This is a genomic window from Leptospira ainlahdjerensis, assembly GCF_016919175.1.
GTDB lineage: Bacteria > Spirochaetota > Leptospiria > Leptospirales > Leptospiraceae > Leptospira > Leptospira ainlahdjerensis.
In genome coordinates this window covers 1-57,671 of the sequence record NZ_JAFFPU010000075.1, presented here as the reverse complement: position 1 = coordinate 57,671, position 57,671 = coordinate 1, and the positions used below count along the sequence as shown (strand labels likewise).

The 57,671-nt window shown below is 43.3% G+C and carries 52 protein-coding genes and 3 pseudogenes (1 of these 55 running past the window's edge); 29 read left to right on the top strand and 26 right to left on the bottom strand.

Features of this window, described 5'->3' with window-relative positions; genetic code table 11:
* The 10 genes from JWG45_RS18840 to ppk1 form a co-directional block, all read right to left on the bottom strand.
* Positions 1–11 carry the start of a hypothetical protein gene (locus JWG45_RS18840; RefSeq protein WP_205281164.1) on the bottom strand. 484 nt of this gene lie to the left of the window's left edge, so only the first 11 of its 495 coding nucleotides appear in the window; it begins with the start codon at positions 9–11; its stop codon lies off the left edge, out of view.
* Positions 12–948: 937 nt separating this feature from the next.
* Positions 949–2,169 carry an imelysin family protein gene (locus JWG45_RS18835; protein ID WP_205281163.1) on the bottom strand — a complete coding sequence of 407 codons (1,221 nt, stop codon included), beginning with the start codon at positions 2,167–2,169 and terminating at the stop codon, positions 949–951.
* Complete coding sequence (locus tag JWG45_RS18830) at positions 2,166–3,689, bottom strand: di-heme oxidoreductase family protein (RefSeq protein WP_205281162.1); 1,524 nt, start codon at positions 3,687–3,689, stop codon at positions 2,166–2,168. Before JWG45_RS18830 ends, JWG45_RS18835 begins: the two co-directional genes overlap by 4 nt.
* Before the next feature lie 32 nt (positions 3,690–3,721).
* Positions 3,722–5,038: an imelysin family protein gene (locus tag JWG45_RS18825; protein ID WP_205281161.1), complete on the bottom strand. Its 1,317-nt coding sequence runs from the start codon at positions 5,036–5,038 to the stop codon at positions 3,722–3,724.
* Between the two features lie 309 nt (positions 5,039–5,347).
* Positions 5,348–7,801, bottom strand: a complete 2,454-nt coding sequence (locus tag JWG45_RS18820) for a TonB-dependent receptor family protein (protein ID WP_205281160.1) — start codon at positions 7,799–7,801, stop codon at positions 5,348–5,350.
* A 423-nt stretch (positions 7,802–8,224) separates the two neighbouring features.
* Positions 8,225–8,854 carry a VTT domain-containing protein gene (locus JWG45_RS22510; protein WP_205281159.1) on the bottom strand — a complete coding sequence of 210 codons (630 nt, stop codon included), beginning with the start codon at positions 8,852–8,854 and terminating at the stop codon, positions 8,225–8,227.
* The gene (locus tag JWG45_RS18810) at positions 8,835–9,197 is read right to left on the bottom strand and encodes a transmembrane 220 family protein (RefSeq protein ID WP_205281158.1); all 363 of its coding nucleotides are present in this window, start codon (positions 9,195–9,197) and stop codon (positions 8,835–8,837) included. The genes JWG45_RS22510 and JWG45_RS18810 overlap by 20 nt, the downstream gene beginning before the upstream one ends.
* Positions 9,179–10,762: a bifunctional GNAT family N-acetyltransferase/carbon-nitrogen hydrolase family protein gene (locus tag JWG45_RS18805; protein ID WP_205281157.1), complete on the bottom strand. Its 1,584-nt coding sequence runs from the start codon at positions 10,760–10,762 to the stop codon at positions 9,179–9,181. Before JWG45_RS18805 ends, JWG45_RS18810 begins: the two co-directional genes overlap by 19 nt.
* Positions 10,762–12,180 (bottom strand): FAD-binding oxidoreductase, encoded by a 1,419-nt coding sequence (locus tag JWG45_RS18800; protein ID WP_205281156.1) that lies wholly within the window; start codon positions 12,178–12,180, stop codon positions 10,762–10,764. The genes JWG45_RS18805 and JWG45_RS18800 overlap by 1 nt, the downstream gene beginning before the upstream one ends.
* Before the next feature lie 31 nt (positions 12,181–12,211).
* Entirely contained in the window at positions 12,212–14,350 is a 2,139-nt protein-coding gene (gene ppk1 / locus JWG45_RS18795) for a polyphosphate kinase 1 (RefSeq protein WP_205281155.1), read from the bottom strand.
* A 682-nt stretch (positions 14,351–15,032) separates the two neighbouring features.
* On the opposite strand from ppk1, the gene JWG45_RS18790 reads away from it, so the two are divergent.
* Both JWG45_RS18790 and JWG45_RS18785 read left to right on the top strand, forming a co-directional pair.
* The gene (locus JWG45_RS18790) at positions 15,033–15,476 is read left to right on the top strand and encodes an Rrf2 family transcriptional regulator (protein WP_205281154.1); all 444 of its coding nucleotides are present in this window, start codon (positions 15,033–15,035) and stop codon (positions 15,474–15,476) included.
* Between the two features lie 125 nt (positions 15,477–15,601).
* The gene (locus JWG45_RS18785; RefSeq protein WP_205281153.1) at positions 15,602–16,249 is read left to right on the top strand and encodes an NAD(P)H-dependent oxidoreductase; all 648 of its coding nucleotides are present in this window, start codon (positions 15,602–15,604) and stop codon (positions 16,247–16,249) included.
* Between the two features lie 177 nt (positions 16,250–16,426).
* Here the strand turns inward: JWG45_RS18785 and JWG45_RS18780 are convergent, their stop codons facing one another.
* From JWG45_RS18780 to JWG45_RS18770, 3 genes are all read right to left on the bottom strand, one after another.
* The gene (locus JWG45_RS18780) at positions 16,427–17,623 is read right to left on the bottom strand and encodes a M23 family metallopeptidase (RefSeq protein WP_205281152.1); all 1,197 of its coding nucleotides are present in this window, start codon (positions 17,621–17,623) and stop codon (positions 16,427–16,429) included.
* Positions 17,624–17,880: 257 nt separating this feature from the next.
* Complete coding sequence (locus tag JWG45_RS18775; protein ID WP_205281151.1) at positions 17,881–18,273, bottom strand: DUF1801 domain-containing protein; 393 nt, start codon at positions 18,271–18,273, stop codon at positions 17,881–17,883.
* Positions 18,274–18,746: 473 nt separating this feature from the next.
* The gene (locus JWG45_RS18770) at positions 18,747–19,463 is read right to left on the bottom strand and encodes an MIP/aquaporin family protein (RefSeq protein ID WP_205281150.1); all 717 of its coding nucleotides are present in this window, start codon (positions 19,461–19,463) and stop codon (positions 18,747–18,749) included.
* Between the two features lie 133 nt (positions 19,464–19,596).
* On the opposite strand from JWG45_RS18770, the gene fliD reads away from it, so the two are divergent.
* Together fliD and JWG45_RS18760 are read left to right on the top strand one after the other, a co-directional pair.
* On the top strand, positions 19,597–21,516 hold the full coding sequence (gene fliD / locus JWG45_RS18765; protein WP_205281149.1) for a flagellar filament capping protein FliD: 1,920 nt from the start codon (positions 19,597–19,599) through the stop codon (positions 21,514–21,516).
* An 18-nt stretch (positions 21,517–21,534) separates the two neighbouring features.
* On the top strand, positions 21,535–22,491 hold the full coding sequence (locus JWG45_RS18760; protein ID WP_205281148.1) for a hypothetical protein: 957 nt from the start codon (positions 21,535–21,537) through the stop codon (positions 22,489–22,491).
* Positions 22,492–22,675: 184 nt separating this feature from the next.
* On the opposite strand, the gene JWG45_RS18755 is transcribed toward JWG45_RS18760, so the two are convergent.
* From JWG45_RS18755 to JWG45_RS18745, 3 genes are all read right to left on the bottom strand, one after another.
* On the bottom strand, positions 22,676–24,472 hold the full coding sequence (locus JWG45_RS18755; RefSeq protein WP_205281147.1) for a SpoIIE family protein phosphatase: 1,797 nt from the start codon (positions 24,470–24,472) through the stop codon (positions 22,676–22,678).
* A gap of 3 nt (positions 24,473–24,475) precedes the next feature.
* Positions 24,476–26,215 carry a SpoIIE family protein phosphatase gene (locus JWG45_RS18750; protein ID WP_205281146.1) on the bottom strand — a complete coding sequence of 580 codons (1,740 nt, stop codon included), beginning with the start codon at positions 26,213–26,215 and terminating at the stop codon, positions 24,476–24,478.
* A 442-nt stretch (positions 26,216–26,657) separates the two neighbouring features.
* Entirely contained in the window at positions 26,658–26,843 is a 186-nt protein-coding gene (locus tag JWG45_RS18745) for a hypothetical protein (protein ID WP_205281145.1), read from the bottom strand.
* Positions 26,844–27,485: 642 nt separating this feature from the next.
* Between JWG45_RS18745 and JWG45_RS18740 the strand changes: the two genes are divergently transcribed.
* Positions 27,486–27,905, top strand: a complete 420-nt coding sequence (locus JWG45_RS18740; protein ID WP_205281144.1) for a globin — start codon at positions 27,486–27,488, stop codon at positions 27,903–27,905.
* Positions 27,896–28,117, top strand: a complete 222-nt coding sequence (locus JWG45_RS18735; protein WP_205281143.1) for a hypothetical protein — start codon at positions 27,896–27,898, stop codon at positions 28,115–28,117. The genes JWG45_RS18740 and JWG45_RS18735 overlap by 10 nt, the downstream gene beginning before the upstream one ends.
* A 354-nt stretch (positions 28,118–28,471) precedes the next feature.
* Here JWG45_RS18735 and JWG45_RS18730 read toward each other — a convergent pair whose 3' ends face one another.
* Entirely contained in the window at positions 28,472–29,410 is a 939-nt protein-coding gene (locus JWG45_RS18730; RefSeq protein WP_205281142.1) for a bifunctional riboflavin kinase/FAD synthetase, read from the bottom strand.
* A 31-nt stretch (positions 29,411–29,441) separates the two neighbouring features.
* Between JWG45_RS18730 and JWG45_RS18725 the strand changes: the two genes are divergently transcribed.
* Positions 29,442–30,056: an LIC10729 family protein gene (locus JWG45_RS18725; RefSeq protein WP_205281141.1), complete on the top strand. Its 615-nt coding sequence runs from the start codon at positions 29,442–29,444 to the stop codon at positions 30,054–30,056.
* Positions 30,057–30,435: 379 nt separating this feature from the next.
* On the opposite strand, the gene JWG45_RS18720 is transcribed toward JWG45_RS18725, so the two are convergent.
* The gene (locus JWG45_RS18720; protein ID WP_118967589.1) at positions 30,436–30,768 is read right to left on the bottom strand and encodes an STAS domain-containing protein; all 333 of its coding nucleotides are present in this window, start codon (positions 30,766–30,768) and stop codon (positions 30,436–30,438) included.
* A 120-nt stretch (positions 30,769–30,888) separates the two neighbouring features.
* Between JWG45_RS18720 and JWG45_RS18715 the strand changes: the two genes are divergently transcribed.
* Genes JWG45_RS18715 through JWG45_RS18695 form a run of 5 tightly spaced genes read left to right on the top strand, consistent with a single transcriptional unit; the run spans position 30,889 to position 33,967 of the window.
* Entirely contained in the window at positions 30,889–31,590 is a 702-nt protein-coding gene (locus JWG45_RS18715; RefSeq protein WP_205281140.1) for an LIC_12936 family protein, read from the top strand.
* A 9-nt stretch (positions 31,591–31,599) separates the two neighbouring features.
* Positions 31,600–32,328 (top strand): J domain-containing protein, encoded by a 729-nt coding sequence (locus JWG45_RS18710; RefSeq protein WP_205281139.1) that lies wholly within the window; start codon positions 31,600–31,602, stop codon positions 32,326–32,328.
* 5 nt (positions 32,329–32,333) lie between these two features.
* The gene (locus JWG45_RS18705; protein WP_205281138.1) at positions 32,334–33,326 is read left to right on the top strand and encodes a type I phosphomannose isomerase catalytic subunit; all 993 of its coding nucleotides are present in this window, start codon (positions 32,334–32,336) and stop codon (positions 33,324–33,326) included.
* A 9-nt stretch (positions 33,327–33,335) separates the two neighbouring features.
* Positions 33,336–33,620, top strand: coding sequence for an HNH endonuclease (locus JWG45_RS18700; protein ID WP_069608433.1), 285 nt, complete (start codon positions 33,336–33,338; stop codon positions 33,618–33,620).
* Positions 33,621–33,631: 11 nt separating this feature from the next.
* Positions 33,632–33,967 carry a DUF1292 domain-containing protein gene (locus JWG45_RS18695; protein WP_205281137.1) on the top strand — a complete coding sequence of 112 codons (336 nt, stop codon included), beginning with the start codon at positions 33,632–33,634 and terminating at the stop codon, positions 33,965–33,967.
* Between the two features lie 588 nt (positions 33,968–34,555).
* Here JWG45_RS18695 and eat read toward each other — a convergent pair.
* The 3 genes and pseudogenes from eat to JWG45_RS22630 all read right to left on the bottom strand — a co-directional run bounded on the left by eat (position 34,556) and on the right by JWG45_RS22630 (position 37,986).
* Positions 34,556–35,926, bottom strand: coding sequence for an ethanolamine permease (gene eat, locus JWG45_RS18690; protein WP_232380772.1), 1,371 nt, complete (start codon positions 35,924–35,926; stop codon positions 34,556–34,558).
* A 442-nt stretch (positions 35,927–36,368) separates the two neighbouring features.
* Positions 36,369–37,103 carry a motility protein A gene (locus JWG45_RS18685; protein WP_205281136.1) on the bottom strand — a complete coding sequence of 245 codons (735 nt, stop codon included), beginning with the start codon at positions 37,101–37,103 and terminating at the stop codon, positions 36,369–36,371.
* A gap of 701 nt (positions 37,104–37,804) precedes the next feature.
* Positions 37,805–37,986: pseudogene (locus JWG45_RS22630) on the bottom strand (hypothetical protein).
* Between JWG45_RS22630 and JWG45_RS18680 the strand changes: the two are divergent.
* The 9 genes from JWG45_RS18680 (at position 37,909) to JWG45_RS18640 (ending at position 46,539) form a co-directional block, all read left to right on the top strand.
* Positions 37,909–39,459 carry a cellulose synthase family protein gene (locus tag JWG45_RS18680; protein ID WP_118967598.1) on the top strand — a complete coding sequence of 517 codons (1,551 nt, stop codon included), beginning with the start codon at positions 37,909–37,911 and terminating at the stop codon, positions 39,457–39,459. The pseudogene JWG45_RS22630 and the gene JWG45_RS18680 overlap by 78 nt on opposite strands.
* 118 nt (positions 39,460–39,577) lie before the next feature.
* Positions 39,578–39,859: a hypothetical protein gene (locus JWG45_RS18675; protein ID WP_004459036.1), complete on the top strand. Its 282-nt coding sequence runs from the start codon at positions 39,578–39,580 to the stop codon at positions 39,857–39,859.
* A 6-nt stretch (positions 39,860–39,865) separates the two neighbouring features.
* Positions 39,866–41,026, top strand: a complete 1,161-nt coding sequence (locus tag JWG45_RS18670; RefSeq protein ID WP_205281135.1) for an oxidoreductase — start codon at positions 39,866–39,868, stop codon at positions 41,024–41,026.
* Positions 41,019–41,918 (top strand): hypothetical protein, encoded by a 900-nt coding sequence (locus JWG45_RS18665; protein ID WP_205281134.1) that lies wholly within the window; start codon positions 41,019–41,021, stop codon positions 41,916–41,918. Before JWG45_RS18670 ends, JWG45_RS18665 begins: the two co-directional genes overlap by 8 nt.
* Before the next feature lie 85 nt (positions 41,919–42,003).
* Positions 42,004–42,465, top strand: coding sequence for a PTS sugar transporter subunit IIA (locus JWG45_RS18660; RefSeq protein ID WP_205281133.1), 462 nt, complete (start codon positions 42,004–42,006; stop codon positions 42,463–42,465).
* A gap of 2 nt (positions 42,466–42,467) precedes the next feature.
* Positions 42,468–43,361: an ABC transporter permease subunit gene (locus JWG45_RS18655; protein ID WP_205281132.1), complete on the top strand. Its 894-nt coding sequence runs from the start codon at positions 42,468–42,470 to the stop codon at positions 43,359–43,361.
* Positions 43,358–44,119 carry an ABC transporter permease gene (locus tag JWG45_RS18650; RefSeq protein ID WP_205281131.1) on the top strand — a complete coding sequence of 254 codons (762 nt, stop codon included), beginning with the start codon at positions 43,358–43,360 and terminating at the stop codon, positions 44,117–44,119. Before JWG45_RS18655 ends, JWG45_RS18650 begins: the two co-directional genes overlap by 4 nt.
* Entirely contained in the window at positions 44,116–45,699 is a 1,584-nt protein-coding gene (locus JWG45_RS18645; protein WP_205281130.1) for a PEGA domain-containing protein, read from the top strand. Before JWG45_RS18650 ends, JWG45_RS18645 begins: the two co-directional genes overlap by 4 nt.
* A 300-nt stretch (positions 45,700–45,999) precedes the next feature.
* Positions 46,000–46,539, top strand: coding sequence for a DUF1564 domain-containing protein (locus JWG45_RS18640; protein WP_205281129.1), 540 nt, complete (start codon positions 46,000–46,002; stop codon positions 46,537–46,539).
* Positions 46,540–46,548: 9 nt separating this feature from the next.
* Here the strand turns inward: JWG45_RS18640 and JWG45_RS18635 are convergent, their stop codons facing one another.
* Positions 46,549–47,790 (bottom strand): folylpolyglutamate synthase/dihydrofolate synthase family protein, encoded by a 1,242-nt coding sequence (locus JWG45_RS18635; protein ID WP_205281128.1) that lies wholly within the window; start codon positions 47,788–47,790, stop codon positions 46,549–46,551.
* Positions 47,787–48,659 (bottom strand): shikimate dehydrogenase, encoded by an 873-nt coding sequence (gene aroE / locus JWG45_RS18630; RefSeq protein ID WP_205281127.1) that lies wholly within the window; start codon positions 48,657–48,659, stop codon positions 47,787–47,789. Before aroE ends, JWG45_RS18635 begins: the two co-directional genes overlap by 4 nt.
* 205 nt (positions 48,660–48,864) lie before the next feature.
* Between aroE and JWG45_RS18625 the strand changes: the two genes are divergently transcribed.
* Entirely contained in the window at positions 48,865–49,257 is a 393-nt protein-coding gene (locus tag JWG45_RS18625) for a hypothetical protein (RefSeq protein ID WP_156781864.1), read from the top strand.
* Positions 49,258–49,681: 424 nt separating this feature from the next.
* Here JWG45_RS18625 and JWG45_RS18620 read toward each other — a convergent pair whose 3' ends face one another.
* On the bottom strand, positions 49,682–50,449 hold the full coding sequence (locus tag JWG45_RS18620; RefSeq protein ID WP_205281126.1) for a glycosyltransferase family 2 protein: 768 nt from the start codon (positions 50,447–50,449) through the stop codon (positions 49,682–49,684).
* The gene (locus JWG45_RS18615) at positions 50,450–51,142 is read right to left on the bottom strand and encodes a histidine kinase (protein ID WP_205281125.1); all 693 of its coding nucleotides are present in this window, start codon (positions 51,140–51,142) and stop codon (positions 50,450–50,452) included. It abuts the gene before it with no gap.
* 2 nt (positions 51,143–51,144) lie between these two features.
* Between JWG45_RS18615 and JWG45_RS18610 the strand changes: the two genes are divergently transcribed.
* Genes JWG45_RS18610 through JWG45_RS18585 form a run of 6 tightly spaced genes read left to right on the top strand, consistent with a single transcriptional unit; the run spans position 51,145 to position 57,501 of the window.
* Positions 51,145–52,551: a hypothetical protein gene (locus tag JWG45_RS18610; RefSeq protein ID WP_205281124.1), complete on the top strand. Its 1,407-nt coding sequence runs from the start codon at positions 51,145–51,147 to the stop codon at positions 52,549–52,551.
* Complete coding sequence (locus JWG45_RS18605) at positions 52,548–53,699, top strand: S1 RNA-binding domain-containing protein (RefSeq protein ID WP_205281123.1); 1,152 nt, start codon at positions 52,548–52,550, stop codon at positions 53,697–53,699. The genes JWG45_RS18610 and JWG45_RS18605 overlap by 4 nt, the downstream gene beginning before the upstream one ends.
* Before the next feature lie 4 nt (positions 53,700–53,703).
* Positions 53,704–54,165, top strand: coding sequence for a tRNA (cytidine(34)-2'-O)-methyltransferase (locus JWG45_RS18600; protein WP_205281122.1), 462 nt, complete (start codon positions 53,704–53,706; stop codon positions 54,163–54,165).
* Positions 54,166–54,210: 45 nt separating this feature from the next.
* Positions 54,211–54,879, top strand: a complete 669-nt coding sequence (locus tag JWG45_RS18595; protein WP_205281121.1) for an ATP-binding protein — start codon at positions 54,211–54,213, stop codon at positions 54,877–54,879.
* 5 nt (positions 54,880–54,884) lie between these two features.
* A complete protein-coding gene (gene uvrB, locus JWG45_RS18590; RefSeq protein WP_205281120.1) occupies positions 54,885–56,885 on the top strand; it encodes an excinuclease ABC subunit UvrB in 2,001 nt (666 codons plus the stop codon).
* A gap of 16 nt (positions 56,886–56,901) precedes the next feature.
* Positions 56,902–57,501, top strand: coding sequence for a rhomboid family intramembrane serine protease (locus tag JWG45_RS18585; protein ID WP_205281119.1), 600 nt, complete (start codon positions 56,902–56,904; stop codon positions 57,499–57,501).
* Here the strand turns inward: JWG45_RS18585 and JWG45_RS22325 are convergent.
* Positions 57,498–57,593, bottom strand: a pseudogene (locus JWG45_RS22325) (divalent-cation tolerance protein CutA); the annotation flags it as partial. The gene JWG45_RS18585 and the pseudogene JWG45_RS22325 overlap by 4 nt on opposite strands.
* An 11-nt stretch (positions 57,594–57,604) precedes the next feature.
* On the opposite strand from JWG45_RS22325, the pseudogene JWG45_RS22625 reads away from it, so the two are divergent.
* Positions 57,605–57,671: pseudogene (locus JWG45_RS22625) on the top strand (divalent-cation tolerance protein CutA); the annotation flags it as partial.

The following is a 57,671-nucleotide window of genomic DNA, read 5'->3' as shown; positions in this document are numbered from 1 at the left end:
ATTTGGCTCATGCAGAGAAATGGACTCCAAAAAAAAATTAAAAGCGAGAAATGAAGCGCGTTCTTGGAAAGTTTCATTGAAGAATTCTCGACTTGTAAATTCGATTTTTAAAACCCGCGAACGGTTTGGAAAGAAAATAACGAAAGTCAAACCAGGGAAAGACGAAAAAGTTTTTCTTTTCCATTCTTAAATTTCTTTTGAAATCCTTTAATAAAAGAATCGAATTCTTTAAGGCGTTCATGCATATTCTAAAATTTTAATATTCGATTGATGCGGGAGCGAACATTTGCATCTCGATCGGTCTCTTTTGATAATACGTTTTTCTTTTTAGATTCTCTCAACGGTTGGGTATTTAATCATACCGTGCTTTCGCGTAATTTTAGCCAAAAGTTGAGAGAATCTGCAAGTTGTCCTAGAAGAAAGTAAGATTGTCGTAGTTCCGACAAGGGGATTTTTGCTTGCAAATAGTTTGATTTTGTGATAGAGGAAAGTTTCCGGAGTTTTCCCGCCGCCGCTCCCCACCACCCGAAATCTGGGCGGGGCGCCGCCGTGTTCAGGGTAGAATTGTCGGAGTTCCGACAGGCTTTTTTAAGATTCTCAGTCAACTTCTGGGTAAGGTGAATCAATCCTCGGACGGAGGTGGCAACTGGATCTGGATATCGCCTTCATTTGCGACCTACGGTCGACGGAGCCTTTGATGCAGGGGCTGAAAAAATTTTTATAACATCAAGAGCTAAACCTTTTATTTCCGCAGATGAATTTACCGCTTCCGAAGAAACGGATCCGGGATTAAAAAGAAGAAATTGTTCTCTTTCGAACGTCGTTATAAATCCTCGCCTGTCTTATTTATTCCTTCTAAACATTTTGGTTCTTAAAAAAAGAACAAACTTTCGTTTGTTCTTTTTCTTTTTTTCAGAGTCAAAGGGGGAGAGGGTATATTCTAAAATCCTAATCTCCATCAGAATTGGAAGGAAGCGCGTTCGCTCCTAATATTCCGATCACTTCAGTGGCAAATATCGTTCTCAACTCTTTGAAATTGGAGTGGATTTGTGTGCTTACAAAAGTCAGATTTCCTGTGAGATCCGTTTTTAACGTTATGGATGCGTTGATTCTGCTCTGGATATTACTTTTGAGAGTGTTGATTTTACTTCTCACCCTCGTGTCCAAGTCGCTGTTTTGCAGTCTCACCAGATAACTCAGAGACCTTGAATCCGTATCTCCAACATTTCCGGCGTAAACCAACTCCAATCCTTCCACCGAGGAAAGAAGATCTTGATAAGAAGTATCACTGTAAACCGATTCTAACTTTGCAGGAAACTGAGTGCTTCCCGCGAGTGTTAGTCCTGCGGGTACTCCGATACGAACATCCTGGTTCGTATATTCCAATTGTACGATTCCGTTGATAAACGAATCCACGGCGTCCTTGGTTCCGGTGAAAGAACCGGAACCGGTCGCCAACTCATTCGCAAAGGAAGAATTCCACGCGTTGTAGAGTCTTTGCGAATCGAGTTGAATGACGGTTGCGAGAGATGCGATATAAGTTCGCCTTCCTGCGCTCAAGCCGTTGGCATTATCGATTGCGGCTAACGTATGAACGTTGGCCCCATTGTCGAAGATGAAATACTCTAGGGCAGCGAATCCTCTTCGGGTGAGCGGAAAGCTGTCTACTGTGCTCGAGGATGGGGCGGTCGCCGCTACAGCGTCCAAATCGGCCGTCGTGGGGCGACTATTTTCTCCTAAAACATATCCGTCTAATCTGTGAACATAAGTGGAGGGAAGATATGAACGGTTGATATAAAAGATCTCTGCTTGTTTGAAAAGTTTTCTGGCGGCCAACCATTTGTTTTGAAGGTCGGCTAAATCAGTCGGCCCTGTTCCGGTTCCTGCGGTAGTAAAATAATTTGCGGCGCTCGTTTTCAGCTGATTCGATGCGATCTGAAGCCGATTGAACTGTGGAACCGCGACTTGGTTAGCCGAGTAGTTTAAAAATTCTCCCGTACTCGCGTTTGCAAACAAGGCGATGATGAGGGTTTCCACTCCGGATATTTTTCCGATTTCTTCGCAACGGATTCCGGGGAAAACGACTAACGAGGTCAAGAGCAGAATTTTTATTTTATTGGCTATGAGGGCGGTCTTTTTGAGTTTATTAGAAAATTCTAAAGTTTTCATAAAGACTCCAGGAAAAGAATCAATTTATCCCGATCCGCTTTCGGCAAAGCGACGAATTTGTTTCTGGAATTGAGGGCTTCTCCTCCGTGCCAGAGAATCGCCTCCTTGTGGCCTCTTGCCCTTCCGTCGTGAAGGAGATGGTTGTGGCCGTTTACCTTTTGAACAAGTCCCGTTCCCCAAAGAGGAGGGGTTCTCCATTCGGTTCCGGTCGCTTCGAAGTCTTCTCGATTGTCCGCGAGATTGGCTCCCATGTCGTGAAGAAGGAGGTCCGTGTAAGGTTTGATATGTTGAAACGATACTTCTGGAAATCCTTCGAGATAACCCGTAAAAATATATGGTTTGTGACAGGAGTTACATCCGATCTCGGAAAAAATTTCTTTTCCTCGAATCACATTCGTATTGGTCCAGTTTCTTCTTCCGGGGACTCCTACTAATTTTGTATAGAGGGTTACAAGATCGGCGGTTTTTGTAGAAATTTCAGATCCTTCCGAGGTTCCGTTGTTTCCCGGTGTGGACGCTAGGCAATCCGCTTGTGCCGCAGTACAATTTTGAGTAGGAAAGAGGGGGCTCGTGATTCCTATATCGCCTAAGAAGGCACCTTGATTTTGCTGATTCAAGTTCGGTTCGTTGGCCTTCCATCCGAATCGACCGAGAACTTTCTTCTGAAGCCTCGCATCCCAAACTATATTCGGTTTTCCTGATATTCCATCTCCGTCCGTATCGTCCGGATCGGCGAAAGAACGAATCGTAGATTCCGGTATCGCCTCCAAAAGTCCAAGTCCCGGAATCATAGGGGACGTACGAGGAGATTGATTGACCACCGGAGGAATTCCGAAGGCCCAAGCTGAAATCGTAAAGGTTGGTCTTCTGAGTGAATAGGCTTCTCCGTCCGGAAAGGTTCCGGGTTCTTCCACAAAGGTTACAGTTGTCGTCGCTTCACCCGGAACTACGGGAGGTCCGGCGACTCCACGATCGTTGATCTGTAAGCCGTAGTTATCCAAACCGACGGGGCCGCCCGTGATCGGATCCTTTCCATTCTTACTGACTCGAATCAACATCGTAGAGAAAGTGCTACTTCCGTTTGCGGGAGGAGTTCCTCTTCCGTCTTTTACGTGACAGCCGTTGCAGGAATTACTATTGAATACGGGGCCCAATCCGTCGGATGCAGAATTTCCGCCTTGTACCCAGAGTCTGTTAAAGAATGAGTTTCCGCCTTGGAAGTCGATATTACCGCCGTCTCGAAGATTCGAAGCTACTAAGTCGAATGCGTTCACAGTCGTGTCGAACGTGGTAGTCAACCCTCCGGAGTATTGTTCTCCCGGATCCATATTCTGGAGAATGAGAAGAATGGCGGCTAACTCTAGATCGTTATTGTTCTTTTTTTTGAGATCTAAGATTCCGCCGCATTGGGAGAATAAAACAAAAAGGATTCCTGCGAGGAACCCTTTTTGTATATTAGAATATGCTGAAACCATGAAGGAATGAAATTCTTCCTTCATTTTTATACTTTTGTTTTTCATAACAGTTCATCTTTTTATATTTTATTTTTTTATTAAATCGAGAAGTCGGTGATGGAAACGCCGACGCCCTTTGCAGCGTCTGTGATTGTTTTTTTCAGAGTATCTCCGATCAATTTTTGAGTATCAAAAAGGATTTTATATTCGGAATCCGTATTCTTAATGATTTGATCGTAACGCCCCGTGAGAGTTCCGGAAGAACAGGTTGAAGTGTAGTTCGGATCAGAAGTTTGTTCCGGGAGGTTGATGCAAAACGCGTCTCTGGAAGCGATCAGCTGAGCCGCGATCGGTGGTGCAGTGAACGTTCCAAAAAGACTGCTCAGTCCGGGGCCGGTAGAAATTGCGACGTTCTTTTTAATCTGGTAAGAACCCGTCCAGAGGTTGAGAACACCTTGTGCGTCGTAGTAGAAGTCGGCCTTTGTGGTGTCGCTAAAACAAGAATGTTCCTCTTCTTGTTGTCCGTCGAAGGTTCCGGTCAATCGTTCTCCGCCCCATTCTCCGGCTATGAACTTTCCAAGTCCTTGGAAGATATTTGTGATTCCAGCGTTCGGGCTGGATTTCATAAGATTGGAATAAGCTGTTCCATCCGAGAACTGATCCCGAATCAATTTGAGTTGAAGTACGATGGCGTCCGTTACCGCTTTTAGATATGCTTTTCTACGAGCAGGGGCTCCTGCGGCACCGTTAAAGTCGGCCACCGAACGTTGTCCGGATACTTGGTTTGTACCGGCTCCGGATAGATCCTGTCCCCAGAGAAGATATTCGATTGCGTGCCATCCGACGGTGATCGCCTTATCGTCGTTACCTTCCGCGGCGCCCGTCGCTCCGGAATCTCCGTTTACCGCTAAGATTGCGGTATAAGTCGTTGCGCCCGCACCTGCGATATAATTGTCGATTGCTGTTTCGTCTAACGGCCATGCGTTGAGGAGTCCTTCACATTCGAAACCTCCCGATCCGTCGGCTCCGTCTCCACAACCTACGACGTCTGAATTGTCGATCGGCCCGGAAGAAAAACGAAACGCTTCGGTGATGAGATAAGAAGCTCGTGCGATGATAAAGAGATTCTTTAAGTTTGTATGATCTGCCGCCGTCGGGGTATTTGTCGCCGCGAAAGTCGTTACCGCCGATTGCAATGCAACTGCGTCCTTATAACTTTGATCGTAGGATTCGTAACCTAATTGAAGGTAACGGTCTATAACCTGTGCCTTTGTCGCGGTCGGGACCGAGCCTAATACGGCGATGCCTGCGAGGATCGTCGAATCATTGTTATTCTTATCCGCTTTGCAGTTCGCAAAAAGGATAAGTCCGATGAGGCAAAGAATGAGAAAGAGAGATGTTTTTTTTAGATCCATGTATTTTTCCTGAATGTCTTTGAAAAAAGGTCCCGGGAGGAGACTTTCGCCCACGCCCGGGGAATTTTCGATGAACTGGTTGTTATGATATTGATACTAATTCTCAAAATCATAATTTTGGTCAATCGAAATTCTTTTCGATAGGCGAAATTGCGGGAACTCCCGCGAAAAATTTCATGAGAAGGGGAGTTCCTACGTTTTTCGGTCCAAAGCCCCGGTAGAGAAGGATGATTACTCCGCAAAAAGTAGGAACTCACACCCAAAACCTTCTCTGCAAAGGCCGGGTAAAAAAAATCCATTCTTAAATTCTCAGAGTTCAAAGGAAACCCCGACATTGATCTGACGAAACGGTCCGACTTGAATCCCTTCCGGGAGACGCCCGGAAATATAACGAACGTCCCCCAGGTTCTTACCGTTTACAAAAACGCTCCAACGTTTGATCGGATCCTTATATCCCAAAGAGGCATTTATGAGAGCGTAAGCGGGAATCACTCCCGTTTCACCCGAACTGTCCGAAGTAATATTCAAATATTGTAATACTTTTTTTCCTAAAGGATCGGTAATGGAATCCGCCCAGTAGGCGGTTCTTGTGTTAGTGTCATCGTGGAATTGAGCCGAAAAATACTGATATTCAGCTCTCGCATAAAAACCTTTTGGGTGAACGAAACCCAAAGAAATCGTGGCCGTGTCTCTGGAAACGTAGGGAACGTAATTTCCGTTTTTATCTTTTTGAGCGACTATAAAGTCCAGAAAAGATTGGTTTGCCGCAATTTTTGAAGTGTCGATCGAATACTGATTCATCTTTGCGTCCGCTCTCGTATAGATAAATTCGATCGGAAGTTTAAAAGACGCGTCGAAGAGTTTTGCAGGGTCGAAGGTTATATTCGTTTCCAATCCTCGACTATAAGTTCTTCCCCCGTTTTTGGCGGATGTCGCCGAATCGTTTCCGGAAGCCGAAGAAGTGATGATGATTTGATTGATATAATTCAAATCGAAATAGGTCACCTGAGCATTTAAGTAATTTGTAATGTCTCCTCGAATACCGGTTTCATAATTGTAGGAATATTCGGGATCTATTTTATTTATGATTCCCGAATTGTTAAGTGCATCCTGATAGCGGGGAGGAGAAAAACCTTTGTGGGCTCCTGCAAACCAGGTAAGATCCTTTCGAATATCGTAAGTAAGGCCAAGACCGGGAATGAGGACGTGATAGACGTTTCTACTTCCTTTGTCGACCTCTTGGGGTGGAGAATTCGGATTCGTTTGGTTTGTAATCGGGTCGACGGCTTGTTGACGGAGAATCGTTCGATTTTGAGAGAAGGTTTCGTATCGAACACCTGGAATCACGGAGAATTTATCATAGAATTTAAAACTATTCTGCGCAAAACCGGCAACGGATTTGGTATTGTTGATCTCGTGATCTCGGAGTTGTCCGGATTTTGCGAGGGAATATTCCGAAGAGGCGGTTCCGGTTGCCGGGCTTCCAAGTCCGTTTCCGAAGGTCGCATAATCAGGAGTAGACGGACCATCCAGGAATTTAATATCTGCGGTTTCGTAGTGATAACGCAGACCCGCATCGAGTTGGTTTTTGACGCCGAAAAATTGATAATCCAGTTGGTATCTAGATTCCGCGCCGACAAAACGATAAGTTCTGTTTCTATGTCCGACTCCGTCCAGCATATAAACCGAATCACCGCCGCGGTTTACGAAAGGTTCTGTATCATAAGCTTTGATAGTATTGTTCGGAAGAGTATTATAATGAGAACCGGTGTTGCGGGAGTAGTTTTGTCTGGACCAGTTTCTTTCCGTATAAGCCGAATAAACTTTTGTAACGAGTTTAGAATTGTCAGTGATCTTCCATTCGTGACCGAGGTCTCCGGAATATCTTTGCAGTTTCCGATTGTCCTGTTCTGCGAAATTGGAAGAAGAATGATTCCAGAGTTGAGCCGTTGTAAGACCGAGATAAGTCATATTCGCGTCTTGGACGGTCCCTAAGAATTTTGTGGTGAACGCGTGATTCTCGTTCAGATCTGTTACTGACTTAAAAGAAACCTCATGAAGTCTGAAGTCTTGGTGGTCTCTATATCCGTTTCCTTGTTTTCGAAGAATGGAGATATCGATTCCCGTATTTCCAAAAGTTCCGCCGTAAGAAACTTGAGAGGAGAAGAATCCAAAGGACCCTCCTTGCATAGAAACGGAAAGGACCGGTTCTTTAGGAGGTCGTTTTGTTATGAAGTTGATCACCCCACCTATGGTGGAAGGTCCGAAAAGAATCGCGCCGGATCCTTTTACAACTTCGATTCTTTCCATACGGTCGATGTTAGGCGTATAATATTGCTCAGGCGCGGAATAAGGATTGAGAGAAGTGAAAACTCCGTCTTCAAGAATGAGAACTTTTCTTCCCAGATCGTTACTCACTCCTCGAAAACCTACGTTTAGGGTCAGACCACCAGTATCCTGATATCGAATGGAAGCTCCCGGGATTCTTCGAAGGACTTCCATCGAATCGACCGGGCGTGTCTGTTCGAGGTATTCTTTTTCGATAATCGTTGCAGAGCCTGGAATTCGTTTGAGATCATTTTTCTTTTTTCCGATTACCGAGATGGTTCCCTTGGACCATTTTTCTTTTTCTTCCTGGTTCGGGGGAGGAAGGGTTTGTTTTTCCTGATTCTCGGAGTTTTCCTGAGGTTGGGCGGGAACTCCCCTAGAAAAGAAGAGGAAAAAGAAGAGAAGAAAGACGGACAGAATTGTTTTTTTATACATCGTCGTTTTCGATTTTGAAAATGATTCTCAATATTTGGCGTCTGGGTTTAGAGTCAAGGGAGAATGGGGAGAAAAGAATGAAGCGCTTAGAAAAATTCTCGGAAATTAGAACTTAGGGAATGCGGAGAGAAAAAGTAGGAACTCCCTCGTTTTCGATTTCAGAAATGCTTTGCTGGAACAACGAACGTGGGAACTCCCTCGTTTTTCGATTTCAGAAACGCTTTGCTGGACCAACGAACGTGGGAACTCCCTCGTTTTTCGATTTCAGAAACGCTTTGCTGGAACAACGGACGTGGGAACTCCCTCGTTTTTGATTTCAAAAACACTTTGCTGGAACAACGAACGTGGGAACTCCCTCGTTTTTTGATTTCGGAAACGCTTTGCTGGAACAACGAACGTGGGAACTCCCTCAAAAAGAATTCTTCAGAAAATCTTACCGGAGAAAACAAAACGAACAAAAAAGAGAATCACGACGGACTGAGAAAGTTGTCCGGCAACAAAAACCGGAAAAAAAATTTTCTTCTTATAACGAATGACACCGAGGATCGCACTTAAGATCGGAGCCGGCAAAGGAAGCGCATTGAAAGCAAAAATCGCCAAAACCCCATAGCGATTTAAAAATCCTTTCATCCTGTAAAATTTTTTCGGACTTATGAGTTTGATACAAGCGCGGGCCGCGATTCTTCCCAAAAAATAATTGATCGAGAAAGAAATCAGAAGTCCGAGAATATGAAGCGCGATCAGATCGCTTCCCTCGAGTTTGGAATACGTCGCGCGGATAAATAAGAATTCGATGGGAAGATAAAAGAAAAACAAACCGCCGAAGAGGGTCGTAAAAAAAACGCCGATCAGACTCGGTTTTTGGATTTCCTTGCTCACGTAGAGGACGAGCTTCTGAATTGAGGTCAAACCAGGAATATCAAATTTAAGAATCCCGGAAGTCGCCAAGACGAAAAGTGTCGCCGCGATCAAAACGGTGAAGAGAAAGATTAAACCGGAATAGAAGTTTCTTTTCTCGTGATACGAGAAAATTTCATCCTTTTGAAACTTCACTCGTCTCTCTCTTTCGAATGATATAAGAAGGCACACGAGAAACGATCGCTGAAAGAATCAGCCCTCCCGCTTCTCTCGTCACCTCGTCGTCGAAGGAAAGATTTTGAATCTGCATCGCTGCGAGAACGGTTCCCGCTGAAAAAGCAGCGGAAAGAATCAAAGAAGTTCTAAGCCAAATATTTGTCCTCTCTGGATACATTAAAAATCCTGCATATAGAAGGACTACGCTTAGATAAATGGGCATCCAGAGCCAAGGATCCGGATCGTTCCATTGAAGAGCCGCAAACAAAATCCAAAGAAGAATGATGGTGATCGAAAATGCTTTCATGATTCGTGAATCCATTTGAGTTCGTATAAGTCTTTTCTTCGATTGCTTAGATTTCTCACGGAACCTTTTTTACGAAGTTCTTTCAAGAGATCCAAATCCAAATCCGCGATCAAGGTCATCTCCGTATTTGGAACCGATTCCGCGGCGACGCAGTCGTGAGGAAACGCAAAGTCGGAAGGAGTAAAAACCGCGGACTGAGCATACTGAATGTCCATATTCTCCACGTGAGGAAGCGCGCCAACCGAACCCGAGATCACCACATAACATTCGTTTTCAATGGCTCTTGCCATCGCGCAGTGTCTGACTCGGTTGTATCCGTTCTTCGTATCCGTATAAAAAGGAACAAAAAGAATGTCCATTCCTTGTTCCGCGAGAATTCTCGGGAGCTCCGGAAATTCCACGTCGAAACAGATAAGAATTCCGATCTTGCAGGAATCCGTGTTAAACACGGAAAGGTTGTAACCACCTTTCACTCCCCAGTAGAAATCTTCATCCGGAGTTACGTGCAACTTATATTGTTCTTCGTAGGTTCCGTCTCTTCTGCAAAGATAGGAGACGTTGTGAAGGGTTTCGTCCCGGTATTCGGGCATACTTCCGGAGATGATATTCACGTTGTATGAAACCGCAAGTTCCACCATTCTTTCTATGATGCTTTCCGTATGACTGGAAAGGGCACGCATCGCGTCGGAAGGGCTTCGATCGTTGTATTTTGCAAGAAGAGAAGCGTTGAAAAATTCTGGAAAAAGAACGAAGTCCACGTTGTATCCGGCGACCGTATCCACGAAAAATTCGACCTGTTTCATCAATTCTTCGATCCCGGTTACGGGGCGCATTTGAAGTTGAACGACTCCCACTCGGACCACGGTTTTTTTCCCGCCGATGAGAGTAGTCTCTTCCTTTTCGTAATATATATTCAACCATTCTAATAGAACCGCGTAAGAACTGAAACCTTTCGTGTTACCGAAGTAACCGCGTTTTAGTTTTCTCACGTGAAAGCCGTTCGCCAGTTGAAAGGAAAGGACCGGATCGTAGATTTCCTTGTCTCTCACTTTTTCGATGTACTGAGCCGGGGTCATCGAGTCTTCATAGTTTTCGTAACCGGGCATCCAAGCCCCGACTACGATTCTTTTGAGATTGAGTCTTTCACAGAGTTCTTTTCTCGCGTCATACAATCTTCGACCGAGACGAAGACCTCTGTATTCCGGGTGAACGAAGATATCGACTCCATAAAGTGAATCTCCTTCTTCGTTGTGATTTTTGAGATCTCCCTTTCCTACGATTTCTTCGTACGTGTGGTTATCTCCGTAATCGGACCATTTGATGATCTGGCTGATCGCCGCGCCGACGACTTTTCCGTTGTCTTCGATACAGATCTGGCCTTCCGGAAATTTTGTGATCTGAGATTCATACTGATTTCTTTTCCAGGCTCCGTCAAACTCCGGAAAGACGATGTCCATAATTTCTTTGACGTCGTCGTAATCATCCAAGGTAAGAGCTCGGATTACGATCCTATGATCGGATTGAATCTTCTTTTTTTTCTTCCTCGGTTTTTTTCCGCCGGCTCCGTTTGTGGATATCATCAGAACACTTTACCGGGGTTCATGATGTTTTTCGGATCCATGGATTTTTTGATCTCTTTCATCAGGAGAATTTCGGCTTCCGACCTGGAAAAATGGAGAAAGTCCTTTTTTAAAAGTCCGATTCCGTGTTCCGCGCTGATCGATCCATGATATTTTTGTAATAAACGGAACATATCCGGATCCACGCTCTTGCATCTTTTGAAGAATTCTTCGTTGGAAAGATCTTTCGGTTTAACAATGTTTAGGTGAAGATTTCCGTCTCCTACGTGACCGAAGAGCGCGATTTCAAAACCGGGGTATTCGTCTTTCAAGAGCGCTTCCATTTCGACGAGGAAGGGTTCCATATTTCGAAGAGGAAGCGAAATATCGTTTTTATGAACTGTATAATCGATCGAAATACTTTCGCTGATTCCCTCTCTGTATTTCCAAAACGTTTCGGATTGTTTGGAATTCTGAGCGAGACTTCCGTCGCTGATCAGTTCCTTTTCAGTGATCGTTTCCAAAAAGCCGAAGAGTTTTTCATCGTCGCTTTCGTCGGCGATTTCGAATTCCATCAAAACGTAATACGGGCTCGGAGCCGAAAACGGATCGGAAACTCCCAAATGGGCTTTTACTTTTCCGAGACAATATTCGGTGAAGAATTCAAATGCGAGAAGGGGAACCTTCACCTGGTGAGTTTCCTTGAATAGGGAAAGAATGGAGACAAAATCGGGAACGGCTACGAGAAGAACTCGGTTGTCCAGAGGTTTTGTAGTCAGTTTTAGAGTTGCTTCCGTAATGACGCCTAACGTTCCTTCGGAACCGATAAAAAGTTGTTTGAGATCGTATCCGGTGTTGTTTTTCAGAACTTCACCGTTGAATTCTAAGATTTGCCCCGAGCCCGTTACTACGGTGAGTCCTAAAACCCACTGACGAATGAGTCCGTAGTGGACGACTCTCACGCCGCCCGCGTTAGTCGCGATGTTGCCGCCGATATGGGAAGAACCCGTGGATGCGAAGTCCACCGGAAAGTAGAATCCTCTTTCTTCGGATTCTTTGTGGAGATTTTTCGTGATCATTCCCGCTTGTACTTTGATACTTCCGAAAAAAGGATCGAAGTCCAGCACCTTATCCATCTTGGAAAGGGAAAGAACCAATTCTTGGTTCTTCGCGATCGCTCCTCCTGCGTAACCCGTTCTTCCGCCGGAAGGAACGATGGAGATATCGTTTTCAAAAGCGTACTTTACGATTTTTGCAACTTCTTCGGTGTTTGTGGGGAACGCGAGAATTTCGAAATCGGGACTGTGAACTTTGGTTCGGTCGGTTCCAAAAGAAAGAAAGGTCGCTTCGTCAAAGTCGGGGTCGTTTCTAAAAAATATCTTTCCGGGTCCAATGAGGGATTTTAATTCTGATTTGTTGATTGTGGAAGTTGTAGTCATAATTCTAATTTCGTATATTCAGGTTTCGTAATTATTCTGCGAAGTTCATTCTTTCGATTTGAGAATCGACCAGCTTTTCGTCCTTCTCCAAGGTTCTTTTACGATAGTGTCCGTCCGGATGCAGAAATCTCGCTTTTACGTTGTCTCTCAGCTGAACGTCCAAAATTTTCTTAATTCTTTCCTTGTTCTTGGGTTCTAAAATCGGAAAAAGAACTTCGATTCTTCTTTCAAAATTTCTGGGCATACAATCCGCCGAAGCGAGGAAGGTCGCCTCTGCTCCTCCGGAATGAAAGAAATAGATTCTTGTGTGCTCCAGAAACCTTCCCACGATGGATAGGACCGTGATGTTTTCGGAGATTCCTTTGAGCCCCGGTTTGAGGCAGCAGATTCCGCGGATGATAAGATCCACTTTGACGCCGGCCTGACTCGCCTTGTATAATGAAAGTATAATATGTGGATCGACGAGGGAGTTCATCTTGAAGATGATTCTCGCCGGTTTTCCCGCGAGGGCATTCTCCGTTTCCTTTTCGATCATCGTGATAAAGGTGGATTTGAGATTGTGGGGAGAAGCCGAAAGTAGGTTCAAAGTCGGCATCTTCGCGTAACTCGTGATCGTGTTGAAGATCGTGGAAACGTCTTCGGTGATCTGTTTGTTTACGGTAAAAAAACTGAGGTCCGTATAATACTTGGAAGTTGTAGAATTGTAATTTCCGGTTCCAAGGTGCACATAACGCACCATGTGATCGTCTTCTTTGCGAACTACGAGGAGCATCTTACAGTGGATTTTTAATCCGACAACGCCGTAGACGACGTGAACGCCGCGCGCTTCGAGTTTTTGCGCCCATTTTATGTTTCTTTCTTCGTCAAAACGAGCTTTGAGTTCCACAAGAACGGTTACTTGTTTTCCATTCTCCGCCGCTTGTCCGAGGTATTGGATGATCGGAGAATCTCCGCTCGTGCGATAAAGCGTCATTTTGATTCCGAGGACCCGATGGTCTTCGGACGCGATTCTTAAAAGATCTTCGATCGCCGAGAACGATTGATACGGATGATGGAGAAGACGGTCTTTCTTTTTCATCGCTTCGAAGATTTTTTCCGGAGTATCAAACTTCAGAGTCATCTTCTGTTGAAAGAAAGGATATTTGAGTTTGGACGTATGATCCAATCCGTAGAAGAACATCGCGTCGTTAATATTCAAAAGGGAAGCCACGTCGAAAACTTCGTGGTCTTGAAGTTCCAGGAGTTCTCTGAGTGTGTTTTTGATAAAAGGAGAAGTTCCTTGGTGGATGTCCATCCGAACCGCGTCGCCCCAGATCCGGTTGCGAAGTTCGTCCTTCATAGTGATCAATAAATCTTTTACGGATTTTTCTTCGTCGATGGAGATGTCCGCGTCTCGGATAATTCGGAAAGGATAGATCTCCTTTACCGTCATTCCGTAAAAGAGATCGTCTACGTGGAGTTTGATGATCTCTTCCAGAGGAAAAAATCTTCTCTCGTCCCCCTTTGTTTTTAGGTGTAAGAATCGAGGAAGAACGGAAGGTACTTGAACGACGGCGAAGAGATCTTTTTTTCCGCCGGTTTTTTCGTCGTCCGTGCTGAGGACCATCGCGAGATTTAAGGATTTGTTGAGAATATGCGGGAATGGATGGGAGGTATCGATCGCAAGAGGTGTCAAGATCGGAGAGACGTCTTCTTTGTAGTAACTCTGGATTTGTTTGATCTCATCGATGGTCAATTCTTCCGGATTGAGAATTACGTGGATTCCTGCCGCTTTCAATTCTTCTAATGTATTGGAGAATGTTTCGTATTGTTCTCTAACAAAGGCGCGGACCTTGTCGGAAAGATCGGAGAGAATTTCGGAGGCGCTGTCCCCGTTGAGACTTCTTTCGTCGTTTCCTTCTTTTACTAAATTTCGAAGTCCGGCGACGCGAACCATGTAGAATTCGTCGAGGTTTGTCTCCGTGATACTTAAGAATTTCAATCTTTCCAGGAGTGGATTTTCAGAGTCGTTCGCTTCTTCCAAAACGCGTCGGTTGAAATCGATCCAGGAGAGCTCCCGGTCGAAAAATATGTTCGGGTTGCCGAGGTGAATCTCGAATTGATTTTCTTTGGAAGAACCGTTTTCGCTCGTCTTTGTAGGAGCTTGTTCTTGTATTCTTGGCTTTGACACTTGGATATCCTGAAAAGTCTGGGAAGCCCCCGGAGAAAGATGGGACGAGGGGTTCTATTCCTGTTTAAACCTCCTTTCCGGGGAGTCAATGATTCTTGGAAGGATTTTGATGAGAGCTTTGCTGCTCTTCTTCTTTTAGGATATCCTTACCCGAAAAAGTATTTGGAATCTCAAGAGTAATTTGTCGGAACTCCGACAATCCACCGTGAAAGGCCGCGCCCCGCCCTGGTTTAGGGTGGAGGGGTGGGGGGCGGAAAAATTCCGGAAACTTTCCGTTATCACAAAATCATAATTTTGCAAGTAAAAAGTCCTCTTTGTAGGAATTCCTACAAAACCCTTTCTTGTAGGACGATTCTCGTTGGTAGTCCCTCTCGATTTGCGGGTAAGGTTATGTTCCTTTGGGACGGGGAGTTCCCACGTTTCGGCGCTTTTTCGAAGAATCTCGAAAGTGAGGAGTTCCCACACTTTGAAAGACAAGGCTTTTCCCGTGGTTTGGAAACGTGTGAGTTCCTACTTTTTTAGATCTTCAGAGAGGAATCCGGCTCTTTCCAAAAATAAGGGAGTTCCCGCACTTCCGAAAGAATCTCGAAAACCAGATCGATTTTTTATTCCAAAGAAAAGCGGAATTCTTCTTGGCAGGGACTCGTCTAAAACAATGAATACAGTGTAAGGAACAAAAAACTTGGCAATTCCCAGTCGTTACGCAGTCGCAATTCACATTCTCACTTTCCTGGAAAACAGGAACGGGGGAGATACGACTTCCGATACGATCGCCGAATCCGTAGGAACCAATCCCGCCATTGTCCGAACCCTTACGGGAAAACTTAAGAAAGCGGGACTTGTTTTGACGAGACAAGGTGTTCCCGGAGCGAGCCTCGCAAAACCAGCGTCAGAGATCCTACTTTCCGACATTTATCGTGCCATTGAAGATTCCGATTGTCTCTTTACCGTACATGATCATCCAAAACAGGACTGTTCTGTAGGAATGGGAATTCTCCCCACCCTGGAATGTGTCTTCGCCCAGGCCCAAGCCGCCCTCGAAGCTAAACTCGGAGAGATCTCTCTCGCCGATGTAATGAAACAGGTTCGAGGAGAGTGTCAGAAAAAAATGTCTCTCACAAATTAATTTTTAAATTTTCTTCTTTCCAGGAATGGTCGCCATCTTGTTAAGGTGTTTATAACAAGTTAACATTGTAAATTGCGGGAAAACCGGATCCACAATGAGAACCGGAAAAAAGGAGAATTTAGAAAATGGAATTACTGGAAAAACTCAGATGGCGCTACGCAACCAAAAGAATGACGGGGGAAAAAGTTCCGGCAGAAAAAGTGGAAAGAATTTTGGAAGCCGTTCGACTTACGGCGTCCGGATTCGGATTACAACCTTACAACGTCATCGTAATCGAAGATGAAGAATTAAAACGCCAAATCCGACCGATCGCATTCAACCAACCGCAGATCGAAGAATCTTCTCATCTCCTGGTGTTCGCCGCTTGGGACGAAGTGAACGAAGAAAAGATAGAAGAATACATCCAGCTCATCTCGGAAACAAGAAATACTCCTTCGGAATCCTTGGAAGGATTTAAGAATTCGATGCTCAATTGGTTGAAATCTCATACGAGAGAGGCCAGTTCCGAATGGGCCGCGAGACAAACCTACATCGCGTTCGGAACCGGAATCGCTGCTGCGGCAATGGAGAATGTGGACGCCACTCCGATGGAAGGGTTTAATGCGAAAGCTTTGGACGAGTTGTTGCATCTAAAAGAAAGAGGACTGAGATCCACGTCTCTTCTCACGTTGGGATATCGGGATTTAGAAAAAGATTCAATCGTAAACGCTCCAAAGGTTCGAAGAGCCAAGGAGAAGTTTGTGATCGAATGTAAGGGCGCTTTCGCATCGTGAGCAAGAATAAAAAAATAAAATTCAATTTTTAGAATATTCTAATTGAAGAATGGATAATCTGCCGGTTGTATTTGGGAGCATCCGGCCTTTCTTCCTTTCTTGTTTAACGGTAGTTTTTGGAACCACAGAGAAACGAGTCGGCTAAATTTTTTTGTTCCTTTGAATCAGAGGAAAAGTTTATCTTTCGATGATCCAGGTTTTAAGAATTTCGATATCCTCGATTACCTGAATTTTATACTTTCCGGAAATGATCGGAAGAATGCTCCAATCGAAATACCAAATTGAAACCTTCCACTCCGGCTGAAGAATCCAATCGACTCTTTTGCAGGCGGAATCCGGATTGCAGACTTCGACTTTTAGATCCCGTTTTCCGGGTTTTCGGATATCCAGAGCGATGATTGGTCTTTTCTGAGGATTGAATTTTTCATCACATTCCGAAAGTTTATTTTTTGCGAGTTCGGAACAGATTCTAAAATCTTCTTCAAAGATGGATTTTCCCGCAGGAAGAGTGTTCGAAGGGTTCCAGTAGACGACTCCTTCTTTGAGTTCCTCTAAAATTCCTTCGTCAGTCTCAAATGTCGTTGGGAATGATTCTAAGTTTTGAAAATTTTCGGTAGGTTTCAAAACGTGAAAGTGAAGATGAGGGGCGCTGCTAAAACCCGTGTTCCCGGAAAAACCGATTCTTTCTCCCGCCTGAACGACTTGTCCCATCTGGACTAAAACACCTTTGTATTTTAGATGAGCATATTCCGCGATGCTTCCGTCCTTATGAAGAATTTGGATGTAGTTGGCTTTGTCCTTGAAAAAAGGGGTAGTTCCACCCGCGCTAAATTTATCCTGAACCGCGATAACGAGACCTTCTCTCGCAGCGAGAATGGAACTTCCCTCGGGAAGTGAAAAATCGAGCGCAAAAGGAAAGGAACCGAAGTGAGTAAATTTTCCGTTATAACCCTGGCCGATCCTCGAAGACGTTTCGAAAGGAAGACGGTAAATAACGTCTTTTGTTTTATTCGCGTTGAAGTCTCCGGCTCTTACGTAGATACTCGAACTATAAGAGCGTTCCTTTTGGACATTGATAGGTAGAAGGCTGAGAATTTTTGTGGGCTCGTTACTTCCTCTGGAAACGAAACGTAAAGGAAGAGAAACATCCGATTCAAAATTATCTAAGGAAGAAAAATTAAAATAAACTGTAAAAGGATAATCCGCGCCGGGAGTTTTATTTTGAATATAAAAATCGATTTTTTGATTCTGATTCTTTGTAAGGACGCAGATCCATTCTGTGGGTTTACATTCTCCCTTAAAATCACCGGTTTCAGAGAAGAGGGGAAAGAAAGAAAAGAAAGTTAAGATGAGGAAAAAAATTCGATTTCGCATACCGTGAAACAACTTTTTGCTACCAAAAAAAAGAGTAAATCATCATTTTATAGTTTGAATAAGAGAGGAGAATTTTCTTTCTTCGAAAATAAGAAACAAATTTTATTTTTTCAAAGATTATTTATCAGAAAGTAATTTCAAAGAAAACGAGAATTCGGTCCGGATTGGAATAGGACAATTTTATCCTTTTCCAATTGGCAAAAGAAAGAATCGAAATCGGTTCTATTTTAAACTTCTAACCGACTGGATAAGAATTCTCAACGTTTTTTTGGGAAAGAAGATCCGATCGGATCATCGTCTAAAGTCACCGCTTCCAGGAGAAAATTCAACAACGTCTTTGGATCGATTTCCTTTTTAGAAAGATAAGAAATCGATCTTACGACTTTTCTTTTACCCGCAAAGAGTAGGTTCCGAGGATCGGAAAGAAGATGTCCTCGGCAAAAACCGAATTCTACTCCGAACTTCGGACCGAATGGAACGGAGGAAGGCCAGATAAAACAGATTCTTTGTTTGAGAGAAAAATAAGGAACGTTGTATGAAATCTTCTCCTTTGCTTTGGGAATACAATCGAAGACGATTTCCCTAAGAATCAGGACGATTTCCTTTTCCTCTTCCGTAAGTTTTGTAAAAAAAGATTCAAAATTCTTCATGTTCTTTGTGAATCTGAAAAAGATCTTTCGAAGTAAAATCGTTTCCCGTATTTTTTTGGAGTCCGTTCCCTTGGTTCCGACAAACCTATCTCTTCCGTAATCCCAGTTTGTGGAAAACTAAAAAGTCATTCTCGGGACGCCCAATCTGAAATTGACTCGGATCGAATTTGGAAAATTCTTTGTCGCAAAATCCGAAAAAAACTCTTCAAAACCCGTTCTGCTCGGATTCAAAACGTGGGAGATCCTACAGAATGAGTCCCTTTTGTCGTTTCTGAATTTTCTCAAAGACGATGTTGCCGTTCAATTCTTAGGGGAGTTCCTACATTCCGAGGTTTTGGAGAAAGATCTAAGCTCAAAAGAATAAAGCGGATTCTTCCATTCTTAGATCCAAACTTCTTTTCGGGCTTCTTCTCCTTATCGTTTTTCCGGAAAGATGTGATTGCCTTAAATTCTTCAGCTCGATTTTTAGAGCCTCAAAACAATCCGAGTACAAACCCGGCCAACGCGGCTCCGCTCAAAGGCGCAATCACCGGAAGCCATGCATACTTCCAATTCGAAGGACCTTTTCCGGGAATCGGCAAAAGAAAGTGGGCAAGTCTCGGTCCGAAATCTCTCGCGGGATTGATTGCATAACCGGTGGTTCCTCCCATTGAAAGTCCGATACTCCAGACCAAGATACCGACCAAAAAAGCGCCGAAGTGGGTCGTCAGTCCTTGCATCGTAGGTGAAAAAATGGAGACGATTCCTAAAATCAATAAAAAGGTTCCTAAGAATTCGCTGAAAAAATTCGAAGCGGTCTTTGAGATCGCAGGTTCGGTAGAAAAGACCGCAAGGATCTTTCCTTTGTCTTTTGTTTCTTTCCAATGTGGAAGATAATGCAAAAAGTTGAATACCGCACCTAAAAAAGCACCTCCGATCTGAGCGGGAACGTATATGAGCAATTTTGAATAATCTCCGGACTTGATCGCAAAGGCAAGAGTCACTGCGGGATTGAGATGAGCGTCCGGGCTTCCAAATGCGTTGGAAGTAAAAATTCCGAGCATCACCGCGAAGGCCCAGCCCGTTGTGATTACGATCCAACCGCTGTCCTTGGATTTACTGTGTTCGAGTAGAACACCTGCGACGACTCCGTTCCCCAAAAGGATCAAAACAAAAGTCCCTAAAAATTCTCCCAAAACAGGCGATATCATAATTTCCCCCACGAAAAACGGGACTAAAATCCACGGATTTCTAAGATCGGCAATTGGTTTTTAGAGCCTTCAATTTTTTCATTTTCCCTTATCTTTTTTCCGATTCGACCGATGTAGAACTTAGGAGGACAAGATGCCCGCATTTACGATTCCAGGACTGAGCTCCGGTCAAGACACGAATTTGATCGTAAAAAAACTGGTGGAATTGGAAGGAAAACCGATTCGCCGACTTGAGCAGCAGAATTCGTTTAACAAAGCCCAAGTCAAAGCGTGGAACGATTTGAAAGTTGTAACCACCGACCTCCAGAATAAAACCAGAGCCCTCATATCTTTTACCGCTCCCTTCGCTATGAAGAATATCGTTTCCGAACCGGAAGGTGTCGTGAGTGGAGACGCATCTCGTTCCGCGAGCGCCGGAAAACGTAAGATCGAAGTCAAAGAACTCGCGACCTTTCACCAAGTTTCTGGAGACAAAACGGACGCGAATAAACAAATCCCTGCGGGAAGTTTTAAAATCTTTTCGGGAGATTCCGAAAAAGAAATCGAATTCTCCGGAGGAACGATCCGAGATCTCGCGGCTGCCATCAAGGTTTCAGCTGCGGGACTTGTAAACACAGGGCTCGTAAAAGTGGACAGTGATAATTACGTCCTCACTTTGACCGCGGGTCTTTCTGGAAAGGAAAGAAAACTCAAGTTCGAAGATACAAACGGAGTTCTTCAAGCTTCCGGTCTTGTGGGAGCGACGGAGCCCGCCGATCCTCCGAAAGAAATCAATCTTCTTCCGGAAGCGGATCAGACTCTTGTCTTTCAATCCGAAAAATACGGAGTTCCCGCAGACGCAAAACCTACTTTCAAAGAAGAAAACGGAAAGAAATGGATTGAAGTGGCTAGCGTCGGCTCGTTTCAATTCGGAATTCCGACTTCGGAATTGAAGAAGAATACGAAGATCGAACTCATTACTGCGACTCAGTTCGCACCGGAAGACAAACTAGAATTAGGAATTCTTTATAAAGAAAACGATAAAGAGAAGATGATCTTAGAAACCGCATCCAAACAGGAAGGAAAGATCGTCCTCAATCTCAAAACTTTTCCATCAGGCATGAAAGCCCATAAGATTCTTTTTGCGAACTCGAGCGGAAAGACGGTAGTTTTAGAAAATTTTCATATAGTTGTTCCCGGAGAATTCAGAGGAGCAAAGCCCGCGAAGGAAATCACCGAAGCGAAGGACGCCGTTTTTTTAGTCGATGGAATCGAAGTCAATCGCCCGAAGAACGAAGGTTTGACGGACGTGCTCGACGGGGTTTCTATGAACCTTCTTAAAAAAACGGAAGGTCCGGTGAGCATCGATATCAAAACGGATTCCGATAAAGGCCTCGAGATGATCAAGGAATTCGTTGCCGCATACAATACTGTATTAAAGTTTTCTAAAGAATCTACTGCGGTCGATAAGAACGCACAAGTAAACGACGGAAAAGAAGACGGCGGTGAAATCGGACAAACCTTTTGGGAAGGTAAAACCAAAACCGGACTTCTGTCCGGAGAACATACCGTGCTTCGTCTGATCGCGGGAATGAAAACGGTAGCGAGTTCTTCTTACCCCGTTACTGGCGAGAATCCGGTCCGAATGTTAAGCGACATTGGAATCAGCACCGGAAACGTAGGAAGCAAATGGGCCGATATTCAAGACGGATTTCTGATCCTGGATGAAGAAAAGCTCAAAAACAAACTCGCCGAAAATCCGGACGCGGTCCGAAATCTTTTCGCGATCGATACGAATTCAGACGCGAGAATGGATACCGGAGTTGCGGTCGATCTTCTGGAACACGTAAAACCATACACTCAGTTTGCGGGCGGTCTCGTTTCCGGAAAAGTAAAAATGCTCGAAGAGCAAGTCACTGATAACAACAAGAAGATCAAAGAATACGAAAACCATCTCGTAAGTTACGAGAAAAAACTGAAATCCAAGTTTCTTTATATGGAGCAGGGAGTCGGTAAAAACAAAGCCGTGGGCGCGTATCTGAATAACAATCTAAAAGGCGCGAGAAACGAGTGATTCAAGCAGGAGAGTGAAATGGAAATTTATATCAACGAACATCTCTTAGATAGTTCTCTTGAAAACGAAAAAAAATTGGGGGAAGTCTTCGGAGAGATCACAAAGTGGGTCGAGTCCAAAGGAAAATATCTTCTCGGTTGCACCGTGGACGGAGTCGAGTTTCAGCCCGTCGAAATGCAGGATCGAGGAATCGACTCCACACATAAGATGGAATTTTTTATCGGAGAGGAGATGGACTTTCTGGTTTCTACTCTTACCGAGCTGGATCTATATGTGGACAAAGTAGGATCCACACTTTTCGGAAGGGATTCTTTGACCGAAAAGGAATCCAAGGAATTAACGGACGGGGTAAAATGGATTCAATCCGTATTGAACTCCGCATCGAATCTGCTTCATCTTAAATTGGATCAGATCAAACCGATGGGAACCGGTAATACCGTTACTCAGATCGTCGCCGAACTTTCCTCCCACAGCGCGAGACTTGACAGCACGGAAGCGATCGAAACATTTTTGGAAAATCTGAGAGATCTCAAACTTTTTATCATGGATCTGATCGCAAGAACTCAAGTGCTTGATTTGGATCTTCCCACTCTAAAAGAAATTTTGAATACGTTTATCGGGAACATAGGCGGACTCAAAGAAAGTTTCGTAAAAGTGAACGAGGCCTATCAATCCGGAAAAGACGAGGTCGCAACCGAACTACTGACACAATCTATTTCGCAGATCAATGTGCTGCTGACTTCGTTTATTACTTTGAAGTTAAAAAAACCGGATCTGGATCTTTCTCAAATTACGATCGAAGGAATCGGTTTTGAGGAAAAGACGGGGGAATTGAACGAGATCCTCGCCTCGGTTGCGGTCGCATTGGAGGAAAAAGACATCATCCGTGCAGGGGATTTGATCGAATACGAACTTCCCGGAACTTTGGATGAGTTCCTTCCTTTTTTGAAATTGATTCAAGAAAAAATTTCCTAATAGAAAAAGAATTATTCTACGGAAAAAGATTTGGGCGAATCCGTCTTTGGCATTGCCAAAGACGGACCGCGCTTTCTGCTCCAATCAACCGATTGAAAATCTGCGGAGAAAGAATCGACCGATTCAAATCGCAATCGGTTGATTCCGCGACAATCGCTTTCGCAAAGAATTTCCCGAACTCGGATTAAAACACTTCTAGACAAAAGATGGTGACGTCGTCCGACATTTCTCCACCTCCGTAAGAACTGGAGTAGGAAAGAATGGAACGGATCATCGAACTTGTATCGTCACTTACAAGAGATTTAATCGCGTCTAAAAATTGATTTTTTCCTAAGATATTTCCTTCGGAGTTTCTAACTTCGAACAGACCGTCCGAGTAAAAAAGGACCCGATCTCCTCCCTGAAGATTCAATTCGTATCTTTGAATTTTCGGAGAAGCGATTGCAAAAAGAATTCCGCCGGAACCTTCGATAAAACTACATTCCCCGTTTCGGATCAAAAGTCCCGGATGATGACCGCCGTAACTGTATTCCAATTTTTTGGCGGAAGGAACGTATCTCATGTAAACTGAAGAAAGAAAATGCAACGTGATAGTGTCTTTCAAAAGATGATGCATAAACAAAAGATTCTGATCAGTAAGAGCGCTTCTTCCGGTCGCGGCTCCGAATGCGATGGAAGTCATCGCCGCCACCATCGCGGCGGAAATCCCGTGGCCGGAGACGTCTCCGAAAAGAATATGAAGACTATCGTCTTTTTCCCTTTTTACGTTCAAAATATCGCCTCCCACTTTAACGTAGGGCTGAAAATGGGAATGAATTTTATATTCAGGAGAATCCGGAAAGTCGCGGGTAGTGATCATTTCTTGGATGTCCCTTGCTAGATCCAAATCCAAGTCCAATCTATATAATAATTTCCTAATTTTCTCTAAGGATTCTTTTTTTTCAGTGATGTCTCTTAGGATATAAACCTTTCCTCCGTTTTTACCGGAAAGTGGAATGGGCGAGGAAGAAACCTCCAAATATTTATTTTCGGGAACCTGAAAAAAATCCTCTTGAAAGTCTGTGAAATTTGTTACGGCGCTCACATTCAGGTTTATAAATTCTTTTCTTTCAAAGTAGGAATCTGCCGGAAAACCGTCCAAGTAACGATTTAGATCGAGCTTCATTCCCATATTCAAGTCTTCCGGAAGATTTAACATTTTTTTTGCGGAGAGATTGTTGAATAGAAGTGTGCCCTTGGGGGACAATAGAATTACACCTTCCCTGATTTCGGAATAGAGCCGAAGGGCAATGTGTTCCAATTTTAAATCCATAAACCCGTATTTGTGGATCGCGATAAAAATACAGATCGATTGGATAACGGCGGAACTTCCGCTCATCGGAGGAAACGTAAGGGAAGGATTGATAAATCTGGGAAGCAGGGTCGTAAGAAAACTGAAAACGAAGGTTATGATGGTTCCGTAGGCGACAAGTCTCGCCTGTTTTTTAAAAAAAGAATTGGAGGAACGAAAACTCTTAACGATCAAAATTAAGGAACCTGCTAAGGTCGGCGCTCCTATGACAATCGTACTTACGTAAAGATAAAGCGGTCCCGTTGCGATCACGTCGCCCCAGTAGGCTCTTGTGCTTCCGGCGATTACCAAATCGGTGCTAATCGAAATGATAAATGAAACGAGGCTAAGACCTCGGAAAAAGTAGATGAGAAAACGATAAGAGGAGGCCGCAAATTGAACCGCAAACTCGAAAAACAAACAGCCGATAAAAATCCAGGCGAAAGACGAAACTTTAAAAAGGATCGTAGGCAAAGAACCGGGTAAAAAGGACCAATAAAGAACGAGCGCTACATGCCAAATTGATAATAGAAATGAAAATCTAAGATAGAGATTTACGGTTCTGGATTTACCCTTGAGCGCGCTTACGTAGGCGAACAAGGATCCGTTGATTATCAAGGCCGTAAACGGAATTAGGATGTAGGGGTTCATCGATTAAAAAACCTCCAAGATCAAAACCGCTAAGTCGTCGGTGAGTTTGCCGCGCCCGAATTCCAAAGCGTGATCGATGGAAGTTTTGAGAATTTTGGAAGGTGTTTGAATTGGGATTTCGTGGAGGCTTTCCATAAAGTTTTCGTAACCTAAGATATCCCCTTCGGTGTTTCTTACTTCGAAAAGGCAGTCCGAGTGTAAAAAAAGGACATCCCCTTTTTTTAAAGGAACCGAGTAGTTGGTTAGATCCGTTTCGGGTGTGATCAAAAGAATTCTTCCGGAGCCTTCTAAAGAAATAATCTCTCCATCCCGAAAGATTAAAATCGGATGATGACCAGCATAAGAATAGTTTAATATTTTTTTATTCGGATCGAATGAAAGATAAACCGCCGAAATGTGATGGTTTAATACCGCGCCAAGAAGCAGGTTTTGAATTTCCTCAAGAGCTTGTTTCGGTTTCGGATTTTTTTCCGAAACGAGTTGAAAGGAAATGGAAAGCATTCCAGCAACCATCGCTGAGGAGATGCCATGACCGGAAACATCCGCAAAAAAAATATCCAGCTTTCCGTCGGAACGTTCGAGAGCCCGAAAGAAATCCCCTCCCACGAGCTCGTAGGGTTGAAAATGAGAATGGAATTTATACCGGGCATTCTCCGGAAATTTTGTGGAGATCGCCGAAGTTTGCGCGATCTTTGCGATTTCAAGGTCTTTGCTGAGGGCGGTGTAGATCGATTCGATTTTTTCCCGAGATTCGATTTTTTCAGTGATGTCTCTGAGAATAAAAAGATAACCTCTTTCATTCCCTGCCAACTCAATATTCGATCGTGTCAGTTCCACTCCTTTACAACTCGGATTGAAGATGGGCTGGTATTCTTTGGAAAGATGATTCGGATTCTCCTGATATCCTCTAAAATAATCGGAAGGGTAGAAGTAGGAAGGCAAAGTATTGGAAATTCCTAATATTCTGATTGCGGATTCGTTCATAAAAAAAAGGGAACGATCCTGTTTGACTAAAATCATTCCGTCGTGAATGTCTTTGAAAAGTTCCACGGCAAGACCTTCGATGTTGATCCTTAAAAAACCGTATTTCGTGATCGCAATGAATATTAGAAAAGACTGAATTACGATTGCCATCGGAGTCCAGGGAACCGAAAGGATTCTTCCCTGTTCGTCCACTTGGATGATTTCGGAATAAAAACTGAGACACATCGCGGTCGTAGATCCGATGATTGCGAGCCCGATTTGTTTTCTCTGATTCTTGTGAGAGGAAAAAAAGGATTTTGCGAGAATCCCCAATCCGATAAAACCGGGAAGCGCGACGAAGGCGACGATGACTAAGAGGTAGAGAGGCCCCGGTTCGTTTTCGTATCCCCAGTAATAGTGTATGCTTCCGCGTACAACTTGATCGGTAGTCAGAGTCAGGAGATAAGATATCGGAACTCCTATTCGAAAAAACCAAAGAAACAAACCCGGAGATCGGTTTAGAAACGTATAAACAAATTCTAAATAAAGAGCTCCTACGGGAAGCCAGGTTATGGAGAGAATCTTAAACGTCCAAGTCATCCAGGATTCAGGAAGATAAGACCAGGTAAAAATATAAGTAAAAAGCCATGCGTTGAGAGCTGTGGAATAAATCAGATAAGAACGAATGATCGGATTGCCCGTGCGTCTCGCATAAACGAATGCGATAAAAATCGTATTCGCAAATAAGGCAATCATAGGAAGAAAAAGATAATAATTCATACGAAAGAAATCTGTTATAACCTCGAAATGACAGGATAAAGATCATCCGAACGAGCCGACTGAAAGAATCGGAATTTCAATCCTATTATCGGTTTTGACGAAGAATTTGAAACTATAAAATATTTATTTATAAAAATCCTAATTTTTTTGAGAGAAAGAATTCCGGCGTTCACTCTCAAGAAAAGAAAAAAGTTTTAGTTTTAAATTCTTCCGCTTCGAAGATTTTAAATTTCGGATCGGAAACAAAATCGAAAAAAGAAGGCTTCACAAAATTCTAATAGACTTAGAAGAGGATTTATCTTCTGTCGATGAAATTCTTTTTAAGGAATTTAAAAAGGAGGATTTTAGTCTAAAATTCGGTCCTTGGATTTGGAAATAATTAATTTCTAAATCGTTGTTTGTAAAAAAAGAGGCGTCTTTACGGGACTTCGAAAGGTCGATTTCAAAAAATGGGAAGAGGAAGAGATTCTCCTCGGTTGCGCAAAACGAGAAAATCGAAAAGAGAAGAGGTTTGATTCGAAAGATTTGGTGCGCCGATATGGACCGCGAGGATCGGAGTTCCGAGTCGTAATTTACCGGCGCCGTTAAAAGGAGTCGGTCCGGTTTTGATCGAACGGGGAATTCCCAAGCCGTTTCTTTGTCTCCGGTTTCGTGATTTTTCATTTTATTTGTAACCGAAAATCGACTCTTAAATCTAAACTCCAGAGATTCCAGGAGGTAGCATTCCTCCCGAAAAATGCATATCCTTACCCAGAAGTTGTTTGGATCGGAGGATAATTTGTCGGAACTCCGACAATTCTTCCGTAAAAGTCGCGGGCCCCGCCCAAATTTCGGGTGGTGGGGAGCGGTGGCGGGAAAAATTCCAGAGACTTCCTATATCACAAAAACATAATTTCGCAAGAAAAAATTCTCATGTAGGAACTCCTGCAAGCCCTTGTCTCGGGACGATTTTCGTCGTATCTACTCTCAGCTTGTGGGCAAGATTATGAAAAAACGGGATGAGTTGTGAAAAATCTGCCCGTCGTTTCGCCGAGGCAGTCCCTGGGTATCGCTTCCACGCTCGCTCCGAGAGAAAAATTTCCGAAACGAAAGGTCCTTGAGAGCTTATAGGACGCGAATTGATTCGAACTCGGTCCTTTGACGTATTTAGGGTCTCCGATCGGTTACACATTCTTATATTTCGATTTACGCCATTTTATAAACCAAGATGTCTCTTTCTGAAGTTCGTATATCATAGATGTTTGAAACCGGAGAAACGGGTACCAAATCTATGAATCCTCTGACAAAAAACCAAGCCCAAAGCCTGAGTGAATCTTTTGAAATCGTCAATTTAGATAAGGTAAAATTTGCGGAACTTGTTTTTTCTTTTTTAAAATTCAATCATCCGAAATATGAGAATATTTTTACGGTTCTTAAAATCGACGACGTTCGATCCTTTATGGGTTCTGCTCGGGAAGTTGTAACTTCTTGCAGTCATGATTTTTTATTTCCAAAGGCGGTTCGGAATTTCGGCTCCGAATGCCTCAAGATTTGCGGACGCCCGGAGGACATCCTACATTTAGAAAAAGCCTGGATTTTCGGTTTGGAAGAATGGCTGGGGCCTTGGCATACGCTTGAAATCGAAGAAAGCTGGAAAGAAGTATTCAATGTGACTTATCTCTCTTTGAATGAAACTCTTCAGTGGAGTTGAAAAAGGCGGAACTCGGCGCCTTTTTTGATTTCTTTTTTCCTTCCTTTTCTTCCAAAGAACTTCTTCTCGAGACCCAAGGATTCGCTTTTACAATACGTTTTGAAGCGGGCATTATTTCACCTCAAGATCCTTCGGGAAAACTTCTTTTTTTAAAACGCGGCAGGGATCGACTCGGAGTCAATCCATCCAAAATGAAAACGATCGGATTTTAATAAAAAGGCGGATGGATTGACTGGAGAGGAGAGCCCGGTCCGTCGAAGACGGAGCCGCCCCCCAAAAAAAATCCAGATCCTTTCCTGAAAAATACTTGAATTTCAAGGAGAATCCGTCGGAACTCCGACAACTCTTCCGTAAAAGTCGCGCGCCCCGCCCTGATCTTGGGTGGAGGGGAGAGGTGGCGGGAAAAAACGGCGGACTTTCCTTTATCACAAAATTCTAATTTTCGCAAGCAAAAACTTCCATATAGGAACTCCTACAAAACCCTTATTTTGTCGGACAATTCTCCTTGTCGCAGTTCCTCGCAACTTGTGTGTAAGGTTAGGAAAAATCAGAGAGGAATCGGTTTTTCAAGAACTCTTGGATTTTAGGATTTCCCTTGCGTCGATTTCGTCTTTTTTGAGTTGAGAGATAAGATTTTCGACTCCCGAGAATTTTACCTCGTCACGGAGACGATCCGTAAACGTGATTCGGACCGTCTTTTCGTAGATCTCTTTATCAAAATCGAATAGATTCGATTCTACCGTGAGTGGATTTTCTCCAAAGGTAGGGTTGCGTCCGATGTTGATCATGGATGGATATTCTTTTCCCTCCACATTCGTATAACCCGCGTAAACTCCCACTCCGGGAAGAAGAATGTTCGCGTCCGGTTTTACGTTCGCCGTCGGAAATCCTATGGTTCTTCCCCGCTTATGCCCTCCGACCACGACCCCGGTTACGGAATAAAAACGGTTCAGACATTTTTTCGCCTCTCTCACCTTTCCTTCTCCGATCAATCCTCTCACATAAGAACTCGAGAGTTTGATTTCTCCCAGATAAACCGGATCCACCCTTTCCACGGTGTAGTTTAGAGTTTCTGCATATTCTTTTAAAAGTTCGTAATTTCCCCTTCTTCCCTTTCCGAAACAATGATTGTATCCGATCACGATCTTTTTTGTCTTCAATTCCTTGAGGAGAATTTCTTCCAAGAACGTTTCGGCGCTCATCTCCGCCAATTCGGAGTTGAAAGGAAGGACAATCAAAAAATCGATCCCCTTTTGACGGATCCATTCTTCTTTGTCCTTGAGGGTCATCAGACTCTTCATTTCCGGATTTTTTCCTAGGACGATCGCGGGATTCGGATCGTAGGTGACGATGCAGGAAGCGAGTCCACTTTCCTTAGAAACCTTCAAAACTCGATCGATCAGGGCCTGGTGACCTAAATGGATTCCGTCGAAATTTCCCAAAGTGACTACGCAAGGAGAATGAATTGATTTTCCCGCTCTTTCAAGTGTCTGGATTGTGATCAAATTCTTCCCGGTCCTGTCGATACTATAGTAGATGTTCTTCTACCGTTTTGTAATCTTTTCTCTCTGTTTAACTTTTACCAGTACGGGGTTTCTCCAGTCGGAAGAAAATCCGAAATTTAAAAAATTCATCAACTTCGATCATCAGGGAGAAGAGGGCGCCCCTCTTCAGACCGAAGATTTTCGAACCTTCGCTGAACTTTCCACTTGGGCGATTCACAACGGTCTTCAATTAGTCCGGGACCGTTCCGACTTTGCCCCGGGCGCCGGAACCGGAAAACTTCAAAACGGACTCTGTAGAATGATTCCGGAAGAAGGACTTCGTTTTTATCTCACCGCGGATCCTTCCAGAAACGAGCCCCTCTACGTTCAATTGGATCTAACACAGTTTACATACACGGAAAGACCCAAAGGACTCAAACCCCGTGATCTGAGAATTTTTGTAAACGGCGTCTTAAAGGCTACGGTCTCTTTTCCCGGAAATCCTTCCTCGTATTCTTCTCAGTTTCCGGTTCGCTTTCGAGTGGATCCCGGAGAATTGATCGATGGTCGATTGGATTTTCGACTCGTTCCCAACGCGGGGGAGCTGGGTCGTTTTTGGGGAATCTGGGACGTTTTTTATCACTACCATGCTCTGGAATCGAAGTAACGTTTTCTTTTTCGGTCGTTTGGTAAAAATGAAACTGCCGTTCAAAAGGATTGTATCTCGGAAAATGCGGGAACTCCCCTGTTCGTTCCCCCGAAGAATTTTCTAATTTCTGAAAAGTAGGAACTCACACGAACGGAAAATATTGAAATTTCAACGGTCACCAATCAGAATGTTTTGTTCGTAATTCCCGCGGACTCACTCCGATTTTAAAACTTTCACTCTGTTTTCAAAAAGTAGGAACTCCTTCTTTTTGAAAAAGAAAGGTTCGAATCGAGAAAATGCGGGAACTCCAGAAGATGAGAAGGCGTTATTGATTTTGAAAATGTAGGAACTCACACGCCGAAATTAGCGGCGCGCGAAATTCGGCGTCTTTTGTCAATTAAGGGAAGTTGGAAGTAAATTCCGCAGGGCTGATTGTCTTAAAGTAAGAGGTAAGTCCAGCGACTTTGAAGACTTTTTCGATCGCAGGTTTCATGTTTGCGATGAAAAAAGACCCGTTGAGGTCTTGCACATAGTTTAGCTGTTTGATCAACATTCCGATTCCGGAAGAATCGATATAATTCAACTTTTCTAGATTTACGACTACGTTTTTATTTTCTTTGTTTACGTTCGTTTCGAAGAACGTCTTGAGATCGATGGAAGTGTATATGTCCAGACTGCCCGAAAGACTTACGATGTTTGTTTCTCCTGACTTTCTGTGATTGATTTCCATACCGATCCTTTCCTTCCCTTTTCCCAGAATTTGACGATAAGTTCAATCTATTTTTGATAAAATTATGGGGAAAATCCGAGAAGCACCGAAACTATTAAAGGACAGCGTCCGGAAATCGACATGAAAGCCACATTATTTTATTTCCTAATTTTGATTTGCGCCTTTACAAGTGTCTTTGGACAAGAGTTCGAGCCGGACGGTAAAGTGAAAATTCTTCCCTACGAACCGGGTCAAGTAAAGGACTTGGAACTCTTAGGAAAGGATATCGCCGAGTTTCACAAAAGAATCGAAAGCCGTCTTGCATTCTTAAATCGCAGAAAACAGATCCAAGATAATCTCTATAGTCAATTTATTCCGGCCTACGAGGATCAAATTCCCCAAACCAGAAATCGATATATGCTCGATCTTCGTTTTGTTTTGAAGGTTTCGGGCGCGGGCGCGCAGAATTCTCCGATTAAATTGGAATCGATCATTTTTTGGAGTAGGAAATCATTAATTTCCAAGATGCGCCCTCAATATGAGGAAATTAGTATTCTTAAAAACGATAAGATCAACGCCGAAGGTTCGGATTCGATCGAATTGGTAGTGAAGAAAAAAACGGACGCAGGAACCAAAGAAGCGGTGTATAATGTCGCTACGATTCGGGAACCCGCGCAAAGAGTAAAACTCGTTCGTATCTATAGAACGAACCTCATCGAAATCATTCGTAGAATCGATAAGTATGTGGAAGGAAATATCAAAACCAGCGCGGAAGACGTGGAAACCACCCTTCGAGAAGTCGAGAACGGTGGGCCGTATCAGGAGAATCTTCCAAAGGATTGAACCTCTTTCATGAGTGATCCGGGATTTCAAAATCATTTCCCGGATCATTATAAAAATCTGGGACTCTCTCCCCTTGCTTCCGTAGAAAAGGTCAAAACCCGTTATCGGGAATTGGCCAAAATTTTTCATCCGGATAACCGAGAAACCGGTTCCTCCGATCTCTTTCAAAAATTCGCACATTCCTATCAAATTCTCACGCACCCGACTCGAAGAAAAGAATACGATCTTCAGTATCTCTCAAGACATCCGGAAATTCTTTTTCGTTTTCGATCTGCAAACGAAGGGAAGAATGGAATCGGAGAAGTTTCCTTTCGACCCAGAGAAATTCCCGCGTCGAGGATTTTATACGCGGGTCAAGCGGTTGAACTCGCGAAAAAAGGACTTCTTCGTGCGGGGATGCGGAACCGGGAAAGAAAAAAATATTCCGGGATCTTTTACGATATTAGAATTCTCTTAACTTCCGAAGAGTTGAACGTTCCGATCTTTGCCAAGATTCCTCTGGTGGTTCGAGTTCTTTGTCCGGATTGCAGAGGGTCTAACGTGTTCTGCGATTCCTGCGGTGGGAAAGGAACGTATAAGAGTTTTCGAAATTTGAATCTGGAGGCCGAGGCCGGAAAACTTCTTCCAGGAAAAGTTTATGAACTGGATCTCACCGGTCTCAAGCCGGACGGTTTTGTTCATTTTAAGAAGAATCGTCTGAAAGTAAAAATTGAACTCCTGGAAGGGAGTAAAAAATAGGTCTTATGCAAAAGCTGATCCGATTCTATCCGATCTACAAAGAAAGAATTTGGGGGGGAAGGAAGCTCGGAAATTATCCGGGAAGATCGATCCCCGAAGGAAACATCGGAGAATCCTGGGAAATTTCGGACTACGGAAACGAAGTTTCCGTGATCAGCAACGGCCCTTTAAAGGGAAAGACGTTTCGAGAAGTATATCAGCAAAACACGGACGCGATCTTAGGGAAAACCTTTCGCGGAAAACCGTTTCCTCTTCTTATCAAACTCATAGACGCGAAGGAAAAACTTTCGGTGCAAGTGCATCCGGATGACGCCTACGCGGAAAAATACGATCCGAACAACGCGGGTAAAAAAGAGGCGTGGACCGTTTTACAAGCGGAGCCCGGTTCCAAACTCGTATGCGGTTTTTCGAATACAACAAGTAGAGAAGAATTTCAATCCCTCGTGGAAGCGAATCGCGCTGAGGAAATTCTCAGAGAAATTACCGTGAAAGAAGGAGATTCCTTTCTTCTGAATCCGGGAAGGATCCACGCGATCGGAGCCGGAATTCTTTTGATGGAAGTGCAACAATCCTCGGATTCTACGTACAGGGTCTACGACTATGGAAGACCGAGAGAACTTCATCTTAAAAAAGCGTTGGACGTTCTGGACTACAGTGGTCCTTCGGGAAACGATATTCTGAAACCGGAAGCCAAATCCTGGGAAGACGGAAAGCGATTTCGTCTAACGGCAAACGATAAATTCTTAATGGAAACCTTGGAAGTTACCGGAGAAGGAAAAACGTTTCAAATTCCTAGCTTATACAAAGAATCCGTTTTTCAAATCCTAATCGTTCTCAAAGGAAGAATTCGAATCGAAGAAGAAGAATTCTCCGAAGGAGATACTGCATTTTTGACGGCTTCCGGGTTGCAAGAGGGAATTTCCGCGGTCAATCTCGGAACATTCGCGAAACTTTCGATTTCAGGCCCCGGCTCCGATTGGGGAATCTACAAAGATTAGAATTCTTGAATGGACCCTGAAGAACCAATCATTTGGATCAGCGAGGAAGAACTTTCCAAACAGAGAAAGATAGCGAAGGATCTTCGTAAAACTCCTTGGTGGAAAAAGAAAAAGGCCGACGGAATCTGTCACTACTGCGGAAAGAAATTTCCTCCGGAGGAGTTGACGATGGACCATTTGATTCCTCTTGCAAAAGGTGGAAAGTCGATCAAGGCCAATCTGGTTCCCGCATGCAAAGAATGTAATTTCGCTAAAAAAAATAAACTTCCTTTTGAATTCGATTCCGGGAACTAAAGGATTTAAACGTGCAAGATCTTTCTCAAGACGACGAATTTCAGGAACACGAAGAATCCGGTCAAGAAACGGTTCAACTTTTGGATGAAGAGGGAAATTCTCATTCTTTCATCATAGCCGAAGCGCTTGAGATCGACGAGAATCAATATCTTCTTTTGACTCCGGTTTTGGAAGAGGACTTCGCTTTGGTCAATCTGGACGTGAGTTTTTTAAGAGGAGAGGACGACGCGGGTTACTTTGCGGTTCGTCTCGAATCCGACGAATTCGGAGAAGACTGTTTGATCGAAGTCAAGGACAAACGGGAACTCGAAGATATTCTCGCCGAGTTGAACGTCGATATCGTTTGATCCTGTTTTCACTTGAGAAATTTGATTTTATAGGAAGAGTTGTAGGTCATCATTCTTCTTGCGATATGGTTTTAGGATTGATTCAAAAAACTAAAATTGCGGGAACTCCTCTTTTTTAGAAAATCGACGATCAAGCCGCGCTTTCCACTTTTGTTTTTCTGATCAAAATAAAGTAGGAACTCCTTCTTTTTTAAAAAAACGACGATCGAGCCGCGCTTTCCACTTTTGTTTTTCTGATCAAAATAAAGTGGGAACTCCTTCTTTTTTAAAAAAACGACAATCAAGCCGCGCTTTCTTCCTTTTGTTTTTCTGATCAAAATAAAGTGGGAACTCCTCCTTTTTTAAAAAAACGACGATCAAGCCGCGCTCTCTCCTTTTGTTTTCCTGATCAAAATAAAGTGGGAACTCCTTCTTTCCCGAAAAGAGAGAAGAATCCCGTTCTTTTTAGCAAACGGAAGGATCATTCTGAGAAAGTAACGTTTAAGACAAAAATTTGTCGGAACAAAAAACCCGAAGTGGTAATTCGAAACCTCGAAGAAAAACCCAAAGAGAAGCGCTCGTTTAACATTCCTACTTCCGAAAAAAATTTTAAAAATCCGTATCCCCGCGAGAAAGAGATCCTTCCTCTTTTTCGGGCGAGAGAGAAGAATGAGGAACTTTTCTCAGAGAAAAACCTTTGCTCCCAAGATACAAAAGAAAAGCACCAATCATTCCTCCCAGGAGAATCAAAAACAAAAATATATTATAAATAGTTAATGTAGTAAAACAAACAAAACTCAAAACGAGGGAGAAGATCGGAAGAACCGGATAAAAAGGAGCACGGTATGTTTTCGGTGTCTTTGGGTTTTGAATTCTCAAGACAAAAAAGGAAATCATACTGATACAATACATTCCGCAGGCTCCGAAGGCCGAGAGAGTGATCAATTCTCCCGTGTTTCCAAATTGAAGAGAAACGAGACCGATCAGACCTCCGCAGAGAATTGCATAACTCGGAGCTTTCGTTTTTGAATTCAGGCGCGAGAGAATTTTTGGAAGAAACCCTTCTTTAGAAAGTGCGTAGATTTGTCTCGAATAACCGAGAATGATTCCGAGAAGAGACGCGATGAGACCGAAAAGTCCGATTCCAGTGAAAAGTAAGGTCTTCCAAGAGGAAGATCCATAAAGATTTCCTAATGTAAAAGAAAGAGGATAATCCAATTTTGAAACTTCGTTCGTAGAGATGACCCCGGCTGTTCCGAAAAGAACACCGAAGGCCAGAAGGACAAGGGTTCCGATTCCCGAAAGATAACCCCGAGGAATGTCGCGCTCCGGATTCTTCACTTCCTCCGCCGCCATCGCAACGCCCTCGACCGCAAGAAAAAACCAGATCGCGTAAGGAAGGGCCGGAAAGAGATTCCAAAAAGAAAAAGAAGAATTTGCTGTGATTTTTGCTAAATCGAAATGAGGAAAGAGAAGAATCAAATAGAAAAGAAGCCCGAAGACCGCGGTGAGTGTCACGAAGAGTTCGAACCTCGCGGTCTGCTTGATTCCTAAGAGATTGATTCCGAGGAGAAGGAGAAAAAAACCGTTGGACGCCCATCCTTCACGGATGAGGGGAAATAAAAAATGAAAGTAACCTCCGAGAGCCGAAGCGATCGCAGGAGGAGCGAGGACAAATTCCACGAGAGTAAAAAATCCGGCGATCAAACCGCCGATTGAACCGAGTGCAACGTGTGCATAAGCAGAAGGTCCTCCTGCATGAGGAATCGAAGTCGCGAGCTCCGTAAAACAAAGTGAGAAAGTAGAATAGAAAATCGCGACCAAACCGACGGCAACGGCGAATTCCCAGAAGTTTGCGTGCGCCCAACCCAAATTCCAACCAAAGTAATCGCCAGAGATGACGAGACCGACCGAGATTCCCCAGAGATGAAGAGGACCGAGAACTTTTTGCAAAGAGGAAGACATGAAAGAAGAATCCATTCTTTCTTTGGAAAAAGAAAAGAAGTTTTTAAAAATCGAGATTCGATTTTTATAAAGAATTCCTTTTTGAAGAGATGAGTTCTATTTCACGATTTCTTTCCAGAGAGGCATTTCATTTTTCTCTGGAAGAGGAAGGTAAATTCGTTTCGAAAGAAGAAAGGGGGAGCAAAGTAAATCAGTTCGTATTCCGGAAGAATGTGGGAACTCCCAACGCTCGGAGAAGAGTAATCTTTTAGAACTCAGTTAAATGTGGGAACTCCCCAAAACTCGGAGAAGAGAAATTCCTTTTGAACGCAACGAGAAGGACTTGGAGTTCTTTGTAGGCTTGTTTCAAAAAGAGATCCTTTGTCGGAAGAATTGAAAAAGAAATGAGATTGAACCGAAGAACTTGAAAAAAGTATGAGTTCCTACTTTTTAAAAAAAAAGGAACTTTAGAAAATTCTCAACCGATAAAAGGCATCATTCTTTCCATAAGAATCCGACGGTTGTCCCCGCTCTGAAGAGCAATGACTCCTCGGATGATCGCTTGTCTTCTGTCCGATTGTTCTTTCGACCAAGCCTTGATACGATTTGCGAGAGGAAAGAAGATGAGGTTGGCAAAAGCGATACCATAGAAGGTCGCGATAAATGCGGTTGCGATTCCTTCTCCGAGGGCGCGAGTTCCCGCGCCTAAATTCTCAAGAACCCCGACGAGTCCCATGACGGTTCCGATGATTCCTACCGTAGGAGAAAAGCCGCCTGCGGTTTCTAAGATCTTCGCTGAATTTGCTTCCTTGTCTTCCATAGCGATTGCGGATTCAAAAAGAATTTCTTCCACAGCGCGAGGATCGGTTCCGTCCACGATGAGTTGAACTCCTCTCTGGAGAAAAGGATCTTGGATAGATTTGAGATTGTCTTCGAGAGAAAGAAGTCCGTTCTTACGAGCTCTTTCTGCGAAATCCAGGAAGAGTTCTCCGAGAGGAAGTTTGCGTTTCGGAAAGACGGACGCTTGGAGATTGAGGACGAGGTCCTTCATCTGCTCGAGAGAAAAACTAGCGAAAGTAGCGCCTGCGGTTCCGCCGATGATCAAGAGGAGCGCGGAGATTTTGAGAAAAGAGAGGAAGTGCGCCCCTTCCAGAAGAATCGCTATCAAGACGGATAAGAATGCGACAGAGAGACCAACGAGAGTAGGATTCATTTCCGCAAGAGTTCCCGCAAAGCGACGTTTTTACAAGAAGATTCTGTCTCATAGGAAAATGAATTCGGGCGCATGCTCGGGCGAAATTTTTTGGAAAGAGGGAGTTCCTACTTTTGAATCGCCCGATCACCAGGCTCTCAGCTCCAATCCATTCCTAAGGAAAGGACTTTAAAAAGGGAAAAAGAGGCCGTAAAAACGACGGAATGGATTCCGCTTCGATCCTTTGCGCGGGGCTTTTATGGAAAAACGGAGATTCTTCCGTGCGTGCAAGATCCTACTTTCTGACCTTTTCAAAAAAAAGTAGGAACTCACACTTTGAAAAGAGAAGGCCTTTCTTTCCCTGAAGAATTCTAAAACAGGGGAGTTCCCGCAAAGTTTGGGATGTGCAACGATCGAAGAGGGAAAATTTTCAGAAAATGTAGGAACTCTCACTTTAATAAGAGAAGGCCTTTCTTTCCCTGAAGAATTCTAAAACAGGGGAGTTCCCGCAAAGTTTGGGATGTGCAACGATCGAAGAGGGAAATTCTTCAGAAAATGTGGGAACTCTCACAAAAAGAGAATCGCTCGGGGGTAAAAAAAAAAGGGGACGGTACAACTTTCGTCCCCCGTCCGTTTCAAAATGAAAATTCGCAGTGGAGGAACTTCAACCAGGGAGGTTGTTGTCCATCCATTCCCAAATATCGGCTTTGGGAGTTCCCACATTAGGCCTTTGGACAAAAAATGACCTTGCATTTTAAAAAACTAAAAAATTGATGCACTGCAAAACCCTTTGACTTTTAGCTGGGAGAATTTTTCCTGGCTTATCATGCTGACCGTCGTAACTGTACTGTTTTTGGCCATTTATGGGATCGACATAGTCGCTCTCTTTTTCTTCGGGATTCATACCTATATCATGGTATATCTCTACAAAAAGAACCATGCATACTGCGAATCGGAACCGGACAGAATCCTCGACGTCAACGATCCGAATCTTCCGGTCGTAACGGTTCAGCTTCCGATCTTCAACGAATTCTACGTTGTGGATCGATTATTGGAAACTACCGTCGCACTCAAATATCCAAAGGATAAACTCGAGATTCAACTCCTCGATGACTCTACGGACGAGACGGTCGAAAAATCCAGAAAACTTATCGCACATTATAAATCTCTCGGCTTCGACATTCATCACCTCCATAGAACCGGAGCGGAACGCACCGGTTATAAGGCGGGCGCGCTCGAAGCGGGAATGAAAGTCGCTCGTGGTCAATACATTGCCATCTTCGACGCGGACTTCATGCCGGACCCAGACTTCTTAATCAAAACCGTTCCCTATTTCGAAGATCCGCAAATCGGGATGGTTCAGGTTCGTTGGGGACATGTCAACGCGGACTACAACGTTCTTACCAAAGCTCAATCTTTTGGAATCGACGGTCACTTCATGATCGAGCAAGTCGCTCGGAACGGTTCTCACCTTTGGATGAACTTCAATGGAACTGCGGGAATCTGGAAAAAAGATTGTATCATCGATTCTGGCGGCTGGGAGCACGACACTCTCACGGAAGATTTTGATCTTTCCTACCGCGCCGAAATGAAAGGTTGGAAATTCCGTTATTTTAAAGATATCGAATGTAAGGCCGAAATCCCAGCGATGATCTCCGCTTACAAATCCCAACAGTTCCGTTGGTGCAAAGGATCGATTCAGACTGCGGTTAAACTTCTTCCAAGAATTCTCCGTGCGGATCTTCCTTGGAGAATCAAGTCCGAGGCTATCGTTCACTTAATCAATTATTCCGTTCACCCTCTGATGATCATCAATATTCTTTTTAGCGCTCCTTTGCTTTTGATGGACTATTGGTCAGGATTCAGCTTCTACGATCTACCGATCGAGATTTTGATGGGAACCGCGGCGATTCTTTCCGTTGGATCGATCGGCCCGATGATCTTCTACGCCTATTCTCAAAAAACTCTTCATAAAGATTGGAAGCGAAGAATGGTGTATCTCCCGATTCTGATCATGATCGGAACCGGAATTGCAATTGTAAACACCAGAGCTTGGCTCGAAGCCATTCTCGGGATTCAATCTTCTTTCAAACGCACTCCGAAACTCAAAATTGAGAAGAGCACCGACGTTCTGAAAGACAGGCTGAAATACACAGTTCCTCTTGATTTTCACGTCGTTTTGGAATTCATGATGGGCTTTTACTGTTTAGGAACCGTAGTCCTTTCCTTTATGCTCGGAAAACCGCAAATCGTGGGATTCCTGGTCATTTATGCGATTGGATTCTTCTATGTAGGATATCTCTCCTTGAAAGAAGCGCTCTGGAACTTCGGCGCTTCCAAAGAGAAATCCGCCGAAGAACTTCCGGCTCAAGCTTAATCCGGTCTAACTAGCAGGATAGAATCTCTATCCTGCGGTTTTCTGTCGGAGCTTCTGCTTGACTTCGCACTTTTTTCTGAAAAATTGACAAAATACCGCTACTATTATAGGAACCCCGATGAGTGAGAAAGTTTACTGCGCCAATTGCCTACACTGCGTTACTGTAAGACAGTATGAATCCGAGGCAGACAAATACATTCTCCGCGTAAAATGTACAAAGAAAAAATGGTCCAAAAGATCCGGAGAAGAAAAACTCTATAAATACTTTACAGTTGCTCGTCGTATGCAAGTGAACTGCGAGTTTTATGAGCCGATGGGTGAAATTCTTCCTTATATCAAAAATCTTAAGAAAGAACTTCCGATCAAAGACGAAATCTACATGGTGAAAACTCTCACCTAAAGAGTTTTGAAGCCATCCGCTTTTACTCTTAAACCAGGATTGGTCCACGGAAATTTTTCCCGTAAGACCGTCCTGGAAGAACCCTTTACGCTTTTTCCCGAACCGGGAGCCCTCTATCTCAAAGAATTCCCCACTCGTGTACGCGCAGGCGAACCTCTTTTAAAACAATCCGTAGGAACCTTACTTTCTCCGGTGGACGGAATCGCGAGTTTGATCCAAGGGGAACATTCCGCAAAGATCAAGATCGTACAAGACGGAAGTTTTCAGCTTTCCAACGAAACCCGGATCGATCCTTCCCTCACGTTGGAACAGGCTCTCGAAAGAATGGACGAGCTTGGTTTGGTTTCACTGGATTTTGCCGACATCACTCTCTCTTCTCTTTTTAAAACGTTTAGTTCTTCTCTGATCGTCCTTTCTCCTTATACAAAAACGCAGTCGGTGGACTTCCGAAAAATTCTTTTGGAAGAATTCAAAGAATTGCATATTCAGTTTTTAGAATATCTTGGCGGTTGGTTTCCAGGCGCGATTGTCAAGGACTTTGTCGTTAACCCGGTTCCGTTTCGAAAATACGAATATCCGATGGGATTTCCTCAGTATTTTTTAAAAAAGGCCCTTTCTCAAAAAACATTCCAAAAAGAGAATACTCTCTATCTCGGTCCGGAAACCTTATATCACTTATACCGGGCCCTTTTTAAAAAGATTCCGTTTATTGAAAGACATATCAGCATCTACTACGTCGGCAAAAACGGCGGACTCAAAAAAGAAGAATCTCCGATCAAGTTCAGAGACGGACAGAGTCTTAGTTTTCTTCTTTTGGAAAAAAAGAAAGAATACCCGAACTTTACGTTCAATTCTTTCTTTGACGGAGGAGAATTCCATTCTTCTTCCGAGGAATATTACTTAGATATTTATAAACATCATTCGATTCTTTTTGTGGCCGGAAAGATCAGGGAACAAAAAGAACTTCCCTGTACGGAATGCGGAGAATGCACATACAATTGCCCTCTCGAATGTAACCCGATCGCTCTCGTTACGGGGCAGGGAAAGTTTTCGTCTAACGCGTGTATCGAATGTGGTATCTGCACATTCTTATGCCCATCCGGGATTTCTCTTCGGGATAAAATTCAAAAGGTAAAAACGGATTTGAAGGAGACGACTCATGTCTGAATATCTCCTCGTAACAAAATCCGGATTCTTTCGTAAATCGGATCCTTTTTTCCCAGACCTTCTGATTTCGATTCTTTCTCTTTCAGGGATCGTATTTTTTGGAACGATACCATTATGGATTTGTTATGGACTTCTTCTTGCAGCTTGTTTCGTTTATCAATTCGCCGTTATTAAGCGACTTGTATATCCTTTGAAATGGGTCGTTCATACCGGAATTTACGTTATTCTTCTCCCCATTCATCCGGGAACGGCCCTTTGGGCGATCCTTGCCGGTTTTTTAGGAATCGTTTTGTATTCTCCTTTGGAAAATCGTCTGCGAATTCAAGTTCCTCTTTCCCTAGTTCAGCTTTTGATCTTTCTTCTTTTTTATCTTCTTCTTCCTGCAGTGGATCTTTTTGCGGGTCTTTCTTCCCAACCTTTGTTTTCCTTTCGCGATTCTAATATTTCGGATCTTTACAGTGTTCTTTCCTATTCTCAGGATGGAAATTCTCCTTGGAGATTTTCTTCTCTCGAAACGATGGGTGTGTATTCGATTCTTTTTCTCATTCCGGTCTTTTTAAAACGTCCGTTTGCGTTTCAGATTCCGGTCCTTTTCGGGGTCGGATTGATTCTTGGAACAGGAGGTCTGGCTCAAGAATTTTCACCGGTCCTTCTTTCCATTTGGATCTCCTTTGCGGTTCTTTTCGCCTCCCCCGGAAGAAATTTATATACCGCGTGGATTTATTCTTTGATCGGTGTTTTGGCGACGGGAGTCCTGTTTTATGTCATCCAAGTCTTGATCGCGTTTTACTTGCCGCTTTTCACGTATTCCGTTTTCTATTTTTTCATTGAAGCCAGTTTGATCCGTATATTTCTGGGAAGCAGAGTCGATAATTTCGGGCAATTAGAGTAACTGAGTTTGTGGTTAGAATGATGATCTCGTATCGTAGCAAACATAAGAATATGAATAAAAAACACAAAGAGTCAGGGGAGATTCTATGAATCAATTGTTGACTCTTCTTCATCCAGAGACCGTCATTTTCAATTTAGAATCCGGCAGCAAAGAAGAGGTCATCTCAAAGCTTTTGCAAAAAGCCGTGGACACTCATCAGATCGATCCCGAAAGCAAAGGAGAAATTTTAGAATCCCTTTTGGCTCGAGAAAAGTCGATGTCGACCGGAATTGGAAGCGGCGTCGCGATTCCTCATTGTTCCGTCAATCTTGTCGATGAACTCAAATGTGTGATGGGACTGAATCAAGAAGGTATGGATTTTGATTCCATCGATCATCAACCGGTTCACATCTTTATTCTATTGATCGTTCCAAAGACGAAATTTCAAGAACACATTAAAACTCTCGCACAAATCGCAAAAGCGTTAAACGTGAAAGAAGACAGAGAGAAGTTGATTCGTTCTAGATCTTTTGAGGAAATTCAAAAAGCTTTTTCTCGGAATGTTTAATCGTGCAGGGAGAAATCTCTAGGTTCTTTTTATTTCTTGTCGCTCTGATTTTTTTTTCAGTTCTTTTTGGACATCTTCGTTCCCTCAATAAAGAATATCTCTACGCTGATTCTTCTTTTTCTAAAGAAGAATCGTTCCTGGAACAGAAAACTTTTCCTTCCCAGATCCTTTCTTTTGTGAAAGGAATTCTTACCTTACAATCCGGAAAGACGTCTTCGGGAGAATCCGTTTGGAAACATATTTCTTCCCGAGTGCTTCCGACCTTGCACCTCGCGCTGTTTTCCGTGGGATGGGGAAGTTTTTTTGCGATCGCGCTGGCTCTTTGGGGAAATCGAAGCGAAGAGAATCCGTTCAAAAAAATCTTTTATCTCCTAAGCAATCTTGTCTTATCCACCCCGGTCTTTGTCGTCGGCGTGGTTTTACTTTTGATTTTTTTTGTTCGATTGGAGTGGTTTCCTCCCGGCGGTTACGAACCTTGGAACACGACCTATGTGATTCTTCCCGGGTTAGCCCTCGGTTCGAGAGTTTGGGCAAGAATCTATCAATTCGCTTCAAGTCTGACTGAATCCGAATTGAAATCCCCTTACTCAAAGGTTTTGCGCGCTCGTGGATATTCTAAAAATAGAATATTATGGAATCATGTATTATTGAAAATTGTCCCGCTTTTGGCGGTTTTGATTCTGCTCGATTTCAGTTCCCTGCTTTCCGGTGCCATGATCGTGGAGGAGATATATTTCTTTCCGGGGATCGGGAAATCGATGTATTACGCGATTCAGACGATGGATTCCGAACTTTTGAGCGCTCTCCTTTTCTACAGCGGGCTCACGTTTTATATTTTCAGCAGGGTTTCGCTTCGATTTCAGGAATACCTTACCGGAAAGGAGAGCGTCTCTTGATTTCCAAAGGTGATTTTCTCAGACTTTTTTTCGGCGCAGTTGTCATCGTCGGGATGGTTTGGAAAAACCCGCCGACGGAAGTTTTTTTGGAGGAAAGTTTTTGTTCCGTTACATGGAATCATCCTTTCGGATGTGATCGTTTGGGAAGAGACGTTCTCAGCCTTTTTTCCTATGGAACGTTTTCGGCGCTTTTATTTTCTCTTCCTTCCCGCATTTTTACTCTTGTGTTCAGTTCTTTGATTTGTTTGTTTCAGTATTCGATTCCGTTTACAGGGAAATGGTTTTTTACTCCGATCTCTTCCGTCTTCGTTTCGGTACCTTCTCTTCTCATCGCGTTGCTCACAGTTCACGCTCTAGGGAACGGCCCTTTGGTTTTGGTCATCGCGATTCTTCTGGGGGATTGGGCTTTTTCGTACGAAACTCTTCAGAGCAAAATTCGGGAGACGGACGGAAGTCCATACGTTCTGGCCGCCTCTTTTTTCGGAGCTTCCAAAGCGAATGTGTTTCGGAATCATATTTTTCCATCGGCTCTTCCTGTGTTGAAAGTTCTGTTTACGACAGGATTGCCCGGAGTTGTTATGACACTGGCGCTTTTCAGCTATCTTGGCGTAAGCGCGGGAAACGATTGGTTTGGTCCGGGATTGGGAGAACAAATTTCCTTTGCTAGGGATTACGCATATTCGGCGCCCCTTGCCCTGGTGATTCCCATTTTTGGAATCGTAGGTTTGGTCACCACCTTGAACGTGAAAAGAAGATGAGTAGAGTATTTGCATTTATTCTAATATTATCGATTTTGAGTGTATCAATTTCAGCTCAAGGAATCGACGACTACTATCGATTTCCGGAAACCGGAATGAGAGAAAGGATCACTTTTGAAACCGAAAGAAAACTCTGCGTTTTTCCTCTCAAAAATCAGAATTCCGATGCGAATCTCGATTACCTCAGCAAAGGTTATGGTAGCGTTCTGTATTCCGGTCTCAAAGGTTTGTTTCAAATTTTCGATCCTGACGTAATACCCAAAAGTATTCAGCACGGTTTTGGAAAACCAACCGGAAAAGAAAGACTCAGAAGGGGAGAATGGGACGCCGAGGTTTTGGAAAAAATTAGGAACGCAAAAGATATCTCTCCTGACAAAGATCCTAGATTCTTAACATTAAAAATCGATTATGTTTCAAACGAAGCTCCGCCCGAAGATAGCACCCTTTTTATTTCGGGAAACAAACAAGGTTGTTTTTATCATCTCGCTGGTTCGTATGAAAAGAAAAACGAGTTTCAGATGGAACTCAAGCTCGTTTTAAGATCCTCGAAGGACGCTTCCAAAAAGGAATTCAGGGCTAAGACCAGCGTTAGACGTTCTTATCAAGAGTTGGACGGCCTGATTAATGAAATCAAAAAGGAACTTCTTGGAAAGAATACGATTTCGTTTTCCTTTAAATCGGGGGAAATGGACGGGGTTCTTGTTTTTCTTGACGGGCAGTTTCTCGGTAAAACCCCTCTTCAAAGAAATGATATCCTTCCGGGAAATCATGTAATTAAATACTACATGGACGGTTTCAAGAGCCAGGAGAAAAGGATCCTGCTTCAAGACGAGGGCAGTTTTGAAATGTCACTTTCCCGTTCTCCTAAGGAAGGTCTAATTTCCGTCGCTTCGAATCCGGAAGGCGCGAACGTTTATCTTGGTTCCGAGTTTTTGGGTAAAACTCCTTTGGTTCGTGTCCCGGTCAAAACGGGATACAATCGACTTCGTTTGTCTATGGAAGGGCATGTGGATATTTTGAAGGGTGTGGAGATTAAAAAAGAGGAAGAGGTAAAGTTCGATCTTGCTATGGTTCCGGGGGATAGCGTTCTATATTATAAGAATAAGCAGAATGTTTTTTTGGATCATTCTTACAATGACTTTTCGATCTATTCTTTATACGGAACTCTTTTGTTTTATGCAGGGTATTATTATTTTAATCTCAAAGCCAATACGTTGTATGACCGCGCCGGAAGTCAGGTGAGTCTGACTCGTTTGTTTTTGGCGGCGAACGTGGTTCCTCAAGATCAGTTTATAGGGATGTATTTATATGAAGAGAGGATCATTCGCGAGACAAATTCCGATGCAGGAAAGTATCAGAAAATTGCAGGTAATTTTGGGAGACACCAAGGTGTGACCGGGGGAGTGATGGTTTACGGTATGGCGCTTATGTTGATTCTGTCTGCTACGTTCTTTTTTCTCGGATTAGACGAAGAGACTTTGGATGTCGGAGTTGTGCCTACAAGAGTTAACAATCCTTTTGCGATTCCCGGTCAGACGATGGAACTGGATTCTTATGCGAAGTTTAAATTGAAGTTTTAGAAGTTTAAGCTTTTCTAATTCTCATTTTATAGCTTCTTTTTTGTTTTTGAATTTCCGATTTAGAACTTGTCTCAAAACCAAAATTGTAGGAATTCCATTCGGAATTGAACGAAAATAAGTTTGTTAGAAAGTTTGTAGTCGCTTAGGGAAGTAATCTGTGGGAACTCCCGCATCTTAATTACGATCCTACCAAAATCTTATAGACGGTTTCTTGGAACATTCCCGGTAAGTTTTCAGTTTTTTTGTAATTTTTTCTTTGGATTTCCGTTTTTTTGAAAACCTTCCGGAAACGTATCTAGGATGGGAACTTTACTTCTAAACTCTGATCAAGAATTGAAATCCATTCTCCAAGAAAGGACTTGCGACGTGATTACTCTTTTGATTCCGAAAAAGACCTTACTTCGCTTGAGTGAGCCGGAAAAGAAAAGGCTTCCCAAAAGGATTCCCGACCTTCTGCGAAAGTATGGAAAGTATCTGACGTCTTCGAGAAGATTGGGTTATAAGGCAGGTAAAACTCTTTATCAGCCGACTGAAGGAAAGAAGAATATGATTCGGATGAATGCGAGGGTGAGTACCGGGAGTTGGGCTTTTCTGGGCGCACTCGCTCAGGCTCATGGTGTGTCCCGCTGTTTTCTTTTTAATTATCTTCTTTGGTTGGATGAAATCGAAATGGATTCTCATCTCGTGGAAACCATGAACGAAGGAGCTCCCACGTTTCACAGAAACTACAGATATATCCTTCACCTCGATTTGCTGAATAACAAGATAATTCGCAAATTAGAATGCGAACCGGCAAATTTCTTAAGCATTTTAGATTACCGAGATTGGTTCGGATCGTAGAAAAAATTCCTAAATCATCTCCAAGACAATCGGAAACAAACGAAAACTTCCAAGGACCAAAATTGAATCCGCATCACCCGGATTTGATCGAATCGTCGCGCGCATTTGATCCAAAGAAATACTTTCAGTCTTTTTACAGTTAGGCGGAAGATAAAAACCTTCCTCAAATAGAAATCTAAAACCTGCTATAGAACGCCCCTTTTCCGCACTTCTCAAAAGTTCCAAAATTTCGGCTCCGTCCTTGTCTTTTAAAAGGCCGGCAATCACTTGAAATTTTTTTTCGGGAAAAAGAGAATGCAAACTTCGAAACGTTTCCAAAAACGCGTCCGGATTATGTGCGGGATCAAAAACTAAGAATGGAGAATTTCTCAAAATTTTGAGCCTTCCCGAAGGTGGGGAAACGAGAGCTTCCACATCGGCAAAATTTAAAACATTCGTTTTTGATTTAGAATTTTTAATCTCTTTCAAACCCAAAATTCTTTCACAAACTCGAAGAGAAAAAAAACGATTTCGGGTTAGATAGTCGGCGTTCGAAGGTTCTTCTTTTAGAATTTCATAGACAATCTTACGTTCATTGCAGAATTCTTCGATTCTTCGGTTGAGTTTCGATTCCTTCTGTTCCATTGAAAAAAGGGCCATTGTATTTTTAGAACAGATTCCCAATTTCTCATCTAAAATTTCTACTTTAGAATTTCCTAATATTTCTTTATGGTCGAGACCGATCGACCCTAAAACGACGACGTCCGGATCAGCCAGCTTAGTCGCGTCCAACCTGCCTCCGAGACCAGCTTCGTAGATCTGAGTCTCGACCGATTCGTTTTCAAAAAAAAGAATCGCCGCAAATGTGAACAATTCAAAAAAAGAAAAGGTTTTGAGGTCGTGCTCGGCGCCTCGGCCTTCCATTTCGCTTAACAATTCATCCAATTCTTTTTTAAGAATCTGTCGAAAGGGTTCCGACTTGGATCCGATGCGGATCCTTTCCAGAGGAGAAATCAGATGTGGGGAAGTATAAAGCCCAGTTTTGAAACCGGAGAGCCGGAAGTATTCCCCTAAAAAGTGTGTGATCGAACCTTTTGCATTCGTTCCGACCACTGAGATTCTCCACAAGGTTTCTTTTTTTCTTCGATCCAATCCGTATTTTTTTAGAATATTCTCAAACGGTTCCAAAGAATAACCGGAGAATACGTTGAAGTTTCTGGTTTTTTCCAGGTTGGAAAGTTGTGAAATGAATTCGAAAAAATCGGAACTCATCGATTTGCTAATGCGAGGGACAAACGTTCTCTCGTTTTTTGGATGTCCACAAGATCGGGGGTGACCCCAGTGAAAAGCTCAAATTGTTTCATTGCCTGATACAAAAGCATCTCGGAACCGGGAATAATTTTCGCCCCTTTTTTCCGAGCCGCTTTGACCAAGGGAGTTTCCAATGGATTATAAACGATATCGAAAACCGTCATCGAAGAATCGAAAAATTCTTCTCCAAGAAAGGGACCCGGTGACTGACCTTTCATTCCGAGGGGTGTCGTATGAACGATCAGTGAGAATTGATCCCGGAAAGAAATAATTTCCTCCGGACCCACAAACAGCGCTTTGGTGGTAGAATTTTCCATGATCAAAGAACAGATCTCTTTTCCGGTTTTTTCATTTCTAGAACATAGAATCAGCTCTGAAATTTTTCCGGAAGCGGCGAGACTGTACGCGATTCCCCGCGCGCTTCCTCCGCTTCCGAGAATTAAAGTTTTTCCGCGGCTCATCGATTCCGGGGACCACTCTAAAATGGAAAGATAAGCGCCTTCTCCATCCGTATTATACGCGTTAATCGAATCCTTCTTCAAAACCAGAGTGTTCGAAGCCTTCATAATTTTCGACGGCATATCCGCTTCGTCCGCGAGAGCAAACGCTCTTTCCTTATGAGGAATCGTAATCGAAAGCCCGCAGACCCCGGATTTTTGAAGATCCAAAACGATCTTACGATCGAATTCTTGAGTTTCGAAAACCTGGTAAGAAGCATTCATTTCTTTGTCTTTATAAATTGAATTGTGAATGAGCGGAGAAAGGGAATGGGAAAGGGGAAAACCGGCTATACCAAAAGTTGTAGTAGGTTGATTTGTTTTGTTGTTCAAACTTGGAATTCTCTTTTTTTACGAGCTTCTTTCTAAAATCCAAATCCTTCAACCTTTTCCATTCTTCATCTGGAAACTTATAAAATAGAACATTGGTTGCGGGCGTTGGGACTTTTTTGCTCCTGAAGAAGCAAGTTTTGGAGCGAGTCGTAAAATGAGTCGACTAAAAGACAATTCCCGAAAATGCTGTATTGGAATGAGCCTATTGAATTTACCTGATTCTTTTTTACACGGACTGGGTGCACAACTCTTTTTGGCGCCTCTTGCTTCTTTTTCAGGCTCACCGTGGTGGACGACAATTCTTGACGTTCTCTTCGTTGTGGGAATTTCCGGCGGACTTTCTTGGTATTATTACTACTACAAGCGCAAGGATCTCCTCGGAGGTTTTTGGGGGGCGCTGATCGTCGCACTTCTTGGTTCTTTGATCATTCTTTCTCTCCTTCAAGATTTTATTCGTTCGGTAGTTCTCTGGTTGATCTCGCCTAAATTCGGCATCTATCAAATCTCTAATGTAAATTTACTCGCGGTTCTCTTGGGCGGATTGCTCGCGCTCTACATCATGAATCGTATCAATCACAACAAAGAAAGAAGGGACTAGTATTTAGAAGTGCCTTCGCAGGGTTTTAGCGTCGACCGATCGGGAAGGCGTTCTCTGTATTTTTATCCAACAGCCTCGATTCCTTTCCTACGTTGTGAGGTATTGCCGGAGACTTCTTTTTTCGAAGATAGAACTCTTTGAGATTCCTCTTTGGAAAATTCTTTCCATCCCTGAGAAAAACGGTTGGTTTTCGGGCAAATCATCGTTAAGACAAACGATTCGGAAACTGAAATCTTTCACCTGGCTAAAAATGACTTTCGTTTATTTTTGGAAGTTTTGAAAACTTCTTTACGTCCTGAAATCAATCGGAATGAAAAAAATTACGAAGAGAACCACTTTGTCGAAACGAAAAAAAACAGGCGTTTCGAATGCGAGGGCCGAGGATTGTAGTTTAGGATTTTCTAAAATTCAAAGATAAGAAAAATCAAACCTTTTTCTTATCTTTCAGATTCAACTCGTACAACTTAATGTACTTTAAAAAATTGTAATAGAATCCAAAGACCGCCAGAACAAAACCCTGTTTTCCGTCTAAAAAACCGAACCGGATCGTATACATCCAAAAAGCTTTGTAAAATCCCTCCAGAAACGCGTGAAAAAGACCACTGGTTTTGCCGGCTCTGAATTTCTCCTGGGCGCCTAAGTCGGAATAGGCGTTGATATAACGAATATGATCGCTGATATTCTTATAAGAATAGTGATAAACCGGAGCATTCAGTTTTTCGCATGTTCCTGTTAGGTGGACGGTCTCGTGGACGAGTCCTCCGCCGAACGTTCCTTTCACTTTTTGAAAGAGCCGAATTCTACGATTGGGATACCAACCTCCGTGGCGAATCCATTTTCCTAAATACCAGGTCAGCCTCGGAGTAGAATAGCCGTCCGCCTTTGGTAAACCATTCTTAAATAAGTTTAGAATTTCCTCTTTTAGATCGGGAGAAACTTCTTCGTCTGCGTCAAGTGTGAGCACCCAGTCGTTCGTCACGAGAGAAAGGGCGAAATTTTTCTGACTCACATAGTCGTCGAACTTTCGTATCTGGACTCTCGCATCGTATTTTTTCGCGATCTCGACGGTTCTGTCTTTGGATCCGGAATCCACGACGACGATCTCCGAAACGAAATCCAGAGGTTTGAGACAACGCTCTAAATTGTCTTCTTCGTTGAGAGTGATGATACAAACCGAAAGGGGAAGTCGCATTTAATTCTTATGGTTTAATTTTCGGATGCTCTGAAAGTCGGGGGTCAACGGAATTTCCAATCTTGCGATCGTAACGTCTTCACGAATGATGATTCTAAAATAAGAAGGATCGATTCCTTCTCCTTTAAGCATGATAAGAATGAGCGCCAGTCCGATTCCCGCGCCTTCCGTGTTGTCGGCGTTGTCCAAATAAAACTGAGCGATGTCGTTGTAGCGCATCCCCTTCTCCAATTTTTCTCGGAGAGACTTTTCTTCCTGTTGTGTAACGGGTGCGTTGTTGATGACTTCAATCCGAATTCCATCAAAAGAATAATGAAACGTGATCAGACAATAGTAACCTTCCTTTCTTGCCTTCTGCCCGTAGAGTTCGGACATCGCTTCGCTGAAAATACTCTTATACTCTCGAACGCCTTTTTCATAATCGGCCGCGTCGTTGAGATCGAGACCTTTTTCTTCGAAAAAAATCCTTTTTTGGTTTGCTTTGCAGGCGTTGATTGCCAACTCTTTTATTATAGTATAAACCGTAGGAACCAGAGTAGGATGAGTTACCTTATCCAGAATCAGACCGACTGCCTCTTGGATATGCTCTTCGACAGAATGAGTCATCCTGTGGGTTTTCAGAGAAAGGATTTTTCCATTCTCAATTGTTAGCCGGATATTGTCGGATATATCTCGGATTTCCTGCCCCATCATCCATGAACATTCCTGAATCTGTTTCGTTTGTCAAGAGAGTGATTGTTAGAAAGGGAAAAAAGCAGCATCTTTTAGAAACAAAGATACGACGCTCTCTTTTTAAGCTGACTGCGTTTTCTTTGATGCTATTGTCTATCTCTCAATCGCTCTTTTCGGAGTCTTTGACTTTGAGCGGTGTGCGTTATTTACTTCCCGGAAAAAAAGAATACTCGGATATTTCCGAGATTCGAATCGAAAACGGAAAAGTTATCTCGATCAAAAAGTTAAGTTCTTATTCCGGAAAGGTGTCGTACGCACTTCCCGGATTTTGTGATTCGAACGTAACTCTTTCCACGGATTCTCTCGGAGGACAAAAAGATAGAGCGGGAGTTTTTCTTTCTCTTCAATCTTTTTTGGCTCACGGTTTTACTGGAGTTTTTTCCGTGGGAGATCCTTCTTGGGTCGAGGTTCTTACCAAGGACGCACAACGGTCCGGAAAGTATGTTCCTTGGGTTCGAAAGTCCGATTCTCCTTGGATCGCCGAAAGTGCGGAAACGAAGAATTTAGGAAACCTACCAGGTTATACAGTGATACGTTCTTCTGGAGATGCGGTCGCGAGAATGAAAAAAAGACCGAATTCTCCCGTGCATCTTTTCTATCGTTATCAAGAAGGCGAATCTTTTGCCTTCGACGGTCCGTTCTTGTATCAACTCAAGAAGGTCGCGGACGCGGAAGGAATCAAACTAGCGTTATCCGCCTTTGGAGACGAGTTTAGCATTTTGGAAGGAATCAACGCGGGAATTCCTACGCTCTTTCATCCGGTTCCCGATGGAATAGCGGGAAGAATTTCTCCCGGTGTGTTTCGAAATCTGAACTGGGGACCTATGTTTTCCGTTTACTACTATCAAAAACTTGCGGGAACCCCCGAGTGGGAAACGGATCTCAACTCTTTGAAGGAATGGAGTCCGTTCTTCGCGAAAAATCTTTCACCCGAACCCGAATTTGCCGGGAAACTTTCCAATCTAAAAGACGAAGAAAGGGAGAATGCGGAGAGAGAATACAAATCCTATCTTGCTTTTTTAGTCAGACAAAAAAATCTGAGTCAAGGGCTACTTCTTGCTTCAGGCACCGGAAATCTTCATGTTCATCCGGGGATCGGCGGTTGGAAAGAGATCGAAATTCTTTCCTCCGTTTTGGGAAACGAAGAGGCCATTCGAATCGCGACCGAATCCACTTGTTCCTTTCTGGAAGCGCCACATGAAGGAAAAATCCGCGAAGGAAAGCCCGCCTATATCAACGTATTTACGGAAGACCCGATGATCAGTTTAAAGAATTTGAAATCTCTTCGTAAAACGATCGCCGGTGAAATTTCCTATCCGCCTGAAAAAAAGGAATCCACTTCCAGTCAAAAAAAGAGAGGGAAAAAATGAAAGAATCTGAAAAAGAACTCTTTGAGAAAATGTTAGACGCTTCCTTTAAAAAGAAAAGAGCGATGGAAGCAGGCACGAAAGTCACAGCCGTTGTGAACTCCGCCAAAAAAGATTTTATATTCGTTACCGCAAAGGATTCCAAAACACAAGGGATCATTTCTTCCGAAGAATTTCTCGAAACCGGTTTGCCGACTCCGGGAGACGAAATCGAAGCGTATTTCTTGCGTGAAGACCACGGAGACATTCACTTCACGACTTGTTTGAGCGGAGAATCCCTCAACAAAGATCTATTAGAAATCGCTAAAAGAGCTGAGATCCCGGTCTTAGGTCAATTTATTTCCGAAGGAGAATCCGGAGCCGAAGTCAAGATCGGAGAGTTTACCGCATTCTGCCCTTTCTCTCAAATCGATCCAGAATTTAAGAAGTCGGGTTTGGTTGGGAAACGACTTAAGTTTTTGATTCAGGATATCGGGACCAGAGGTAAACTCATCGTCTCTCAGAAAAAAATTTCCGATCGTGCGAAGGAAGCAAAACTCGGAGTTCTCAAACAAGAATTGAAAGAAGGGATGTTCGTCACCTGCAAGGTGAAAACGATCCAGAACTTCGGACTCATCGTCGAGATGGACGGACTCAGCGCCCTCATTCCCATCTCCGAAGCTACTTATAAAAAGAATCCGGAACTCGAAAAAGAATTTCAAGTCGGTCAGACCTTGCGCGCACGAGTTCTCCGGATCGACTGGGAAACTCAAAAGATCGCTCTTACCGTAAAAGACTTTTTAAAAGATCCTTGGGCGCAGACGGTTCCTTTCAAAGAAGGGGACATCGTAAAAGGAACCGTGGATTCTTTGAAGGCATTCGGACTTTTTGTAAAGTTAGACGATCATTTCAACGGTCTCGTTCCCGGAAGAGAAACCGGAATTCCGAGCCGTGTTCCTTTGACTCAGAGTTTTAAACCCGGAGACGTAGTTGACGTTTTTGTAATGGAAGTAAACCCGGAGAGAAAACAGATTTCTCTTTCGATTCAGAAGGCGAAGGAGATTCAGGATAGAATGGATTACAGCGGATATCTGAGTACGGACACAAGCGGATCCACGAGTTCCTTCGGGGCGATTCTTCAGAATTCTTTGAATAAGAATAAGAAAAAATGATTCTATGTCTCTGCATATAGGTCTCTACAGACCGGAAATCCCTCCCAACACCGGAAACATCGCGAGGCTTTGTGTGGCGTTGGGAGCGGATCTTCACATCATCGGACAAGCTTCCTTCGATCTTTCCGAAAAGGCCGCGCGTCGCGCGGGCTTGGATTATTGGGATAAGGTAAAAATCTCACTCCATTCTTCTTTAGAAGAATATAAAGCGATTCTTCCCTCCGATTCGAATTTGTATCTGGTTTCCGTTCACGGACAACGTTCTTATACGTCAGTGAAATATAAGTCCGGGGACGCTTTTCTCTTCGGAAATGAAACTTCGGGAGTTCCAGAAGAAATGAAAAAATCTTGGAATGAGGAAAAGATCTTAAAAATTCCGATGGAAGATTCATCCCGATGTTTGAATCTAAGCAATTCAGTCGCAGTGATTTCTTATGAAGCGATGCGCCAAATCAAGTCCTGGTAAAAACGGATTTACACTTTCAGAATTCTGCATCTAAATGGATAAAGTATGAGCTTTCACCTCACAAGAGAAGAAATCGAAAAACAAATTCAGTCGATGCTTTCTCAGGGGTTGACCGGAACCGTAAACGATTTTTATGCTTGGATTCGGATGGAAACTCTCCGCAAATTTAAGGACGAACCGGATACGGAAAATTCCGTTGTCGCCACGATCTTAGAATCTTTGGTGAATTCCGGTTTCGCAAAGCACAATAAGTTCAATCAGAAAGAATTTCACATTCACCCGGATCATACTCAAGAAAAAAAACTACCGTCTAAGGATAGTTATGTTCTTCTCGGAAAGATCGCGTTTCAACCGATGCAATACGTTCGGAGCCGTTTCGAATTTTTTCTAAAAAGTCAAGGCACTCAGGAAGATATCGTTATGGATCTTTGTATCGGAGCCCTCGAAGCCGTCGAAAATGCGGTTAAATACGGAGACGGAACCGAGGTGGAAGTGGAATATTCCATCGATCGTTCCCAGACATTATTCATCAAAATCGTAAACAATCTCAAAGAGTTGAACTTGGAACAGGATATTGAAAGAGGAAAGTTTTCTTCCACTGCCACGCTCATGCGCGGCATGATGGTGATGCAAAAACTTTTTGACGAACTAGATCTGGAAATCTTGGAAGGAAGAAAACAAGCTCAGTTCAACGCCAAGAAAAAACTTTCTTAACAAAGATGTCCGCAGTTTTTAAAATTCATTCCGCCTATCAGCCCGCCGGAGATCAGATCAAGGCGATCGAAACGATCGGAACCGCTTTTCAAAAAGGGGAACAAAAGATCACTCTGGTCGGCGTGACCGGGTCCGGAAAAACGTTTACGATGGCGCAGGTGATTCAGACGCTCGGGTTGCCTACCTTAGTCCTCTCGCATAACAAAACTTTGGCGGCTCAGTTGTTCCGTGAATTCAAGGAATTCTTTCCCGAAAACGCGGTGGAGTATTTTGTTTCTTATTACGATTACTACCAACCGGAAGCCTATGTTCCTTCTTCAGACACGTTTATCGAAAAAGACAGCTCCATCAACGAAGAAATCGATAAACTCAGATTGAGAGCGACTTCTTCGTTATTGGAAAGAGACGACGTCGTGATCGTGAGTTCGGTTTCCTGTATCTACGGTTTGGGTTCTCCTGAAGAATATACAAACTCCGTGGTTTCTCTCAAGGTCGGAGATACGATTGAAAGAGACGCGGTCATTCGAAAACTTCTTCACATTCAATACAATCGAAACGATATCGACTTCTCCAGAGGGAATTTCCGAGTTCGCGGAGATTCTATCGAAATTTATCCCGCCTATCATACGGACGGAATCAGAATCGAATTTTTCGGAGACGAGATCGATTCCATCAGCAGAATCAATCCGGTCACGGCGCAGACGATTATTAAATTAGAAAAAGCTTATATTTATCCTGCGAAACACTTCATCACATCCGGTCCGAAAGTGAAGGAAGCGGTAGAAAACATCAAAGCGGAAGTGGACGCGCAGGCCGAATTCTTCCGTAAAAATGGAAAACTTTTGGAAGCGGAAAGAATCGTCTCCCGCACCAATTACGATATGGAAATGTTGCAGGAGATGGGTTATTGTAACGGGATCGAAAACTATTCCAGACATCTCACCGGCAGAAAGGCAGGGGAAAGACCCGCTTGTTTGATCGATTATTTTCGCGGAGATTTTCTTCTGATCGTAGACGAGTCCCACGTTACGATTCCACAGATCGGAGGAATGTTCGCCGGTGACAAAGCGAGAAAACAAACGTTAGTCGACTTTGGCTTTCGTCTTCCGAGCGCTCTCGACAACAGACCTCTCAACTTCGACGAGTTCGAAAAGTTGACTCCGAAGACTCTTTATGTTTCCGCAACTCCGGCGGAATACGAACTGGCAAAAAGTTCGAAAGCGGTCGAACAGATCATTCGTCCTACCGGGCTTTTGGATCCGATCGTCGAAGTTCGAACCACAAAAAATCAAATCGAAGATCTTCATGTGGAAATTCGGAAACGGATCGAATCAGGAGAACGAATTCTCGTGACGACTCTCACAAAAAAGATGTCCGAAGATTTGACCGATTATTACGAAGAGATCGGTTTGAAGGTGGCGTATCTCCATTCCGAAGTGGAAACTCTGGATCGTGTCGCGATCATTCGGGATTTAAGAAAAGGAATCTACGACGTTCTCATCGGAATCAATCTTTTGAGAGAAGGATTGGACATTCCCGAAGTTTCTTTGGTCGCGATTTTGGACGCGGACAAGGAAGGTTTTTTAAGAAATTATAAATCTCTCATACAGACGATCGGACGTGCGGCGAGAAACGTTAACGGAAAGGCAATTCTTTACGCGGATCGTATCACCGATTCGATGGCGAAAGCGATCGACGAAACAAAAAGACGTAGAAAAATCCAGGAAGATCATAATACCAAATTCGGAATTACTCCTCTTACGATCAAAAAAGACGTAGGTGATATCATTGAAAGGGAAGAAAAAGAACAAACTTCCGAAGATCTGATTCTCGAAGACATCGAGAAAAAATTTAATCCGAAGAAGTTCCCGGACCGAGCCGTGTTCAAAGAAAAACTTCACGAGGAAATGATGAAAGCCGCGAAGGATTTAGACTTTGAAAGAGCGGCGATTTTAAGAGATAAAATGCTTTCCATTCATATAGAAGATCCCTCGATCGAAAAATAAAATGTAGGAACTTGTTTTGATTACAATATTGATCTGTCTCGTCACCTTCGGCATCAGCGTCTGGTGTTTTTCCTCCGAAGTTCAACTTCGAAAATTCATTCTTACGCCTTATCGGCTCGAAAGGGATAAGAATTATTATACTCTCTTGACCTCGGGTTTTATCCACGCCGACTGGATGCACTTGATTTTTAATATGGTTTCGTTCTATTCTTTTGGAAAGAATTTGGAACAGACGGTCGGTCCTGTAAAATTTACGCTCTTTTATCTCGGAACAATTTTAATCACGAGCGTCATTTCTTGGAGAAAAAATTTAGACAATCCTCTTTACGCTACGTTAGGTGCTTCCGGTGGAGTTTGTGGCGTTTTGTTTGCGACGGTTCTTTTTTATCCGGGGCTTTCTCTTTATATGATGTTTATTCCGATCCCGATTCCGGGGGCTGTGTACGCGGTTTTGTATTTGGTTTATACTTACTTTTCCTCAAAAAGTTCTCAGTCCGACGGAATCAATCACGACGCGCATCTTTGGGGTGCGTTATGCGGAATTGCGTTCGCGCTAATTCTGGATCCTCAGATCATCGGAAGAGTGATGAGAAATTTATTAGGAAGCGGGGATTAACCCGCTTTTTCTATTTTTGTTTTGATAAACTTTTTGTAATTTTCTGATCCAAAGCTGACGTCCATTCGAATGATTTCCGGTGCGAGATACGGAAAATAAGATTATGATCAAAGCGAGAGCGGATCAATATTCTAAAATAGAAGATTACATCATGAAACAACATCCGTATC

Bases quoted from the DNA above. Each gene is read 5' to 3' on its own strand.
- JWG45_RS18600 (WP_205281122.1), top strand. From the start codon at position 53,704: ATGTCTCTGCATATAGGTCTCTACAGACCGGAAATCCCTCCCAACACC.
- JWG45_RS18810 (WP_205281158.1), bottom strand. From the start codon at position 9,197: ATGGATTCACGAATCATGAAAGCATTTTCGATCACCATCATTCTTCTT.
- JWG45_RS18725 (WP_205281141.1), top strand. From the start codon at position 29,442: ATGTTCTTCTACCGTTTTGTAATCTTTTCTCTCTGTTTAACTTTTACC.
- JWG45_RS18710 (WP_205281139.1), top strand. From the start codon at position 31,600: ATGAGTGATCCGGGATTTCAAAATCATTTCCCGGATCATTATAAAAAT.
- JWG45_RS18660 (WP_205281133.1), top strand. From the start codon at position 42,004: ATGAATCAATTGTTGACTCTTCTTCATCCAGAGACCGTCATTTTCAAT.
- eat (WP_232380772.1), bottom strand. From the start codon at position 35,926: ATGGATTCTTCTTTCATGTCTTCCTCTTTGCAAAAAGTTCTCGGTCCT.
- JWG45_RS18770 (WP_205281150.1), bottom strand. From the start codon at position 19,463: ATGATATCGCCTGTTTTGGGAGAATTTTTAGGGACTTTTGTTTTGATC.
- JWG45_RS18805 (WP_205281157.1), bottom strand. From the start codon at position 10,762: ATGATATCCACAAACGGAGCCGGCGGAAAAAAACCGAGGAAGAAAAAA.
- JWG45_RS18800 (WP_205281156.1), bottom strand. From the start codon at position 12,180: ATGACTACAACTTCCACAATCAACAAATCAGAATTAAAATCCCTCATT.
- JWG45_RS18610 (WP_205281124.1), top strand. From the start codon at position 51,145: ATGAACATTCCTGAATCTGTTTCGTTTGTCAAGAGAGTGATTGTTAGA.
- JWG45_RS18675 (WP_004459036.1), top strand. From the start codon at position 39,578: ATGAGTGAGAAAGTTTACTGCGCCAATTGCCTACACTGCGTTACTGTA.
- JWG45_RS18685 (WP_205281136.1), bottom strand. From the start codon at position 37,103: ATGAATCCTACTCTCGTTGGTCTCTCTGTCGCATTCTTATCCGTCTTG.
- JWG45_RS18720 (WP_118967589.1), bottom strand. From the start codon at position 30,768: ATGGAAATCAATCACAGAAAGTCAGGAGAAACAAACATCGTAAGTCTT.
- JWG45_RS18775 (WP_205281151.1), bottom strand. From the start codon at position 18,273: ATGAAGAATTTTGAATCTTTTTTTACAAAACTTACGGAAGAGGAAAAG.
- JWG45_RS18700 (WP_069608433.1), top strand. From the start codon at position 33,336: ATGGACCCTGAAGAACCAATCATTTGGATCAGCGAGGAAGAACTTTCC.
- JWG45_RS18785 (WP_205281153.1), top strand. From the start codon at position 15,602: ATGGAATTACTGGAAAAACTCAGATGGCGCTACGCAACCAAAAGAATG.
- JWG45_RS18615 (WP_205281125.1), bottom strand. From the start codon at position 51,142: ATGATGGGGCAGGAAATCCGAGATATATCCGACAATATCCGGCTAACA.
- JWG45_RS18820 (WP_205281160.1), bottom strand. From the start codon at position 7,801: ATGTATAAAAAAACAATTCTGTCCGTCTTTCTTCTCTTCTTTTTCCTC.
- JWG45_RS18635 (WP_205281128.1), bottom strand. From the start codon at position 47,790: ATGAGTTCCGATTTTTTCGAATTCATTTCACAACTTTCCAACCTGGAA.
- JWG45_RS18780 (WP_205281152.1), bottom strand. From the start codon at position 17,623: ATGCGAAATCGAATTTTTTTCCTCATCTTAACTTTCTTTTCTTTCTTT.
- JWG45_RS18750 (WP_205281146.1), bottom strand. From the start codon at position 26,215: ATGAATTATTATCTTTTTCTTCCTATGATTGCCTTATTTGCGAATACG.
- fliD (WP_205281149.1), top strand. From the start codon at position 19,597: ATGCCCGCATTTACGATTCCAGGACTGAGCTCCGGTCAAGACACGAAT.
- JWG45_RS18825 (WP_205281161.1), bottom strand. From the start codon at position 5,038: ATGGATCTAAAAAAAACATCTCTCTTTCTCATTCTTTGCCTCATCGGA.
- JWG45_RS18640 (WP_205281129.1), top strand. From the start codon at position 46,000: ATGGGAACTTTACTTCTAAACTCTGATCAAGAATTGAAATCCATTCTC.
- JWG45_RS18645 (WP_205281130.1), top strand. From the start codon at position 44,116: ATGAGTAGAGTATTTGCATTTATTCTAATATTATCGATTTTGAGTGTA.
- JWG45_RS18715 (WP_205281140.1), top strand. From the start codon at position 30,889: ATGAAAGCCACATTATTTTATTTCCTAATTTTGATTTGCGCCTTTACA.
- JWG45_RS18595 (WP_205281121.1), top strand. From the start codon at position 54,211: ATGAGCTTTCACCTCACAAGAGAAGAAATCGAAAAACAAATTCAGTCG.
- JWG45_RS18740 (WP_205281144.1), top strand. From the start codon at position 27,486: ATGAATCCTCTGACAAAAAACCAAGCCCAAAGCCTGAGTGAATCTTTT.
- JWG45_RS18665 (WP_205281134.1), top strand. From the start codon at position 41,019: ATGTCTGAATATCTCCTCGTAACAAAATCCGGATTCTTTCGTAAATCG.
- JWG45_RS18760 (WP_205281148.1), top strand. From the start codon at position 21,535: ATGGAAATTTATATCAACGAACATCTCTTAGATAGTTCTCTTGAAAAC.
- JWG45_RS18605 (WP_205281123.1), top strand. From the start codon at position 52,548: ATGAAAGAATCTGAAAAAGAACTCTTTGAGAAAATGTTAGACGCTTCC.
- JWG45_RS18705 (WP_205281138.1), top strand. From the start codon at position 32,334: ATGCAAAAGCTGATCCGATTCTATCCGATCTACAAAGAAAGAATTTGG.
- JWG45_RS18680 (WP_118967598.1), top strand. From the start codon at position 37,909: ATGCTGACCGTCGTAACTGTACTGTTTTTGGCCATTTATGGGATCGAC.
- JWG45_RS18835 (WP_205281163.1), bottom strand. From the start codon at position 2,169: ATGAAAACTTTAGAATTTTCTAATAAACTCAAAAAGACCGCCCTCATA.
- JWG45_RS18620 (WP_205281126.1), bottom strand. From the start codon at position 50,449: ATGCGACTTCCCCTTTCGGTTTGTATCATCACTCTCAACGAAGAAGAC.
- uvrB (WP_205281120.1), top strand. From the start codon at position 54,885: ATGTCCGCAGTTTTTAAAATTCATTCCGCCTATCAGCCCGCCGGAGAT.
- JWG45_RS18830 (WP_205281162.1), bottom strand. From the start codon at position 3,689: ATGAAAAACAAAAGTATAAAAATGAAGGAAGAATTTCATTCCTTCATG.
- JWG45_RS18755 (WP_205281147.1), bottom strand. From the start codon at position 24,472: ATGAACCCCTACATCCTAATTCCGTTTACGGCCTTGATAATCAACGGA.